Origin of the sequence: Paenibacillus sp. NPDC056933 (assembly GCF_042674385.1) — a bacterium.
GTDB lineage: Bacteria > Bacillota > Bacilli > Paenibacillales > Paenibacillaceae > Paenibacillus.
In genome coordinates, this window is record NZ_JBHUQN010000001.1 from 2,029,171 (window position 1) to 2,086,841 (window position 57,671).

Below are 57,671 nucleotides of genomic sequence, written 5' to 3' on the forward strand. Positions count from 1 at the left end.
GGGATTATTAGTTGGATTAATTGGTTTGTCTATAATTAGCTTGTTGTTAATGTGGATTTTTACGACGAATGTCACAGTAAAAATGTATCAGGACTTGTACAGCAATCATGTAATATACACTGTTATGGGTTTCATATTCATGTTGTTCTTTATTTACTTTGATTATCGAAAGTTTAAAAGAGCGGCCTGGTGGATCTATATTCTGCTTAATGCCATGCTGTGGATCAATCCAATGCTATCTTCAACTTACAATGGTATAAATAGGTTTTGGGTGTTACCATTCGGATTTGTGCTAGATGTGACGACGTTTTCAATGTGGGTTCTACCACTTACAATTGGCGCAATTATAATGGATAAGCTTCGTTCAAATTTCAATATGCAATCCATGATGACATACATTTCGATGGTAGCGTTACCAGCAGTACTATTGTTTCAAATGTCAGACTGGGTCCGCTTGTTTCTGCTTGGCACAATGTCCATTATTTTATTTGGCTGGATCACGCGAAAATGGCTTTATACAGCCATGGGTGCTGTTATAACAGGAAGCATTTTTGTACTGCTATTGTTTTTTATGGATCAATACGGACGGCTGGAGAGGCTGTCTGTCGTTTTGAATCTTCAGGATGACCCTTACGGGATTGGCTATAGCAACAATTCCATTATTGAAGTTATTCGATCAGCTGGCTGGTGGGGTAACGGGATTGATACAACGTTCGACATGTTTAAAACGAGTTATTATAATTACCCAGGTGTTCTGCTCATTGATGTGTTTGGCTGGTCAGCCGGGATACTATTATTGGCGGGTGTCATCTGGTTTGTTGCCAGTATGATGAAGATACTTCCTCGTATCCGGGATGATTTCGGTCGAATGATTATTGTCAGTATTACCGCCATGTTTGCAATGCAAATCATCTATTCGTTGGCGATGACCACCGGTAAGGCTCCAATACTGAGTATTTCCTTTCCTTTTATTGGATATGGAAATCACCTGATTTATGATTATGCGATGCTCGGTTTACTTCTCGGTATTTATCGTCGGAAGGATACCATATCGAAGAGAAATGAAAAAATACGGCAGAAGGTGGATGCTGACCCACTGATCAGTTCATAGGCATCCAAATTCATAGCCGTACCTGAAACGAAGGTATGGTTAGGCTCGTAAACGGACATTCACGGGAACCAGATGTGACGGAGGTTTACCCATCCCTGGCTGTTGAAGGAGAGGCCACGAACGGAAGGCAGGTAGGCAGTCTCCACAGGTTTTTCAGTTAAATGGAACAATAGACTCCGCTGCACCAGAAATTGTTCGATCCGATCCAGTTCGGCAGTTCGGTCTGCTGCTATTTGCGAAGCAACAACGGTTTGCAGCATCTCTTGTACACTCATCTTGGAAGAGTCCTCCAGATGTTCGGATAAAGTGAGATAGAGATCGTATCTGCGTAATTCTTCGTCCCGGTCCCGAATCAGGGAGAAGAGAATCAGATCGGATTCCAGTCTCAGGTTCCCTTTGAATTGCTCCATCGTGCCTATGCGGACTGTACATGTGAAGCCGTACATTTCCAATGACGATGCCAAACGTCTAGCATCCATCCGATACTGAGGAATGGTTGTGATGTGCAAGGGGGTCGGGAGATCAAAAGTGGGGTGCTGAGACAAATGAGTCAATTTTTCTGCATTCATCAACACTTTATCAGCATCTCCTGCATCTCCTGGATCACCTTCATTACTTTCATTCATGCCATTCCCATACAATTTAGTAATACACGCCTGAACATATGCCCTTACATCCGGATCGTTTAACGGTCCGTTTTTTTGCGTGTTACAAGTGAGTAATTTGCGCACCATCACGCCTGCACGAATCTGTGTCCAGTCCCTACTCTCAGACGAAGATGGATTATGAACAAGGTGGAAGAAGGGAGATTCAATATCTTGCTTTTCATCCACATGTGCAGGGGCACTCCACGGAATTTGTAGAATGTCTACCCGGTCCAGATGGGCTCGGCCTTGAAAATACATCGCAAAAGCTTCAAGTCTGCATAGGTGATCATCCCAGGCTGTGACCTTGAAAGGTCCTGTTCCTATAGGCTTCGGCATGGTATTCGATACATCGGGTTCGTTGTTTCCATCTTTATAATGCTCATACGTCGCTTGTGAAGCAACAATCGCCGCACGGCTCGTAGAAAGAAAGGGCAAAAACAATTCGTGAGGGGTCTTGAGCTTGAAACAAACGGTCAAGGGATTCACTGCTTCAATCGATAGAATTCGTTTGCTTACATCGCGGTATAATGTCCGTCGTTCTGTGGATTGCAGTCGTTCAAATGTATACACCACGTCCGCGGCTGTCAGCAGGTGCCCATTGTGAAAAGAAATCCCTTTACGCAAATAAAAGAACCATGTCTTCCGATCTGGACTGACATCCCAGGTATGAGACAGACAGGGCACGATCTCTCCTTGCTCATTTCGCTGAACCAGCCCGTCGAACACATGACTGGTGACAAAAGATTCTGCCAGCAAATTGATAAAAAGCGGATCAAGCGCATGCAGTTGTTGGCGGATCGGTAACCTGAGCGTATCAATTCGCTCATAATGGCTACCAGCTTCCGTATGGTGTCCAGAATAACCAAGCAGCCACTGGTTTAGATGATCTTGCATTGTCGTAGAATTAGAATAAGCACCAACCTGTTCGGCGGCTTGCTGCAACTCCCGGCGATTCATGGCCTGCATCATGTATTCTGCTGCAATTTGGTCAGCCGGAACAAGCAGGGTCAGCGTAGAACGCCGTCCACGTCCGCGCTGGGACACCCACCGTATCCAGTCTTGGGCAATCATTTTTTTGACGATCGTTAATGTGTTACGGTGTGTACACTCGAGCAGTTCCGCAAGGTCAGAAAGCGTTACTTCATGCTCTACAAGTTGACCAAACTGGCTATGGAGCAGTAAATATTGCTGATGTAATTTCAAGGTTTTGATTCCCCCTGGAGGTTGTAGCTGATGCAATATAATAAAATAAGAAGTTTTATCGTTTTTAATTTCTATTTATATTCTTATTTTATCATCTAGAATTAAACCTAGAAAGATAATGGAGGTATTTCTCATGATTGATAAAATAATGGCTTCACCCAATCGCGCTTTAATTACGCTACTATCTGCATTGATGTTGGCAATCATTCATCAGTATTTGTTCTATGGCAAGGAGCTTGGTGTTTCTTATCCCATATTTGTTATCCTCTTTTATGGCTTTATGTTCTTGTTTGCCAGAGACCGCATGCGGCCATTGACCATGATTAATGCTTTTGTGGCTGGGGTGGTGCTGATGCTGGCGCTGACGTTTCTGTTATACGACAATAAACCGCTGCGTATACTTAATTTCCTGGTCGTACCAGGGCTTATTATCTTACATATGACTTATCTAGTCGGCAGAAAGCAGAGACAATGGTGGGATATTGGATTGATCGGTACCGCATTGGATCATTTGCTACCACAATCCATCCGCCATTGGGGAACTGTTGCAAGTATTGTGGTGAAAACAGGAGGGCGGGGATTGGGCAAAACAAAGAAAACGGTTGCTTTCAAAGTATTCATTGGCCTTATAGCATCCGTTCCCATCCTCATCGTGGTCGTAGCACTGCTCTCCTCGGCAGATGGGATTTTTAATCAGTATTTATCTGGTTTTCCGGAATGGTTAAATCAACTGACACTGACACCAGGGCTGCCGAGAATGATCTGGATTCTCATTGCGGGCGTTTTATTGTTCAGTTACGTATGGGGATTCGTGCAGCCGATGCAATATGAAGCGGAGAAAAGAGAGAATGCACATTGGAAAAATGAAAAAACTATTGTAGCTGTTTCAGAAATCGAAGAGCGAGAAGACGTTTCCGTGAATTCCATACAAGAGAATCAGACAACGAATAAGATCTTATCAGACACGATTCATTCTCAAGTTTATCGTGTACCTCTTAGATTGGACCCCGTCATTATGGGCACGATGCTGCTGGTTATCAACTGTGTGTACGTTCTGTTTGTGCTTGTACAATTTTCTTATCTTTTTGGAGCGGGTGAGGGGCATCTTCCGTCAGACTTGTCTTATGCGGAGTATGCAAGAAGTGGATTTGTGGAGCTGATCCTGGTAACAGGCATTAATTTTTTCATCCTGATCATCGCTCTTCAGTTCACGCGTTCAAGCGGCAAAGTAGGTTCTGTTGTGCATCAGGTGCTTCTCTTTGTCCTGGTGGGTTGTTCCGCAATCATGCTGTACTCGGCGTTTATACGCCTCAACCTTTATGAACAGGCTTACGGATATACCTACATTCGATTTCTCGTACATGCATTTATGATTTTTCTGGCTTTGCTGCTGCTTATTGCCGCTCTTCGAATCCGTTATACATCCATACCGTTGATCCGCTGGTATATAGTACTGTCCCTTACAGCTTATGTGACAGTCAACTATGTGGGTATGGATAAACGGATTGCGGAGCTCAATATTGCACGATATCATCAGACAGGCATTATTGATGCATCCTACTTGGCAAGTTTATCTGCAGATGCCGTTCCTCTACTACGAGAGTTTGCCCAGAGGGAGTACCCGAATCTGAAAGGGGAAATGTTGGATCGTCAAGCCAACTTCGACTTGGGTGAAGCAGAGAGTTCATGGACTTCTTTTAATACGGCAAGACATAGAGCTAGGCTAGAATTGTCCAAATGGAGAATGGAATGAATTCATCTACCTGTTTTCCAGCAATGAATTTATGCAAAATCAATATGTAAGTGTTATACTATAAAAACTAACCTATAAAGGGGGTGAATCCCTTGTTTGAACTTCATGAATTGATACCTTATATATTTTCAATCGGACTCATTTTCACAGTCAGTTATGCTTATATTGCCCATCTGCATTGTGGCATTACAGAGTACTGGATGGAAGGTGGGGCCGGAGGCGGTCTGGAACCTGGATTACCAGCCTTGTCCTTGGAAAGACAACACAGACCTGAAGCTTTAAGTCGAATCGTCAGACGAAGAGAATCCCCGGATGAAGATGAACCAGATTGCCAGTCCTCGTTGTATGAATTTTCTACAAATCAACGAGGAGGATATATATGGAACATAAGACAAGCAAGGGGTTCACTTTTACATCTGGCAAGGGACGGATCTATGGCCTGATTGCAATTCTGTTTGCAGTCATGCTACTGGCTGGATGCAGTAACAACGTCTCAGAGATTAATTCATCAACACCGGGGTTTTTTAACCATTATGTTGTATTTCCACTGTCGTATCTCATTCAGCACATCGCAACGATTTTCAATGGAAGTTATGGAGTAGCCATTATTGTGATTACTCTTGTTATCCGTCTTGCGTTGTTACCATTGATGATGCGACAAGCCAAATCTCAGCAAGGTACCCGAGTGATCATGAATGCCATGAAGCCGGAGATGGATGCGCTCAAGAAAAAGTATGAGGGCAAAAACGATCCGGCCGATAAGCAGAAGCTTTCGCAGGAAACGATGGAGCTGTACAAGAAGCACAAGTTCAATCCACTGAATATTGGATGCTTGCCAATGCTAATTCAGTTGCCCATTTTGTCAGGTATCTACACTGCTATCCGGCTTACGCCGGAGCTGTCATCCCATTCATTTTTGTGGTTCAAATTGGGAGCGCCTGACTATGTGCTTGCAGTGGTGGTAGCTGTCATTTATCTGATTCAAGCCAAGGTTTCGCAAGCCAATATGGCGCCAGAACAGCGAAAACAGTTCGCAATCATGGGATATATCTCTCCTTTGATGATGGCCTTTTTCTCTCTTTCGGCACCGGCAGCGATGCCGCTGTATTGGACGATTGGCGGTTCATTCCTGGTCTTGCAGACGTTATTGTTCCGCAAATTGTACCCGGTTGAACACCCGCAAGAGCCCGTTGCTGTGCAGGTAAAGAACATTAAATCTGTGAAGAAGCCTGCCAAACCCGCCAAGTCTTGATTGTCCATTCGTGAGAAGGGTACGGTAGGTTCACATAAATTTAACGTATGTGTTGATATAGCTGATATTTTCTTCACCTTCATTTAACGTAAAGATGCCTTGTCCCATGGGACAAGGCATCTTTTTGTACGTCCAGGACATAACGAGTCTGATCGCAATCTGATCCGGTTCTGCTCCAATCCGTCAATCTTGAAGGAACATTTTTTGCTCAGGCTCTCTGATCTGCTATGATGGAACAAATAATCATGCTAGGACGGAGGGAGATCATGAACTGCATTGCTGTATTGCCTTATTACAAAGTACAAAGAGAAGTGACGGGTCTCGCACAGGAGATACTGCAGAGCGATCGGTCCATGATCCTGTATTCGGACAAGATTGTAACGAAATACCGGGAGTTTAATATTACGGAAGTGTTCGACATGTCCTTTCGGAGAATGGGGAATGAAGGTGGCTTTTTTTATCTGCATACGAGCACCGGAGTGTACCCTTATATGGTTAACATAGATCCAAAGCCTTTCATTCAAAGTTTCAGAACAATGACGACTCAAAAATTAACTTGACCTTGCCGTTACGTAAAGGCTTATCCTCGGATTGGGAAGTATGGCAATCCAAACCTCGAGGAGTTGTGAAACGAATGAGCATGTTAATCCAGCAAGCCACCATCTTAACGATGAAAGACACCGATGCCCCCTTCAAGGGGGATATTCGCATTGTAGGCGACCGTATCGCAGAGATCGCTCCCCACATCCAGCCTCAACCGGGTGATGACATAATGGACGGTAAACATAAACTGGCCATGCCGGGCCTGATCAATGCTCACCAGCATACACCGATGAGTCTGTTACGAGCATTCTCTGATGATCTAAAGCTCATGGACTGGCTGGACCGCAAGATGCTGCCCGCAGAAGCGCGGATGACTCCGGAAGACATCTACTGGGGGGCCCAATTATCCATCGCCGAGATGATCCGATCAGGGACCACAGCTTACGCGGATATGTACATTCATATGAATGAGATTGCAGAAGCGGTAACGGAAACTGGTATTCGGGCATCACTGACACGGGGAATGGTGTTCGTAGAGGATGATGGAGGACGCAGAGTACAGGAAGCCGTAGATTTGGTTCAACGATGGTCTGGTAAGGCTGAGGGCCGAATTACGACGATGTATGGACCGCATTCGCCCTATACTTGTCCGGTAGAACCTTTGCAGGAAGTAATTGCGATGGCGGTACAGGAGAACGTGCCCATTCACATTCATCTGGCTGAGACAAAAGAAGAGGTCGTGAAGATTCGTGAACGCTATCGCATGACGCCAACCGAGTATTTGGAAGAGGCAGGCATGTTTGAAAAAGCACATGTATTGCTTGCCCATGGCGTACACCTGAATCGCAGGGATATTGGCAGATTGAAAGGCATGCGTGGCGGCGTGGCGCACAATCCGGTCAGCAATCTGAAGCTGGGATGCGGAATCGCTCCGATCACTGAGATGATTGCACAGGGAATTAACGTGGGTCTTGGAACCGATGGAGCAGGAAGTGCGACAACCGTCGATATGTTTGAAGAGATCAAGGCTGCGACCTGGCTGCAGAAGCTGGATTATGGCGACCCTACCCGGTTGCCTGCAAAAGCTATTCTTCGGATGGCTACCCGCGGAAGTGCAGAACTCCTAAATATTCAGCACGATGTGGGTGTGCTGGAGGCAGGACGCAAGGCTGACCTGATCTTGATTGATCTGAAGAAACCGCATTTGCAGCCTGTTCACGAACTGGAATCATTGCTCTCCTATAGCGTGAATGGTGCGGATGTGGATACCACGATTGTGAATGGTCGTGTGCTGATGAGAGACAGGCAGTTGCTGACCATTGATGAAGAAGAACTTTACCGTGAGGTGAACGTTAGGGCGAAGCGTATTGTTGAAGGGATTTAACGGCAGGGTATGGATCGGCAAAAACAAATACTAGTAAAACGAAACAAGCTGAGTCCTGTAAGCAACATGGATTCGGCTTGTTTCGTGTAAATATCGTGGTTTGACACCCATACTTACTTGACATGATTCACTTCAAGTAAGTATGGATGTCTTTTTTTGCGTGCAGGCAGACGTGGCTTGCCCAGTTCATTATCAGTTCACATAAATTTGTTAGGATATGAAGCAATAAATAGATAGAAATAGCGCATGACCAGGAGAGGAAGAGACCCAGATGAAAATATTAGAAGTTAAAAATGTGAAGAAATCATACACGTTGTATGGTAAGGAAAAGGTTCCGGTGCTCCACGGTTTGAACCTAAGCTTTGAGACCGGGGAATTTGTCTCCATCCTTGGTGAATCTGGTTGTGGCAAGTCGACCCTGATGAATATTATTGGTGGGATGGACTCCGATTATGAAGGGGATGTCCTTGTTCGCGGAAAGAACCTAAGTGCCATGACTGAAAAAGAAATGGATGATTATCGGAAGAATAACATTGGCTTTGTGTTTCAGAACTTCAATCTCATTCCACATTTATCTGTCTTGGAAAATGTTACAATTGCCATGCAAATGACGGATACAAGTGAGAAGGAACGTAATAAACGTGCCATAGATATTCTGACCGAGGTCGGACTGAAGGATCATCTGAACAAACGTCCCAATCAGCTGTCTGGTGGACAGAAGCAAAGGGTTTCCATAGCTCGCGCCTTATCAAATAATCCCGACATTATATTGGCTGATGAACCTACGGGTGCTCTGGATAAGGAAAATGGAGACCAAATCCTGGCACTGCTGGACAGCATAGCACAAAAAGGGATGTTGGTCATTACCGTAACCCACTCCCAGAAAGTGGCCGATTCCGGAACGCGTATTGTAAAAGTAGAAGAGGGACGGATTAAGGATGATATGTATTTAAAAGATCCTTCCTTAACGATCTACCAAGGTGATAAAGATCCTTCCCGAAACCTGGGCCTGTTGGCGTCCTTCAAAATGGCTCTCAAGAATATGAAACTCAATGCCAAGCGTAATGTATTGGTAGCATTGGGTGGGTCCATAGGTATTTTAAGCGTACTTCTGATGCTCTCTTTAGGCAATGGAATCACGAGTTATATGAATAACGAGATTAGTGCAAGTATGGACCCATTACTCGTGGACATCACTAAACCCAGTGAAGAAACCAAAGACATGCGCGGCCCGGAAGCCTTGATGGCAACAGGTCAGACGTTTACGGACGCAGATATTGAAACCATTCGTAATTTCCCGAATGTGGATCATGTGCAGACGATCACCTCTGTGGATGGAAAATCGACTCTGGTTTATGAAGAACAAACGGAGGGACTCACACAGTTAACAACGTTTACGGATGCTTTTGATAAAGAAATGATTACAGCAGGAACTTTACCCGAAGCCAATCAAATCTTATTACCGCAGACAACGGCGACTAAACTCAGTGGAAATGACCAACCTGAATCTATGATAGGCAAGTCCATCCATCTATATATTAATGAAATGGATGCTAACCATAAACCGATCATATTAGAAAAAGAAGTTATCATCTCAGGGGTGTATGAAGCAACGGAACAAAGAACTCCAATGCAACAGACCCCAGGATATCTTTCATCACAGACACTTGAGCAAATGTATACGGACAAAGGGATTACCCTTGGCCCAATTCAAGTTAATGCCTATGCCACCGATATGAAATATGTGAACGATATTAATACAGCCGCTGTGGATGCAGGTTTCTCTGGCTCCCAAACGGCAAAAATGATGGAGAATATCACGACTTATGTGAACATGGCTACAATTGTTCTCTCGGGTATTGCAGGAATTTCATTAATCGTATCCGGTATCATGATATTGGTGGTGCTTTACATTAGTGTAGTGGAACGGACCAAGGAAATAGGAATTCTTCGAGCGATCGGGGCAAGAAAGAAAGATATCAAGCGAATATTCTTTTCCGAATCTGCCTTATTAGGTGTGTTCAGTGGTATCATTGCGGTAGTCTTTGCAGTAATCATTAGCTACGTGTTAAATATTTTCTTGGATAACGCTTTTGGAGCAAAACTGATTAATCTATCCGGATATTATATTGTGTTCGGAATCGTTGTAAGTACAGTGATTAGTATCATCGCTGGTTTGATGCCATCATCGAAGGCTGCCAAGCTGGATCCGATGGAATCTTTACGATATGAATAAATACATTTGCGGAAAGGATAATGGATAAATGAACTCCATTCTTGTGGTTGATGATGATTCCCATATCCGCAAACTAATTCGAATTTATCTCGAAAAAAGTCAATTTTCCGTAGTGGAAGCGGCTGATGGTCAAGAAGCACTGGAACTCTTATCTCATACAAAAATCGATTTAGCGATTGTGGATGTGATGATGCCTCGGATCAATGGTATTGAATTGACGGAAGATATTCGATCTTATATGGATATGCCGATTCTGATGGTGACTGCCAAAGGCGAATCCAAGGATAAAGTCAGAGGATTTAATGCAGGTTCAGACGATTATTTAGTAAAACCTTTTGACCCTGTTGAGTTAATTTTGCGTGTGAAATCGTTATTGAAGAGATACAACAAGATATCATCGAATGTGATTCACATAGGTGGTGTAACGATTGACTTAGGCAATTTGACAGTTGTTGCAGCAGATCGAACGGTTGAATTGAAAAAGAAGGAATGTGAATTGTTATTTGCTCTGGCGAGTTCGTCAGGGCAAATATTAACACGCACACAGCTTATTGAAGATATATGGGGAATGGATTACGAAGGCGATGAGCGCACAGTTGACGTGCATATCAAACGGTTAAGAGAACGATTGGAGTCGATCCCTGAGCTCGTAATTTCGACAGTAAGAGGACTTGGATATCGTCTGGAGCTGGCATGAAAATGGTGAGGAAAAGCCTGCGTCTTCGAATCGTAGCTACATTTATTGGTATTGTTCTTGCCAGTTTGATTCTCTCCTTTATAATTAATATTCGTTCTCAGGAAAAGACTCCGAACCATTCTATTCTCAGCGTTGCTGAAGATATCGCTGCAATAATAAACCTGATCGATGATCCGGAGAAAGTTGAATCTAGCTTTGATATCTTTGCACGATACGGCTTGAACATAACTTCTGTGAATGAACACAGTGAAGTTCTTTCTTCTTTACCAAAGGAAAAAGTTAATTCGTTATTTAAGGCGAGTCCAGCCGATGCGGTTATTTTATCCAACAAAGATGGAACTGCTATTGTGGGTGTTCCCGGAGTGAACGATAAGATCGGTGCACTTCTGATCCAAAGTGATTTTTCGTCCATTTTTCATAATCTGAGAAACACGCTCCTCCTATCGCTATTTACAGTCTTGGTCATTGGAAGCTTATTAATCCTGTTCATGTCGGGGTACATTGTGAAGCCGATCAAAAGGCTAACGGTTGCAGCCAAGAAAATGGCATCAGGCGATTTATCGGTTCGGTTGAAGCATCATAATCAAGATGAATTCGGTGAGTTGATGGAGAGTTTTAATCATATGGCCAGCGAGTTGCAAAAAATAGACTCTGTTCGTGATGACTTTGTCAGCAACGTTTCCCATGAAATGCAGTCTCCGCTTACATCGATTAGAGGATTCACAAGAGCGCTGCAGGATGGCGTTATTCCATTAGAAGAGCAGAAAGAACATTTGGATATCATATATGAGGAAACATTACGCCTGTCCAGGCTTAGTGATAATCTACTTCGATTAGCCTCTCTTGATTCGGAGCATCATCCGTTTAATTTCACCACATTCCAGTTAGATGAACAATTAAGAAGGACTATCGTACTGGCGGAACCACAGTGGGCACTCAAAAATATAAAGATTGAATTGGATTTATTACCTTGCGAAATCACGGTGGATAAAGACCTGTTCGATCAGGTCTGGCAAAATTTAATGAACAATGCGATAAAATATACAGGGCAAGAGGGAACCATTCATGTAGAGATTGAGATGTCTACACCATTTGTGAAGGTATGTATTAGAGATTCAGGGCAAGGCATACCGGAGGAAGCCCTTCCTTATATCTTCGATCGATTTTATATGGTAGACAAAGCACGTAGCAGCGTGCTTAAAGGGAATGGATTAGGGCTTTCCATTGTGATTAAAATTTTGAAGCTGCATCATTGTACAATCGATGTGGAGAGTAGCGTTGGAGAAGGCACACAGTTTACCGTAAAGATTCCCAGGTTGGTTACTACAACCTGAGCAAGTCAGAGCAGTACGTAGCAATATTTAAACAATCGGGTTCCCCGTAATACAGGACTCAGGTTGCTTAAATATTGCTTTTTAATGCGTTGTCTGCATACCGATTTTCATATATTGTTTTGTTTAGTGGCAGATCATTTGATAAGATAGAAGAGACGCAAGAATGAGTCTATTTGGTAGTGAAACTAGAGTTGAAAGTTCAACGCGTATTATTCTGTGAACTATTCTCCACGTCTATGTGAATATATGAACATATAAATTAATCGACTGTACGCAGCATCTATTAATATACAAAGAATGGAGCCATCCAATGAAATATCGCAATATGGAAGATTGTATTAACGATCTGGAGCAGCACGGGCATTTGATTCGGGTGAAGGAAGAAGTTGACCCGCATCTGGAGATGGCAGCGTTACATATGAAAGTGCATGAGGCGAAAGGGCCGGCGCTGCTGTTCGAAAATGTGAAAGGCTCGAAGTTCCAGGCCGTTTCGAACCTGTTTGGCACCGTGGAACGAAGCAAATTCATGTTCCGTGGTACGCTTGAAGGCGTACAGCGAGTTATGGCGGTGCGTGACGATCCCATGAAGACACTCAAAACACCATTTCAGCATATCAGCACAGGTCTTGCCGCCTGGCAGGCTTTGCCCAAGCAGAAGTCGATCAGTCTGCCCGTAACTGCCCAAGAAATTGAAATATCCGATCTGCCATTGATCAAGCATTGGCCCATGGATGGGGGAGCGTTCGTTACGCTGCCTCAGGTGTATTCGGAAGATCCAGACAAACCAGGAATCATGAATTCCAATCTGGGCATGTACCGGGTACAGTTAAGTGGCAATGATTACGAATTGAACAAGGAAATTGGACTGCACTACCAGATTCATCGCGGGATCGGTATTCATCAGGCCAAGGCAGTCAAAAAGGGAGAACCTCTGAAAGTGAGCATCTTTATTGGCGGTCCACCGGCGCATACGCTCTCTGCGGTCATGCCTTTGCCGGAGGGACTCAGTGAAATGACTTTTGCCGGATTACTTGCCGGACGCCGCTTCCGTTACAGTTATAAGGATGGATATTGCATCAGCAATGACGCCGATTTTGTCATCACGGGGGATATCTACCCAGATGAGACGAAGCCTGAGGGACCGTTCGGAGACCATCTTGGATACTACAGTCTGACGCATCCGTTTCCGCTAATGAAAGTGCATAAAGTATACGCCAAGCCAAACGCGATCTGGCCATTTACTGTGGTGGGTCGTCCTCCGCAAGAGGATACGGCATTTGGGGATCTGATTCACGAAATTACAGGGGATGCCATCAAACAGGAGATTCCGGGGGTAAAAGAAGTCCATGCAGTCGATGCAGCAGGGGTTCATCCACTTCTGTTTGCAATTGGGAGTGAGCGTTATACTCCGTATCAGACCGTAAAACAGCCCACAGAGCTGCTGACGATTGCAAGTCGAATTCTCGGTACCGGCCAACTCAGCTTGGCGAAATACCTGTTTATTACGGCAGAGGATCAGCAATCGCTGGATACGCATCGGGAAGAGGAATTCCTGACGTACATTCTGGAACGAATGGATCTGCAACGGGACATTCATTTCCATACCAATACGACGATTGATACGCTGGATTACTCCGGAACCGGATTGAATAGCGGCAGTAAGGTTATATTTGCAGCCTATGGGGACAAAATTCGGGAGCTGTGTAGAGACGTGCCGGAGTCACTAAAGAACATTCGAGGCTACACGAATCCACAGCTCGTGATGCCAGGAATTGTTGCCGTTCAGGGAGCACCATTCACCACTTATGCGGATACAGAGCAAGAAATGAAGACATTCACGGATCTGCTGAGCGAAAAAGGAGATCTGTCCTCATGTCCAATGATCATCTTATGTGATGACAGCTCTTTCCTGAGTGCGAATCTCAGCAACTTCTTGTGGGCAACATTTACTCGCAGTAACCCATCTCATGATATGTATGGGGTGAACAGCGGTTACAGTTATAAACATTGGGGCTGTGACCAGATCATCATTGATGCCAGAGTCAAGCCGCATCAGGCACCACCGCTTATTCCGGACCCCGCTGTTGAGAAACGTATTGAACGCTTTTTCGCGCAGGGAGCGAGTCTGAGCTCGATCAAAATATAGTTGGAATTGTAAAGAGCCCAATGATTATTCTGGGCTTTTTGCTTATATATGTTTATAGTTAGACCTCCTTGTCAGTAGAAGGAATCGAAACCGGGACTTTTTCCTAAAATGGGAATGAGGATAAAGTCTTATACGTTCGTATTTCCTTCTGTGATTAAGGTCGTTTGAACTATGGATAAAAAGCGATTATTTATCGATATAAAGTAGTATAGGGATTTTTGGGACCCGATGTAACGGGTGCTGTTGACTATAAATGATTGTTCAGGGGGAATACCGATTTGAGAATCCATATTATGAACCTGCAAGATGGAGACCGTCTGACTGCGGATACATTCAGCGAAGCGGGATTACACGTTCTGGGCCAGGGTACTGTAATCAAAAGTGAAGATATCACCTTGCTGATGCAGCACCGCGTAGATTATGTGGATATTGAACCACGCGAGGAAGAGATCACGGAAGCGGAATTCTTTGCTGCTGCAGCAAAATTTGCATCTGGAGCAAGCACAAGCACCAAGGAAGAACCGCCTGAAGAAGAGATGAAGTCACAATTTATACAAACTGTACATAATTATCAATCTGCTTTTCTCGAAGCACTGACGGTAGGCAAGTTCAATGCTACGATGGTGGATGATGCGCTGCAACCGATGGTGGAAGGCCTGGATGAGCAAAAGGATGTTGTTCATCTTCTGATGATGCTGGAACGAGATGATGTGAATAACTACACACATTCCATTCAGGTTGGATTGTTGTCATTTTACCTTGCCAACTGGCTTGGTTATTCTCAGAAAGAGAGTTACCAGATCAGTCGCGGCGGCTATCTTCACGATATCGGCAAATGCAAAGTATCCCACCGGATTCGTAACAAGACGGAACCATTAACAGCTGATGAACAGCTCGAATTGCATCGCCACACCATCTATGGTCATGATATTATCAAAAGTTCCATGACGGATGAAGCTACTGCACTGGTGGCCCTTCAGCATCATGAACTTGAAGATGGCACCGGATATCCGATGCAGCTTAAGAAAGAAGAGATTCATCCATATACACAAATTGTTTCTGTTGCTGACATTTACATCGGGATGAGATCTGGCAGCCACGGAAGCAGCAATCCGAACCTGATCAACAATCTGCGGGATATCTATGCAATGGGATTCGGCAAATTAAACGAGAAGCCGGTTCAGGCGTTGATGCAGCATCTACTTCCCAATTTTATTGGTAAACAAGTGCTCCTGAGCAACGGCGAGCGGGGCGTTATTGTCATGAACAATACTTCCGATATTTTCAAACCGTTAATCAAGGTGGAGTCGGAACAATATCGGGATCTGTCCAAAGAGCGCACGCTTGCCATTAATGAGTTAATCATCTAGGTTAGCAAATAAAACTTATAGAAAACGGGTCTCCTGTACGATAACAGGGGGCCCGTTTTCTATAAATATTGTCATGCCTTGCGTTGTTCTCCAGAGAGACCAGGAGTATACTTTGCAAAGTGCCGGGGATATCGCCGAGTGCATAACGGATGAAAAGGAGAGATTGTTCTTGATTGAAGTGGTAACCGAGATAACAATATATGCCCCAATCGAGCGATGTTTTGACTATGCGCGGGACATTGATATCCATACCCAGACAGTCTGGAAACATACCCGTGAGCAGGCTGTAGCTGGTGTTACAACGGGCAGAATTGGCGAAGGTGATACAGTAACTTTTGAAGCAAGCCATTTCGGGGTAAGACAGAGGCTGACTTCCCGGATAGCCGAGTACAATCGTCCGTATCTCTTTGTGGACCAGATGGAGAAAGGTGCTTTTAAGAGCATGCGACATGAACACAGCTTCATTAAAATGGATGAACAGATGACTTGCATGAGAGATACGCTGAGATTTGAGGCGCCTTTTGGCGTTCTGGGTTGGGTCGCAGAGCGAATTGTCCTCAAGAGGTATATGCAGGCTTTTCTGGTGAGTCGCAATTTGAAGTTAAAGGAGCTGCTAGAGCAACAGCGGACAAATCCGATATGAGGAGATGATATTTAATGGAAAACGAATATTTTGTGGGTTGGGGCACACTTGCCCTTATTAATGCCGGACTTGCTCAGGGAAAAAACAGAAGTGGACGTAACTGGTTTCTGATTTCCCTGTTATTTGGTCCGTTAGCCACTCTGTTTATCGTGGTGTGGAATAAACTCGATTAAGGGTAAAGGCCCAGAATAGAAGTGCCGCCGCACTAACGCCTGCACCCAACCAGCAAACACCTGTCCAACCCGCCAACGCATACACTTGAGTGGAAGCAATGGAGCCTGTCGCACTGCCTATCGAATAAAAGATCATATAGGCGGCCGTTAGGCGACTCTGCGCTTCAGGGCGAACTTCATAGATCAGGCTCTGGTTGGTGACATGGACGGCCTGTACGGCAAGGTCCAGCATAATCACCCCTGCGACAAGCAGCCATAAGGAGTGGTGAACATAGCCCATGGGTAGCCAGGATATAAGCAATATGATAAGGGCGGCGCCCGTCGTCTTTTGTCCAAACCCCCGATCAGCCAGTTTTCCTGCACGTGCAGCAGCCAGTGCACCAGCAGCCCCCGCGAGACCAAAGGCTCCAATAGCAGTATGTGAGAGGGAAAGCGGCGGAGCGCTTAGTGGTAAAACCATGGACGTCCACAAGGTGCTGAAGGCAGTGAAAATCAACATGGCGAGAACACCTCGTACTCGCAGAATCGGCAGCTCGCGGTACAGTTGGAGGACAGAAACGATCAATTGGGTGTAGCTCAGTTTCTCTCGATCGGGTTCACGCTTTGGAAGGACAAGAAATAAGGTGATAATCCCGAATGATGTCAGAGTGGCAGAGAAGAGATAAACCGATCTCCAACCGATCCAATCGTTTAAGGTGCCTGCTATGGTTCGTGCCAGCAATATACCTATGACGATTCCGCTTGTGACCAGACCGACGATACGCCCTCGTTCAGAAGGTGCAGCCAAGGAGGCGGCAAAGGCAACGAGTGTTTGTGTAATCACGGCGAGCAATCCGATCGCGGCCATTCCCATGAATAAAATCCGGCTGGATGATGAGATGCCAACGGTTATCAGGGCGATTACGGATAAAAGCATCTGGATGATGATCAGCTTGCGTCGATTCACCAGATCACCGAGGGGGACGAGTAATAACAAGCCGAGAGCGTAACAGACTTGGGTTACGGTGATAACAATCCCAATGGATGAATGAGTGATACTGAACTCCTCAGCCATGGAGTCGAGCAAAGGCTGGGCGTAATAAATATTGGCTACCGCCAGTCCGCTGCACAGCGCAAATAACAGCGCGACAAGACGTGACATGCCTGCACGCCCTTCGCTGTGAGCATATGCTAGATGAGATGGATTTTGCATGATTGATTCACCTTTCCGTATTCGAGTTGGTAAGTAATAAAAAACAGAATGAATATGTTTGATCATAATGTACTGATCGGTATATTATGATGTGGAATAAACATACTTCAAGCTTCGAAGTGATGTCAAGGAGTAAAGGGGGACTTTGTTTTTCTGTTTCTAAAAAGTGAAATGAGTTTGACATGGATATGAAATGAAGTTTAAAATAGTTATATACTGATCGATACATAAAGAGGGTGAGCGCGTGGTTAGACAACGGGAATTTGATACGGATAAGGTACTGGATGCAGCGATGCAGATTTTTTGGGATAAAGGATTTGAGGCGGCATCTTTAAGTGACTTGACGACAGCCATGGGCATTCAGCGGCCGAGTCTGTATGCAGCCTTTGGGGATAAAAAGGAATTGTTTGAAACAGCGCTCCGTAGATATACGACTCTGCATGCAGCTCAGATCAGATCCAGCCTTCAACATACATCTTCTGTAAGAGAAGCCTTCCGTGCATTATTTGAACATATAGGAGCAGAAGGGGATGTGACACAGCCCCGTCATGGCTGTTTTTGCATTAATACGATGGTTGAACTGGCTCCACATGATCCTAAATTTGCGGTTCTTACCCGAGAGCATCAGATGTATCTGGCGGCTATTTTCCAGGAGACGATTGAACGGGGGCAGCAATCCGGTGAATTACCCGTTGATCTTAATGCGAATGCACTCGCAAATTCTCTCGTTGTATCCATGGTTGGACTGACTGTAATGATGAAATCGGAGCCGGATCGTTCGTTTGTGCATCATAGTATCGAAGTTACGCTATCATTGCTTGGACACTAAAGGGGACGTTTCTATTTAATCCAAATTGGATCATCTCTTTATGAAAATACGCTCTTTTCTCTAGTGGCATTTGCGATCCTTATTACAGCGCTGGTTTTTAAACTGTTTTAGTGGGATTACAAGAGGCGGGAACCTGTTCCTGCTCTTTTTTGTGTCTAAAGGCATTAGGCAGATGGGGACTGAGTTGATACAATGCGGATAGGGTATAGATTACATTAGGGATGTGTACCATTGGTTCACATAGGCAGGATGATTTTGAGACGTTAGCGCCAAGGCGATGTTGAGCTATATTAGGAGGAGATTCGACCATGCAGACGAAATTACGTTGTGCCATATTGGATGATTACCAGAATGTTGCCTTGTCTTCAGCGGATTGGTCTCCCATCCTGGATCGGGTAGAGATTCAGACGTTTAATCATTACATGGGATCAGAGGATAAAGTTATACAGGAACTGCAAAATTTTGAAATCGTTGTTTTGATGCGTGAACGTACACCTTTTCCTAAAAGGGTAATCGCTCAATTGCCCAAGCTTAAGCTTCTGATTACAAGCGGCATGCGTAATGCGTCTATTGACCTCAAAGCTGCGGAAGAAAGCGGAGTGACGGTCTGTGGTACGGAAGGCAGTTCGAATCCGCCGACAGAACTGACGTGGGCGCTGATTCTTGGCCTCTCAAGGAATCTGGTAACTGAAAATAACGCATTGCGTTCGAACCGGAATTGGCAAAGTACCGTTGGCATGGATTTGTACGGAAAGACATTGGGGCTGCTCGGTTTAGGCAAGGTTGGCAGCCGAATGGCCGTTATAGCGCAAGCCTTTGGCATGAAAGTGATCGCCTGGAGTGAGAATTTGACACAGAAGAGGGCTGAGGAGCATGGTGTTATGTGGTCGGAAACCAAGGAACAACTACTCGAACAAAGCGACATTGTATCCATTCATCTGGTGCTCAGTGACCGTACCCGTCATTTGATTGGAAGAGCTGATTTACAACGTATGAAAAATACAGCTTTGTTGATCAATACGTCACGTGCAAGCATTGTGGATCAAGAGGCGCTGGTCGAAGCAATACGGAATGAGTGGATTGCCGGGGCTGGGCTGGACGTATATGAACAGGAGCCTCTTCCTGTAAATCATGTGTTGCGTACATTGCCCAATTTGCTGGCAACGCCGCATCTGGGTTATGTGACACAAGGCAACTATGCCATCTATTTCAATCATACGGTAGAGAATATTGAGGCGTTCTTGAAAGGGACAACGATCAGGCCATTGCTTCCGGAGAAGTGAAGCTTCTCTGTGATAAGTTAGCCAAAGTAAAAGTATGTACGTAAGATAAAAAAAGGTGCTTCCCCAATCGGAATTCATTCCTGGAGAAGCACCCTTTTTTGTGGTTATCGTATCGAATAGTTGTTCTAAATCCGAAGTCTCCAGGTCCATTTTTTAAGCGTGTGGTCCTCATGTAGAGGAACGGATCATGGCTACACTGGATTCGCGGACAATGAGCCGAGGCTCAAATTGAATATGTTCGTAATCAGCAGTACTCATCTCTCGAATGCGTTTTAATAGGAGTTCCGTAGCAAGTCGGGCCACTTCTTCCCCCATAATGGAGACTGAACTGATCTGAGGTGACGATACGGTAGTCCACTGGTTATTATCTACACCCACAACAGCAACATCTTCGGGCACGCGTACGCCGAGCTCCTTAAAGCGATTCACCAGGCCAATCGCCACCATATCATTAATGGCGTATACCGCATCCGGCATATGAGCCAGCCCATAGAAATAATCCGCAGCATTCGCTCCTGTTTGGAGAGAAAAGTCTTCACCAAAATAAACCAGTGAGATATCTACATGGCTTAATGCCTGCTCGTAAGCCCGATAACGTTCTTCGATGATGTCTTTAGGTGCACCGGCGTAAGCAATCCGGTTCCGTCCGATTTTAATCAGATGCTCCATCACCAGTTTCCCTTCCGGCTGTGATAGAGAGACAACATCTGCCTTCATGCCGGGTTCCAGCTTCTTTCCGTAGTTAATCATGGAGATGGGGAGTGGAGCTTTTTCAATCAGGCTTGGTAATGTCTTGGGATAAGCCAAGGGCATGAAAATGAGTCCATCCACATGCAATTTTTTGATATTACGGATGGTTTCCAATTCTGTTCTTGCATTACCCGCCGTATTGATCTGAACCACATGATATCCATGCTGCTTCGCCGTTTGCTCAACAGACCAGGAGATCTCGGGAATAATGGCATTGCGTATATCGGGTACAACCAGCGCAATCTGATGCGTTTGGCGTATCTTCAGGCTCTGCGCAGAGGTATTGGGGACGAATCCAAGTTCATCAATGGCTTGCATGACTTTTTCACGTGTTTTGCTGCTGATGCCTTCGGAGTTGTTGATGGCTCGGGAGACTGTAGCGATGCCTACACCTGCACGTTCAGCCACATCTTTAATGGTAATCTTCTGATCTTTACTCACGTTTAGTTAACCTCACTTCATCGGAAACGATTCCGAATATTGAAAATAGGTACAAATGGAATGACGATCCAATGCCTTAATTATAACATTGAAGCCGACAAGTATCCCATGAACACGATTGAACGGTTACAGTTATTTGCTGCCCTCTAAGGAAATCGAATGATTAACATAGAGATAATTAGGGCAGAACCGGCTAAGGAGCCGAAATTATCATCGGATTGAAAGGCTGGCATTATAACAGGTTTATCGGTGTAAAATTCATAAGATGGACATATGTGTGACAAATTATGTTTGACAGCCTATTTAAAATGTGACATATTTAATTTACGGAAACGTTTCCGATTATATCAAAACTTATGATCTGGGAGATGAAACAAATGAAAGCATTGCGTTGGCACGGAGTAAAAGATTTGCGTCTCGAAAATATTGATGAACCTCGCCCTCAACAGGGCAAGGTAAAAATAAAAGTGGAGTGGTGTGGGATCTGCGGCAGTGACTTGCATGAATACACGGCAGGCCCGATCTTTATTCCAGCTCAAGCTCCGCATCCGCTAACAGGGGAAAAAGCACCTGTTGTGATGGGTCATGAATTTTCAGGACAAGTGGTTGAAGTAGGCGAAGGCGTGACACGTTTTCAGGCAGGGGATCGTGTTGTGGTAGAACCAATCTATGCTTGCGGTCATTGTGAAGCTTGCAAACAGGGGAAATATAATCTCTGCAATCAGATGGGATTCTTGGGTCTGGCAGGCGGAGGCGGAGGTTTCTCCGAGTATGTAACGGCTGAGGAATATATGGTGCACGCCATTCCTGATTCCATCTCATATGAGCAAGGGGCGCTTGTTGAGCCTTCCGCTGTGGCTCTACATGCAGTGCGCCAAAGTAAACTGAAAGTCGGCGACACTGCGGCTGTTTTTGGAGCAGGCCCGATTGGGCTGTTGGTTATTGAAGCGCTGAAAGCTTCTGGCGCATCGGATATTTATGTCGTTGAACTCTCCGAGGAGCGTAAAGCCAAAGCGAAAGAACTTGGCGCAATTGTTATTGACCCAACACAATACAATGTGGTGGAAGAAATTCATGAGCGTACCCAAGGCGGTGTGAATGTTGCTTATGAAGTCACAGGTGTTCCACGGGTACTTCAGCAAGCCATTGATTCAACACGTATTGGCGGTGAATTGATGATCGTTAGTATTTTTGAACAGGAAGCACCGATTTTGCCAAACTCCATTGTCATGAAGGAGCGTACAGTCAATGGCATTATCGGATACCGTGACGTATTCCCGGCTGTTATTAGCCTGATGGCTAAAGGTTTCTTCCCGGCAGACAAGCTGGTAACCAAACGAATCAGCTTGGACGAAGTGGTAGAACACGGGTTTGAAGCATTGCTGAAAGAGAAAAACCAGGTTAAAATTCTGGTGAAGGCAGAGTAAGTATCAGAGAAAATAGTAAATAATATCATATATTTAAGTACAGGTGAACGTCAGCGAATGGCATGTGGAAAATCAACCGGAGCCAATGATTCGTTTTGGTAGGCATTCACTATGAAAATATGACAAATAGACAACGCATCTTCGGATGAGGTTGTCTATTTTTTTGCACAGTTCGGGCAAAATTTGTTGCAAGTAGGTTTTGTTTTACATAATATAAATAGATACAAATTGTATCATTTTAATTTTGGTGTAAAAGTGTTATCTCACAACATAAAGGAGGAAGCGGACATGCAGAAGAATACAAAATGGGCGGCTGTGATTTTGACGATCGTTGCTGGCGTGGGTTGGCTGCTGATGGGGAACTCGAAACCCAGGAATAATGTTTCAACAGATCATCAACCGACTGCGGAACGGGCACTTGCCAAGGTGTCCAATGCGCCTTTAACATCCGCTGATGTGACGAACAAGATCGAATTGCTCGGAAGACCTTTTAAGAAAGCGCCATATGCCAATAATGTTTGGGACTTGCAGCTGTACAGAGGCAAAATATACATGGGGCATGGGAACAGCAGCAATATGGGCGTTTCATCCAATGCCGGCCCCATTCCTGTAATTTATTACGACACGGCCGATTCCAAATTTATCACCCAATCTGTTACCAATAACAACCCAAGCTTCGTTCCGTCGACCAAAATGTTTGTGGATGAGGAACAGATTGACATCTACAAGGTATTGAACGACAAGCTTTACATCCCTGGAAATGATTCCGATGGCGAACAGTGGGATATGGGAAACTTCTACCGGTTGGATGGGGATGTTTGGACCAAGTATCGCAATCTTCCGCTGGGTGTACACGTATACGATCTGGCGTCCTATCAGGGCAAGCTGTTTGCAGCGCTGGGGACCGAGAAGAAACCCACAGTTCTTATTTCTCATGATCAGGGCGAAAGCTGGCAAACATTTGCGACGATTAATACGTTTGGCTTTCGGGCGTATACGCTGTTTGAGATCAAGGGCAAATTATATGCATCGGGCATGATGTATCCAGCCAATAAAATCTGGGGCGACAAGACCAATGTATTAGAGATTAATGAGAGGCTTGAAAAGAAAGACGTGGTCATCTATGGTAGCAAAATGCTTCCAGGGCTTTCTTATCAAACCGGTACAACCCCGTATAATAAGATCGGGAAAAATATTAATTTTAACAATAAGCTGCTCTATATTGCCGGAGGGGTGTTCAACGATGGGCAACTGTTGCCCAAATCATTAAACGTGATGACCGACATTAATCAGGCAACGCGTGTCACTTTGCCAGATACCCGGGCTCTTCCTACAGATGTGCTCTTGCGGGATGGTAAAGTCTATGTGCTTACCTACACACGGAAAAGTGCGAAGCTCTATATAAACCGGGTGTATCAATCCACCGATCTGAATACATGGAATGAAATTCTCCGTTTTAGCCAGGACACGTACGCCAAGTCTTTTGAAGAACATGAAGGTGATTTTTACTTTGGGCTGGGTACGGACCCCGATGTTCTGTCTACCTCTTCAGGCAAATTACTCCGGGTTAACCGCAATCATATCCCTGTTAATTCTAATTAAAGGCAAGGAAGATTATGGATTATATATTATTATGCTTCATTTACAGTTTTGGTTACAGAGAGAGCGTTATGTTAGTTGTGCAGGGCAGGCTGAAATCGTAGAACTTCCTAGATGAAGCTACTGCAAGCTTGCTCTGTTTTCTTGTGTTCAGGAGATCAGGAAATCGGATAAGGCCTTTCTCCGAAAATTTGAAAATAAAAATCAGAAACTATAAAATAGAAAGGGAATACACATCCATTTGAATAACATCTGAGCTAATTATACAAGAACATGCTGCGAGAAAGTGGACATGTTTTCTACCCATCTAATCGTAAAGGAGCAATACACAATGAATGTACCGTCAGCTTTGTTCAAACCATTTACCTCGGACAAGCTCACCCTGTCCAACCGGATCGTTATGGCGCCAATGACACGTGGATTTTCACCTGAGGGAGTGCCCGGACCGGAGGTCGTGGAATATTATCGTCGCAGAGCAGCCGGAGGTGTAGGGCTGATCATTACGGAAGGAACGGGCATTAACCACCCTTCATCCGTTAGTGGTGCAAGCATCCCGCTGTTCCATGGCAAAGAATCACTGCAAGGTTGGGCGAATGTAGTCAAGGCAGTGCATGGAGCAGGCGGCAAAATCATGCCTCAATTGTGGCATGTGGGCACAGCCCGTCGTTCAGGCGATCTGCCGAATGCAGAAGCTGAGCCGGTAGGTCCGTCGGGACAAAGCATGGCAGGTGAACCGGAGAGAGAACCATTGACAGAAGATGAGATCAATAATCTCATCCAGGCATATGCCCTGGCAGCAGCCGATGCACAGCGTATTGGTTTTGATGGTATAGAACTACACGGAGCCCACGGCTATCTGATTGATCAATTTTTCTGGGAGCACACCAATCGTCGTACGGATAAATATGGGGGCGATCTGGTACAACGAACGCGTTTTGCCGTCGAGGTGATTGAAGCGTGTCGCGCTGCTGTAGGTCCTGATTTCCCGATCGTGCTTCGTTTCTCCCAATGGAAAATGGGGAACTATGACGCGCGTCTGGTGGAAACCCCAGAACAACTGGAGCAGTTCCTTGCACCCCTCACGGCTGCAGGTGTGGATATTTTCCATTGCTCAACACGTCGATTCTGGGTGCCGGAATTTGAAGGTTCTGAGCTGAATCTTGCAGGCTGGACACAGAAAATAAGTGGCAAACCGGCGATCTCCGTTGGATCGGTAGGGCTTGAAGCAGAATTCGTTGACAGAGCGAGCGAAAACCAAGGGACGGGTGACGCTCATCTGGATCAATTGAACGAGAAAATGGAAAATAATGAATTTGATTTGATCGCATTGGGGCGTGTACTTTTGAGTGATCCGGAATGGCCGAACAAAGTTCGCGAAGGACGCCAATCCGAACTTGTTCCTTTTACAACAGAAGTGTTGAAAACACTCTATTAAGAGAATTTTCAAGGCGGTTCGAAAGAACAAACGCCAATGGCAACGAAAACTAAAAACAAACCTGAAGCCGCCAAAAGGCGGCTTTTTCACCTCTCTATAATAATAATTTCATTATATGAAAAATTCACAATAGAAAATCATTTATCGCACCGCTGATACCCCTTCTCTTGCCCTCCCAATCACGCACGCTCATGGAATAACACCATCATGTACCACACTTTAACCTAAAAAGGGGAACTATTTTTCGTAATTCAGGCTGTGCCTTCAAAAGTTGTACTCGATCCGTCTCCATTTTGAAAATAAAGCACCTTATGATAAGGTTAGGCCTGAACCCTATTCAGCCAACAATACAACAACGCTTAAGGAGGATGACCATCCTTGTACATCCATAGTCGCAATTCAAAACATAAACACATAAAATCACTTCCAATGCTATTTGTGCTATTCGGAATAGTACTCCTGTTATCGGCATGCGGGCAGGCACAGAAGCCTTCCTCTTCCGCTGACTCGAACAACGGCTCAACCACAGAGCAATCTTCATCAGATCAGGATGACAATCATGCCGGAACGGATACAGGTGCTAATTCAAACGCAGGTGCTAACGATCAGGATGATCAACAGAATACTGTGCCTTCGCAGGAAGAGAAAGATCCGGTACAAGAGCAGCTCGACCAATTGTCTTTGGATGAGAAGATTGGACAGATGATTCTGGCCGGTGTTCAAGGGACCACTTTGGATAATCAAGCCAAACAGATGATCAAGGATCAGAAGGTGGGGGGGATTATTTTCTATGCAAATAATGTCTCAACTCTTCAAGGTACAGCCAAATTCGTGCAATCCATTAAGGATGCCAATCACTCCAATCCGGTTCCGATCTTCATGAGTGTGGACCAGGAAGGCGGCAAAGTTAGTCGCATGCCCGAAACGGTAGAAGCGATTCCTTCGAATGGGAAAGTGGGTAAGTCGAAAGACGCAGATTTGGCTGAAACGATGGGTGAATTGCTGGCCCGACAAATTAAGCTTGTAGGTTTTAACGTAGACTTTGCCCCGGTGCTGGATGTGAACAGTAATCCGAAAAATCCGGTGATTGGGGATCGTTCATTTGGCAGCTCGGCAAGTCTGGTATCCCAAATGGGTATAGCGGAGATGAAGGGCTTGCGGAACGAAGAGGTTATTCCCGTAGTGAAACATTTTCCGGGCCATGGCGATACCTCCGTGGACTCCCATCTGGATCTGCCTGTCGTGAACAAAACAGAAGAGCAGCTTGCCCAGCTGGAATGGATTCCGTTTCAATCCGCTGTGAAGGAACAGGTGGAAGCGGTTATGGTGGCGCATATTCTGTATCCGAAGCTTGATCCACACCATCCGGCCTCCTTGTCGGACGTCATTATTGGTCAGCATTTGCGTGGCAAATTCAAGTATGACGGTGTGGTCATCACAGATGATCTGAGCATGGGCGCGATTGCGAAAAATTATAAGTTGAACGATGCCGCCGTAGCGACGGTTCAGGCCGGGAGCGATATTTTACTGGTAGCTCACAGTTATGAGAGTGCCAAGACCATATTTGATACGCTGATGAGCGCGGTGAAGTCAGGGAAGATTTCGGAATCCCGAATTAATGAAAGTGTATATCGAATTCTTGCTTTGAAGCAGAAGTATAACTTGACCGATGACCAACAGCCGTCAGGAGACTTGAAACAGTTGAACGCTGACATTCTGGATTGGCGCAAGCAGGTCGATGCCCGTTAGTACCCACCTGTGTTATTATTTTGGAAGAAGAATCGTTTATTCCATTATGACAGGTTAGAGGTGAGTCCTTTTTATGTATACGATAATGATTATTGAAGATGATCCCAAGATTGCAGGACTACTTCAATCCCATATTGAACGATATGGTGACAAGGTCGTTGCGGTTGAGGATTTTGAGCAAGTCGTCCAGCAGTTTGAACAAATCAAGCCGCATGTCGTGCTGCTGGATATCAACTTGCCGAGTTACGATGGGTTCTATTGGTGTCGCCAAATTCGTTCCATTTCCACATGTCCGATTATTTTCATCTCTGCCCGGAGTGGCAAGATGGATCAGGTCATGGCGCTTGAGAACGGGGCGGACGATTATATTACGAAGCCGTTTGAGCATGAGATTGTCATGGCCAAAATTCGAAGTCAGCTGCGCCGGGTGTATGGCGATTATGCTGCGCGTAATGAAGAGCGCAAGGTGGAACTGGATGGACTAACTGTTTATCTGGAAAGATTGGAGATGGAGCTCGGTGATCGCAAGATACAGCTAACCAAGAAAGAAACCATTTTGCTGGAGACGTTGCTGCGTCGCAGTCCCAAACTGGTTAGCCGTGAAACCATTTTGGAAAAGCTGTGGGACGATTCCTTTGTGGATGATAATACACTTAGCGTGAATGTGACCCGCGTGCGTAAACGATTGACTGAGCTGGGAATTACAGATGCGCTGGAGACAGTAAGAGGTTCAGGTTATCGACTCAACAGTAATTGGAAGGCATCTTCACCCTCATGAAGTTGTTTATCAAAGAACATATTGTACTGACTTGTTGGGTAATCGTTGTACTGCTTACTGTGGTTGCGGTCTTCTGGTACGATGGCTATGACCACTGGTTTACGGCCACGTATGCGGTATCTCTGGGGTTAGTCCTATACTCAGCTTATCTCATGTATCGGTATCTGTCCCATCGCCAGTTTTATACCCGAATGTCCCAACGAATGAATGATCTGAAAGAATTTGTTCCATTGAATGAGCCCGCGCCCTTGCCGCAGGCATTGTCAGAACTGCTGGACTCACAGTACGGTCATTATTATGCTCATCTGCATCGTCTGGAACAGCGTCAACAGGAATACCTGACTTTTATGAATCAATGGGTTCATCAGATGAAGACACCTTTATCCGTCATTGAACTGACAGTTGAGGATCAGGAGGATGAGGACCCACGCTTCATCAGCATTCGAGAGGAAGCAGACCAGATGAGACGAGGGCTGGAAACCGTGCTGTACATGGCACGGCTGGAGACATTTGAACAAGATTTCAGTGTGGAACTGGTATCCCTCAAGGAGGCCGGAGAAGAAGCCATCCATGAACTGAAACGATTCTTCATTCGCAATCACGTGTATCCCGAGTTGAAAATCGATGCTGCGTTAATGGTACAGTCGGATGCGAAGTGGATTCGATTTGTCCTCGTACAGCTGTTATCCAATGCCATCAAGTACTCTTCCGGGGGAAAAGGGCAAAAGGTAACCATCCATGCTTATGAATCCACACGATCCATCATTCTTGAAGTGAAGGATCAGGGAGTCGGTATTCCCAAGTCGGATCTCAACAGAGTGTACCAGCCTTTTTTCACCGGAGAGAATGGGCGTCACTTTAAAGAATCTACGGGTATGGGGCTATATATTGTTAAGGATGTCCTGACACGAATGAACCATCGGATTGACCTTACATCCGTTCAGGGAGAAGGAACCACTGTAACCATTACATTTCAAACCTGAGATATAAATCTGCATGATACGAAACGAAATGAGAAGACGTCTGGTGCCCTGACTGGGATCGGCGTCTTTCTCGTTTTCTACATATTAGAGGACAATTGTCGGATAGAGAAACGATATAACCTTACAATAATGTCATGAAGATGAAAGGTTAATCCATAGGAGAATGGTCGAAACTTCGATAGACTGAAGTCAGAAAGTAGAGAACGACTTCGAATTGCGATGAAGTTAACCCCAGCTTAGTTTAATTCAAATTCAAAATCTAAAAGGAGCCATTAACTTATGGAGATATGTTCAGTTAAACAGATTAGCAAAATTTATAAGGGGGTCGTGTCATACGAAGCCTTATCAGGGATTGATCTCAGTATTCAGGAGGGTGAATTCGTTGGCATCATGGGTCCATCAGGCAGCGGCAAAACAACATTGCTGAACATGATTTCAACCATTGACCACCCTACTTCAGGGGAATTGCAGATTGCAGGTAAGAACCCGTTTGAACTGAATCACGATGAACTTGCTCTGTTCAGACGCCGAGAGCTGGGGTTCGTATTTCAGTCGTTTAACCTGCTCAACACACTCACGGTAAAAGAAAACATTGTCCTGCCGCTTACGCTGGACGGCGTACCGGTTGAGGAGATGAATGAACGTGTTGATCGACTCGCAGAGAAGCTGGGCATCGCATCTCTTCTGAACAAACGCACGTATGAAATTTCCGGAGGTCAGGCCCAGCGGACAGCAATCGCGCGAGCCCTGATCCATTCTCCCAAGCTGGTGCTGGCAGATGAGCCTACAGGAAATCTCGATTCGAAGGCTGCGCGTGATGTAATGGAGATGCTGGAACGTCGTAACCAGGAAGATCGGGCCACCATGCTGTTGGTCACGCATGACGCTGTTGCTGCAAGTTATTGCAGCCGGGTTGTATTTATTAAGGATGGACGATTGTACAACGAAATTCATTATGGAGATAACCGATCGACGTTCTATCAACGAATCATCAACGTATTATCCCTGATGGGAGGCTCAGGACATGAATTTTCGCCAGTTCGCCATTAATAATGTTGTTCGGAACAAACGAATTTACCTGGCTCATTTTCTGAGCAGTACGTTTTCCGTCATGATCTTTTTTACGTATGCGCTGCTCTTGTTTCACCCGGATCTGAAGGATGGATTGAAAGGTTCAAGTAATACAGTGACCATGCTTGCGAATCAGGGGTTTCTGATTGCAGAGATCATTATTTTCATCTTTTCGTTTCTGTTTCTGCTCTATTCCGTAGGTTCATTTCTCAAGACGCGTAAAAAGGAATTCGGCATATTTCAAATCATCGGCATGACTCGTAAACAGATGAACCGACTGTTATTTATGGAAAACATGTGTATCGGATTGGCTGCCATTGTGGCAGGCGTTGGATTAGGAATGATCTTTGCCAAGTTGATCCTGTTGATCTGCGGTTCCATGCTGGCTGTGGAAGAAAGTCTCCGATTCTATTTTCCAGTAAAGGCTATTGCACTTACTGTCGGAGCATTTCTAGTGTTGTTTGTTGTAATTGCGCTGAGCTCATCGCTTCTGATGCGAAAAGGGTCATTGATTGACCTTGTAAAATCAGAGGAAAAACCAAAACCCGAGCCTAAGGCTTCTCGTCTTTTAGCACTACTCTCCGTCATATTCATTGGGGGTGGATATGCGGGTGTATTTGCCTTTGTATGGATCACATACTCCTTCCCTTTACTGTTTGGCAGCGTTGTTTTGGTTATTGCAGGTACGTATCTGTTATTCACCCAACTTAGTGTGTATGCCATTCGGGCGCTCAAAGGCAATAAGCGTTTGTTTTTCCGCAAAACGAATTTGCTGTTTCTGTCCGAACTTACCTATCGAATGAAAGATAATGCGGTCATGTTTTTTATGGTGAGTGTGATCTCGGCTTCCGCCTTTACGGGCATTGGCACAATGCTGGCGATCGCTGATCCGGGATTGTCATCGATGTCGAATCCGTATGCATTTACTTACCAGAATTCATGGAATACCCCCAGTGCAGAACGCCACATCAGGAAGATCGAAGAGACTTTAATTGATAATGAAGTTCCGTATCAGAAAGGAAGTTATATTCCGCTGATGGATAACGAGGGCAACTATATCATTAAACTCAGTGAGTATAACCATCTGGCCAAGGCTTTAGGTTATAAAGAGCGAACGTTGGAGAATACCAATGAGTCGTTTATGGCTCCAGGTAATCTCACAAGTCGTAAAGCATTACGTGCGGATGCAGGACAGAGTTCTTCTCAGAATAACTTCGATTTGTGGGTTGCTGAAGTTCATGAAAAAGTACGGTTAACAACACCTGAAACCGAGATCGTCATCCCGGTTGAATATTCAAGGGACGTTTATGTGGTATCCAATGAACTGTACGATAAAATGAATAAGGAATTTAAGAATGAAATCCAAGCGGATGAAAATTTTTATTTCGATAGAAAAACTCAATTTGTTGTGACCGATTGGATGGGGACGCGTCGTTTTGCTCCTGACTTGATTGAATCCATTCAAAATGATTCAAGTAATCAGGGCTACTTCGAGATCAGCGCTCTCGTGCTGGATTGGCTTAATTCCAAACAAACCAATGGCATTATCCTTATTCTGAGTGGTTTGATTGGTATCGTCTTTTTCACCTTTGCTGCAAGTTTTACGTACTTCCGATTATATGCGGATCTGGAACGGGACGAAGAGCAGTACCGCATGATTGGTAAGATGGGACTGAGTCGCCCCGAGCTTCGCAACATTGTAACCAGACAGCTGCTGTTAATGTTTTTCTTGCCAATCGTACTGGCCATTATCCACAGCTCCGTTGCCTTTGTTGCATTACAGCAGTTAGTCGATTTCTCCGTCATGGGCTATACCTTGCGCATTTTCCTTGTATTTGCATCCATGCAGATTCTGTACTTCCTGCTGGTACGCTGGCGTTATCTTCGCAATATGTATGCCAAATTGATCTAATTCACATGCACCGAGCCCGAGGCTCGGTGTTTGTTGACTTTTTCCTCCAAAGCAAAGTACTATTTCAATAGATACAGTATGTATCGTTGTAACGTGACTTTAGTTGTGAAACGATTTAAACGTTGGACTTCATAGCCTGTTAGCCGAGAAGGAGGATTACATTGAGCATAACGATGTCTCGTGGACAAGCTTATCTGCAACGTTTGAACGACGAACGGAAGGTATGGCTTGATGGAGAGTGTATTCGAGTAACGCAGCATCCTGCCTTCCGGGGAACGTTGCAAACGATTGAAAGTTTGTTCAATCTGGTAGATGCTCCGGACACGAGAGAAACAGTGGCTTATTGGGATGAGCAGACGAGTGGATATGTACATCAAGCTTTTCGAGTACCCCGAAATGCTCAGGAGATCAGCAACAGGGCGGCAGCCTTTCGATTGTGGTCTGATCGCACCTATGGGGTGATGAGCCGCCTGTCGGATTACGCCCGATCCCGTCTGACCGGTTGGTACGCTACACGGGACGAGATGGCAGTGCATGACCCGGCGTATGGAGACAAAATCGCTGCCTATTATGATGAAGCAAAACGAAAGGATGCGTTCCTGAGCATTGTCCAGCGTGACCCGCAGATTAATCGTTCTCTGCCTGTAGGGGAAGATGAAGACGCCATGCTCCGCATCATTAGCACGAATACGGAAGGGGTTGTGATCCGTGGAGCGAAAATGGTGGCGACCGCTGCTCCCTATGCGGATGATATCATTGCCTACCCGATTCAGCGTATTCCTGGACATCGCCCGGAGCTGGCCCATATGGTTATTGTTGCAGCAGGGAGTCCAGGATTACATATGGTATGTAGAGAATCTTTTGCGACACCGGATTCGGATAACGCTCATCCGCTCAGTATGCAGTATGATGAGATGGATGCCGTTTTATTTTTTGACGACGTATTCGTACCTTGGGAGCGTGTACTGTTGCACAACAATCCGGAAGCGGTATGGCAGATCCGATGCAACGCAGCATCTTCCAGCTTGGCTTATCATCAGAGCATTATACGGCTGCATTCGAAGCTGGAATTCATTACAGCCATTACGTCTTCGATCGCCAAGGAAATTGGAGTCGATTCCTTCCTGAACGTGCAGGAACAGCTAGGAGAGATGATCAGCCAGATGCAGACGATTGAGGGACTCATCATCGCTTCCGAGGCACAAGCTGCGCGGGATGTTCATGGTAACTGGCTTCCATCCTTCAAATATATCGAAACAGCCCGTAATCTGGGGAACCGTTATTACCCGCGCGCTGTAGAGATTTTGAAGACCATTGCTGCAGGTGGCCTTATTCAGATCCCTTCAGGGAAGCTGGAGTTCGAAGGAAACATCAGCTCCATGATGAACAAATATCTTGGAGGCGTAACGATGCATGCACCGGAGAAGATTCGATTATTCCAACTCGCCTGGGAGCTTACGGGAAGTCCGCTCGGAGCGAGACATGATCTGTATGAACGTTTCTATGCCGGTGATCCGGTACGCAACCGGGCAAGTCAGTATATGCAGTATGACAAGGACCGACTATATGCACGGGTTGAACCATGGTTACGTAACAAGTAATGTATGAACTCCTGAAACTTTGTTTATATTGGTTTGGATTTAAAGCTCTGGCCTGATGTCAGGGCTGTTTATTTAGGTTATCTTTAGAAATGATTTAGATTGAATTAAGAGACGTGGTATATAGTAGTAACGTATAGACATGTGAACCATAGGAAACGGAATGTATTACGGATATGAATTCGAATGTAAACGGAATTTATTGAAACAGGAATGAGAGGATTTGCATGAGATACACACTATTAATTGCAGATGACGAACCCGAGATTGTGGAACTGCTTCAGCTGTACCTCGAGAAGGACTACAACATTGTGACAGCCGTTAATGGAGTAGATGCGCTACAATGTATCCGTTCAACCCAGATTGATCTGGTCATACTGGATATTATGATGCCTGTGATGGATGGACTTCAGCTGATCAAACAAATCAGGTCCACACATCACATGCCTGTTCTGTTCTTGTCAGCCAAAAGCCAGGATCATGACAAAATCCTTGGACTTGGACTGGGTGCCGACGACTATATCTCCAAGCCATTCAATCCATTGGAGATTGTCGCCAGAGTGGAAGCTTTGCTCAGAAGGGTGAATCAATTCGACGCACCAGAAGTGCCTGCTGCCCAAGAGCTACATTTGACTTTGGGTGAGCTTGTACTTGATCGATCCCAATGTATTCTTTTTCGCTCGGGGAGGCCTGTGACGTTGACCTCTACAGAATATAAAATCGTGGAGCTTCTGCTGGAGCAGCCGGGCCGGGTCTTCACTCGCAAAAAAATATACGAAGCCGTCTGGGGTGATTATTACGCGCACGAAGACAGCACCATTATGGTACATATCAGCAATATTCGGGAGAAAATCGAGCGCGATTCCAGACAACCGGAATATTTAAAAACGATAAGGGGACTGGGATACAAAATTGAAGCGCCCATGGAAAGCTAGAGAAAAGCGGCTGTTGCAAACGTCCCTGACCCTGGACTTTTTGCTGTTCAACTTCTTTTTGTTGCTGTTGGTATTGATCGTGTACATTATCATTAATCTGGATGTAGTCGATTTTCGAATCTCGAATCAGGTGGTTGATCCCGATCTGAATGTGGAGGCACATGTGTATGTGACAGAACTGGAGAACGAATGGCTATCCGGTAGTTCCGGTGAGGCCAGTAATACCGAAATCCAGCGGCTCAAGGACAGCGGCGGATGGATTGAAGTACTGGATGGGGATCGCAGGGTCATTCGTAATATTGGGGAGAAGCAGGATACATTCACTCAATATACTGAAGCTGAGCTATATGCGGGACTCGAAAACCGAAATGACCAGCCATACTACTACTCCATTAGTCCGCTTACGACAGAGGGAACTGGGGAGTATCTTCTATTAAAGATTCCGCGTGACCTGGTCAGTGTGCGGATTAATGATAATCAACTGATTACCAATTTGAAGCATCCGTTATCCTTTTACATTATGATCGGGATCGGATTGGTCTTGCTGCTGATATTCGTATATAGCTATTGGGTTGCCCGGCGAATCAAAAAGCCGCTGAGTATTCTTTCGTCAGGTCTTACCCAGATGATCCAGGGGAATTATAGTACCCGTATGTCCATCTCGGCAGAGAGGGAATTTGTCCAGATTGGCGAAACCTTCAATTATATGGCGGACGTCATTGAGAATACTTCTGCGGAGAAACGATATGCCGAAGAGAGCAAACAGCGATTAATTGTGGATCTGTCACATGATCTTAAGACCCCTATCACGAGTATTCAGGGATATGCCCAGGCTTTGGTGGAAGGGCGCGGGGAAGACAAGGACAGACAGCAGCGATATCTGGGTTATATTTACAACAAGTCCGTTCAGGTCGCGCGCATGATTCAAAATATGCTGGAATTGCTCAAAGTGGATTCACCTGACTTCCGTATGCACATTCAGCAGCGGGAAATCGGCGAGTTCGTGCGTGAGATCATGGCCGATACGTATGGGGAGATTGAGCAAAACCATTTTGCCCTTCATGTTCTCGTCCCAGATGAGGAGTTCTACGCAAGGTATGATCCGGAGCTGTTGTCCAGAGTGATTCAGAACCTGATTACGAACGCTTTGTCCTACAACCCAAGGGGGACGGAGCTTCGTGTGGAGTTAATATCCCTGGATAACCATGTGATCATTGAGGTCGCTGATACCGGTGTGGGCATTCCTCAGGAGTTGTGGGCAACCATCTTTGATCCATTTGTTCGAGGGGATGAGGCTCGTACGGGAACCGGGGGTACTGGGCTTGGACTGGCAATTGCGCGACGGAACACCGAGAAAATGGGTGGACGATTAACCCTTTCCCGGCGCGGACGGGAGACGACGGTGTTCACTATACAGATTCCGAAATAAAGGACCGACATATAGGATAAGGTTGACATAGAAGAAGTTAAGTGGAGGGGAAACTTTTTGTTCAAAGTAAATTCGTTTGTACGTTTCAGTATTGCGCTGGCACTGGTATTGATTAATATCTATCTGTTATCACGTGTCAGCTTTATTTTCCAACCGATTGTGACCATGCTTACGGTGATTACCGTGCCGATGATGCTGTCCGTATTTTTTTATTATCTGCTTCGGCCGCTCGTCAATTACATGGAGAAAAAGAAGCTTAATCGCACACTGAGCATTTTACTGATCTATTTGGTGTTTGGTGTACTTTTTGCCCTGTTTATTGTAGGACTATGGCCTTCTTTACGTGAGCAGGTGATTAACCTGGTCGATAACGCTCCATACCTGATCAATTCACTGAGTTTACAGCTCAAAGAACTGGAACAGAACGGTGCCATTACAGCTTTGTTCCCGGAAGGGTCAACCCCGTTTTCGCAGATTACGGATTACATTAACAAAGGCTTCACCTTTGTAACGAACTATGTGAGTGGATTCTTCTCCATCATATCAAGTTTTGCGATAGTCCTGTTCACTTTCCCGATCATCTTGTTCTACATGCTGAAGCAGGGAGAGAAATTCGGTCGCAAGCTGGTGCATATTGCACCAAAACGCTTCCAAAAAGACAGCCGTGAAGTGGTGCTTGAAATTGATCAGGCGTTAAGCGGCTTTATTGTGGGACGAGTGCTGGTGAATCTGGCTTTGGGCTTACTGATGTATATCGGTTTCCTGATCATCGGTCTGCCTTATGCACTGCTGTTAACCGTGATTGCGGTCATTATGAACTTTGTTCCGTTTATTGGGGCGATCCTGTCTTCTGTTCCTATTGTCATCATGGGACTGGTGGTATCCCCTTCTGTTGCGATCTGGTCACTCATTATTATTCTGGTAGCTCAGCAAATTCAAGATAATCTGGTTGCACCGTATGTATTCGGCAAAAAACTCGATATTCACCCGCTTACCACCATTATATTGGTGCTGGGTGCAGGTGATCTGGGCGGGATTATTGCCATTCTGATTATCATCCCTGTCTACATGATCGTTAAAATTATTTTGGTTCGAATCTACCAGCTGTTCTTCAAGGACAAATGGCAGAACGCTTAAACATTTATAACATATATAAAAGGAGTGGAGATCATGTCTGAAATCATCCCACAACCATACACTGAACCTGAGTATATTGAGCCACAATCTGTTCAAATGGGCGCCATTCATATTTCCAACGATGTCGTATCCAAAATTGTCGGCATGGCAGCCCAGGCTACCGAAGGGATATCTTCCATGTCCGTTGGTTTAACCGAAGGCATTGCCAAGAGCATCAGCGGAAAAAGCTTGCAAAAAGGGATTGACGTAGCGATCAAAGATGACCAGGCATCCATCCAGCTGCGTATCAATGTTCAGTATGGCAGCAAAATGCATGAAGTCTGCCAGGAACTTCAACATAATGTGCAGCAAGCTGTGGAACAATTGACTGGCATTATGGTGAATGAAATTAAGGTGCAAGTGGTAGGCGTGACCATGCAGGAGCAGGTATAATGCAGAAAGGCAGAACGGAATGAACCCTGAGAATTACAGTCAATCATATTCCGTGTGACAAAATACAAAAACAGCACTTTCCCATTAGCTGCATAAATGGGAGGGTGCTGTTTTGTGTTTGCGGTAATATGTGGGGGCTTCGCCCATCACCTTTTTGAACATTTTTGAGAAGAGCAGCTGATCGGCGTACCCAACGGAACGGGAGATATCGCCAATAGTCAAGGCCGGGTCCAGCGTCAGTTCAGCCGCCCTGCGCATTCGGTAATTGACCAGATACGACTGAATGCTGGTGCCCATTTTATCTTTGAAGAGGGAGCACAGGTAACTTCGCTGCAACCCAATATGAGAAGCAATGGACTGCACCGTTATGGTATTGGCATAATTGATCTCAATGAAATCCATCACCTGGGTGACATAGGTTTCTTTGGTATAGTCCTGGACTGATATGGGGTTGTCCTCATTTGCCTGATCGATCAAAATGGAGAAAAACTGAAACAGCAATCCCGTCATGCTGACCTCCCAGCCTTTATGTGTATTGCGGGAGTTGATCATACGATGCAGACAAGAGCGCATCTCATCATCATTGCCCAATTCAAAGATTGGGTGGTGCTCAGACAGGCAAGCCTGCTGCAATAAGGAAGGGCAGCTGCTTCCTTGAAAAGCAACCCAGGTATACTCCCATGGGTCATTCTGATCTGCTTCATAATGAACAACCGAATGTGGGACGATGAGGAATCCCTGTCCTTTGCGCAGCGTAACCTTGGTGCCTCCGACTTCGAAGGTACCTTTGCCGTCCAAAATGTAATGGATTTTGTAATAATCTCGCATGGCCGGGCCGAAGTGGTGACCAGGTGCACAAGCTTCTGTGCCGTAATGAAGGAGCTGCAATTCCTGAGAGTGATTGTTTTTGCACATATACGTAATCAAGGTTATTCACTCCTGTTATGAAGTCGTTACAACTTGCATTTTAACATATAAAAGTGAAAAAGGAATCGTTTTATGAATATAAGTTGATAAAGATAACAATCATTTTTCCATATCGTTATAGTGAAATGCCATATCGTTTTGCGTGGAAAATGTCTAAGATGAAAGGGTATTCCATAACTTTTACAAGAAAAGAGAGATTAACGATGCCCTATACAGCGAGTGAACAACGATACAGTGAAATGAAGTATGCACGCTCTGGCAAAACCGGAATCAAGCTGCCACAAATTGCGCTGGGTCTATGGCAGAACTTCGGTGGAAACCGCACCCTGGATATTCAGGAAGAGATGATCTTGCGTGCTTTTGATCTGGGGATTAACCATTTCGACTTGGCCAACAACTATGGGCCGCCTCCCGGATCAGCCGAAGAGAATTTTGGTGTCATTCTCAAAAAACATCTGCGTCCTTACCGTGACGAATTGCTCATCTCAACCAAGGCAGGGTATCATATGTGGAACGGTCCGTACGGCGAATGGGGTTCCCGCAAAAACCTGATTGCCAGTCTGGACCAAAGTCTGAGCCGAATGGGACTGGATTACGTTGACATTTTCTATCATCATCGTCCAGATCCGGAAACGCCGCTCGAAGAAACGATGACTGCGCTGGATCATATCGTTAGACAGGGTAAAGCTCTGTATGTAGGCTTGTCCAACTATGATGCCGAACAGACCCAGGAAGCTGTTACCATTTTGCGTCGTCTCGGAACGCCATGTCTGGTTCACCAGCCAAACTATTCCATGCTGAATCGCTGGATTGAAGATGGGTTGCAGGATGTGCTGGATGAACAAGGCGTAGGGTCCATTGCATTTTGTCCGCTTGGCCGCGGTCAGTTGACGAATAAATATGTGGACAAGATTAAGGAAGAGCGTGCCAATCCAACAGGCAATCTGAGAAAAGAAGCCTATACGGACGAACGGATCGCCAAGTTCGAAGCGCTTCAGGCGGTTGCCAAGCGTAGAGGCCAAACAATCTCCCAGCTGGCGCTGAACTGGATTTTGCGTGGTAACCGTGTCACCTCCGCATTGATTGGTGCCAGTCGTGTGTCCCAGATCGAAGAAAACGTAGTCGCCCTTCAGGCACCCGAACTAACAACAGAAGAGCTGAATGAAATTGAGATTATCCTGGAAGGTATCGAAAACTACGCTTGGTAAGATTGGGAACGTTACATTAGATAAGCGTAAGCAAACAAGGAGACATTGCGTCAGTTATGACAGCAACGTCTCCTTGCTTCTTTTTAAGTCTCGTTCAAAGCGCTGGTACGGCTCCTGCTGGCTTTCATAATTAGCTGAGGCAGCTCCATCAGCAATTTGTCCATCGTTAGCGGATCATCGAAATTGTATTTGTTTTCGGACACGATGACGCGTTCATTACTTCGTGTGTTCCAGTAGGGTCCAGACATTAGCTTGGCGTAGTGCAAGTTCGTTCTAGGGTGATTGTCCATTAATATAAAATGGATATCTGCCTCATACGTAAAGGCGTTCTCCAGAGGAATCAGTTGAAAAGGAATACCTGCTCCAATTAATTCCTTCACCTTCGGCGCAGGCTTTAACCCTTCTGGATGGTACATGGTTACTGCGAATCCTTTCATCCCCATTACATACAGATTGCCTTCTACAAATGAAAATATAACTGCTGTTTGCCTGACATCAAAATGCGATGCAAGGCTTTGCCACATTCGCTTGATTGCCACACGATGCCCGTTGATCCACTTCTGGGCGATCTCTTGCTTATTTAGTACTTCTGCTGTTTGCATAATTCTTGAATAGACGGGTTCATAACGGTCAATCATCACCGTTGGTGCAATCCGTGCCAATTCGTCAATCCAGTCTTGGCGAAAGCCGCTATGAATAATCAGATCAGGCTGAAGTTTGCGAACTTTCGCAGGTTCTCCCAGAAGACCGATATCTTGGATCCCTTCTTGTGCATCTCGGTAGAGACTGCGTTTACCGATGATTTCCACGTCTGCTCCTACCGGAGTTATCCCCAAAGACAATAGGTCACCTAGACAATATCCAATGGCCACAATCCGCTTGAAAGGGGTGTGGTCACTTACGTTTAGTGATGCTTTTCCACCAGCAACTTCTCCATATTGACGAGGTGTCATACCTACGCTTTGTTTGAATTTGCGTGCAAAATAGCTTTCATCCCGAAAGCCGACAGCTTTGGCGATTTGCGCTAGCGTATCGTTGGTATGCAAAAGTAACCGCTTGGCATGTTTCAATCGAATGTCAAGCAGGTAATCCAGTGGCTTTTTACCGGTAATCGATTGAAACAATGTACTGTATTGCCACTTGGCAACGCCTGCAATGCTGTATAGCTGACGTGCCGTAATGTTTTGCTGATAATGTGTTTCAATGTAGGCAACGGTATGCTTGACGGCCTGGAGGCTGTCCGAAGTTTCTTTGTTTCTCTGTACGTTCTCAATAAGAAACAGAATCAATTCCTGCATTACAATCTGCTGCTTTAATCGTAAAGCTTCTTCGGGAGTCCTCGAAACACCGCTGTTATTTAATGACACATTCAGAGCCTCTGCAAGATCAAGAAATCTGGATTCATCCCCTATGCCTATGCGGGTTTCATAAGGTATAACAGAGAGAAGTTCATTTGTCGGCATCATTTGCCCGAGTAGATATACGGAGAACTCAATTACAATGGCTGCCGCATCATTCCTATCATCGGGTATGCGGGTAAATTGAATGCTGGCCTCGGCACCAGGCGCAAGCAAAAAGGCATGGTTTTTATCTGCTTGAACAAAATGATTGCGTAAATGAAGCACACCCTGATCTGCTTGGAAAACAATGAGACGATGCGCACCTGGCGGGCTGGCCACCCATTGTTTGCAGGATAGCCTGCGCAGCAGATGAAGACTATGCGGGACGTATATACAATATCCTGTACTTGGAAGGATAGAAATGTTTTTTACAACAGCAGGTGAAGAATGCATATGCGACTCCTTAGTGAAATGAATTTTTTGAAGTATAGCGGCATGAGCAGTAAAAAACTTGCCAAAGAGAGCAAAACAGGTTCCGCTTTTTGTACTATGAAAAATCAGAAAAATGTCTATTGTTCAATTATAGCAAACTCCTTAATATTAGTTGATGATGATTTTCATTCTCATTAAAGACATCGGGGGAGAGGATTTATATGCAAAAAAACAAAGTATTCCGGGCCATGCTCGGTTTATTATTTGTTTTCATGCTTGTGACGGTGGCGGCTTGTTCTGGTAAAGAACAAACTGCTCCGTCTGTAACAGCAAATCAGGGTGAAGAGAAAACGAAGGAGATAACGGTATCGTGGATGCGAGATTTGGGCCCTTCCAATCCACATGCATATTATCCGTCACAGTTGTTCTCACAGTCTATGATTTACGAACCTTTAGTCAAGTATGGGGAAGGTGGCGAAATTAAACCTCATCTGGCTACCCGCTGGGAGATCAGTTCAGATGGCAAAGAATACATATTCTATTTGCGTGATGATGTGAAGTATTCAGACGGAACTTCGTTTAATGCTGCAAGTGTGAAACGCAATATGGATGCTATCCTGCAAAATCAAACCACACATAGCTGGCTGGGAACGGCCAAATTGCTTGATCATGTAGAAGCGGTGGATGAGTATGTGGTTAAGCTCGTAATGAAGGAGTCCTATTACCCGGTATTACAGGATTTGACGACTGTTCGTCCATTCCGGTTTCTGGCAGACGCTGGTTTTCCGGAAGGAGATAACACGCTGGAAAGTATTCAGGCCCCTATCGGTACAGGACCATGGATACTGGATGAGTACAAGCAGGATGAATACAGCGTATTTGTTAGAAACCCTGACTATTGGGGCGAACAGCCGGAACTGGAAAAGGTCACGGTTCGTATCATTCCGGATGCGGAAACCCGTGTGCTGGCTTTTGAAAAAGGGGATCTGGACCTTATTTTCGGAGAGGGCTCCATCAGCCTTGATGAATTTACCCGTTTGCAGAAAAACGAAAATTATGAATCGGATTTGTCGGGCCCACTGGGGACTCGCAGTTTAATCCTGAATACCCAGAACGAAAAGCTGGCTGATCGACGTGTAAGGCTGGCACTTCATCATGGGTTTGACAAGGCCTCGTTGATCAAGGGCATTACATCGGATGTAGAACAGCCTGCAGCACAGGTGCTGTCTACCGATTATCCATATGTAAGTAAAACCTTTACTGCGTATGATTATGATGTCAATAAGGCGATAGCTTATTTGGACGAGGCAGGCTGGACGGTTCCTTCCACAGGGGGCATAAGAGAAAAGAACGGAGAGAAGCTGTCGTTTGAACTGATGTTTGACACAACCGACCGTATCCAGAAAGCGATGGGCGAGGCAATACAGGCTGAATGGGCTGCGCTGGGGGTGGAACTTCGTTTGACAGGCCTTGAGTTGACAGAGCAAACAAAACGTTTTCGCGAAGGCGATTATGATTTAAACTTCTGGTTTAACTCAGGTGTACCTTATGATCCCCATACACTTATTAATGCGGTGGCGGAAAAGAGCTTTGGCGTTGCCGAAGCACACACGAATATTGCAGGTAAGGAGCAGCTTGACCAACAAATCAAACAAGTGCTCGCCTCGGTTAACGTAGAGGAACGTCAACAGCTGTATGATCAAATTTTGCAAAAAATTCAGGACGAGTCCGTCATTATTCCTTTGTCCTATATTCGTCAATATAATGTTTATCAGAAAAATCTGAGTAACGTATCTTTTCCGGAAAGCCGCTGGGATCATCCATTTAATACGATAAAAGTGAAATGAATGAGAGGAATGGCCACCTATGGCAGGTTATATATTCAAAAGAGTACTTACATTAATTCCTTTGATACTTTTTGCTACATTTGTGGCTTTTGTATTAATGCGTCTCTCCCCGGTTGACCCGGCAGAAGCGTACTTCTCGGCAGCCCATATCAAGCCTAATGCTGAAATGCTGCAAGAAAAAAGGGCTGAGCTGGGTCTGAGTGATTCGTTCTGGGCTCAGTACATGCGAGCGGCCATGGATATGCTGCAATTGGACTTAGGTACTTCGTACCTGTCTTCTCGGCCCGTATGGGAAGAGATTGTACAACGTTTGCCTGCAACGCTGCAATTGGCTGGGTGCAGCATGTTGTTCTCATTTGTTGCTGTGGTTGCACTAGGGTACTTTTCGGCCGTTCATGCCGGGCGATGGATGGATTATGCGGTACGCCTTGTTTCTTATATCGGGGCTTCCCTGCCGCAATTTATGTTGGGGTACCTGTTAATCTATCTATTTTCCCTCCGATTGGAATTGCTTCCAGTAGAAGGGAAGGGCACTTGGCAGCACTTAATTTTACCGTCACTTACCCTGTCACTGGCTCTTGTAGCGATATATGCCCGTCTGTTTCGGGAAAGCATTCTGGAGCAGATGAAGCAGGTCTATGTGGACTATGCGCACACTCGGGGATTGAAGCCGGGCAACATCATATTCAGACATATCATCCGACTGGCAATCCTGCCCGTCGTCACTGGGTTTGGCATAAATCTGGGAAGGTTGATTACCGGAACAATCGTGGTGGAACGAGTATTTTCCTGGCCCGGCCTTGGACGGTTTTTCGTGGAGGCTATTTTTAACCGTGATTTGCCAGTCATTCAGGGCTATGTATTTTTTGCGGCTTGTTTGTATCTATGCACGAGTTTGATGACAGATCTCCTGCATATGGCTGCTGATCCCAAGCTGTCCTTGCAAGAAAGGAGCAGGTAAAGGCCATGAAATTTGCAGGTTTGATGCATAACAAACGAATGATTACTGTCCTGTGTGTGTTGTTTTTGGGCACTTGTGCTTTAACGGCTATATTTGCGCCATGGATTGCCCCCCATGATCCCAATAAAGTACAGATGGCACTCAAGCTTCAGCCTTCATCCGCAGAACATTGGCTGGGCACGGACCATTTGGGCAGAGACGTATGGTCCAGGCTGATCTATGGTGTACGAATAACATTTGGTTTGGTACTGAGTGTTTTTTTCGTTTCCGTATTGGTAGGCGTAGCCATAGGCATGTTTTCAGGATATGCAGGCGGTTGGTTGGATCAGTTGCTGATGAGGATTTGCGATGGCATGCTGGCCTTTCCAAATCTGGTACTTGTACTGGGTATAGTTGGTATGCTTGGACCGGGCATATACCAGGTTGTCATTGCGTTGTTATTGGTGCAGTGGGTGTACTATGCGCGTATGGCCCGTGGACTGGTTCAACAATTGCGGTCTGAATCGTATTTGCTGGCTGCGCAAATTTGTGGTTCCAGTCAATTTACGATTGTGAAAAAGCATATCTTCCCACAGATATTTCCGCAAATTGTTGTTATCGCTACGCTGGAGATCGGGTGGGCTATTATGGATATTTCGGCGCTCTCTTTTTTGGGTTTGGGTATTCAGGCGCCAACAGCCGAGTGGGGAGCGATGATAAATGAAGGGCGAGGTTATCTGCGGGAGCATCCCTCCTTAATGCTGTATCCGGGTATGTGCATTTTGTTGGTCGTGACCGCGTTCAATATACTGGGGGAATCGCTGTCTCAACTGCTCGGTGTCCAAAAAGTGAAGGAAAGGAGCATTAGCAATGCTGGAACATCCCGACATGTCGGAGACTCCTGAACCGTTGTTGGTTCTAACTGATGTATGTGCTGATTTTGTTGGAGGTGAGGTAGCATCCCATAGACTGTTGCACAATGTTTCATTTTCGTTGCAGCCGGGGCGTATCGTGGGTCTGGCAGGACAGAGTGGTAGTGGGAAAACAATGACATGCCGCTCTATTTTGCAAAGGCTTGACTCTTCCATAAGAGTGAGCGGCAGCATCAGACTTATGGGAAAGGAACTTAACGGAATGGGTGAAAAGGAGCTGCGCAGTATCCGGGGAAAGGAAATTGGATATATCGTGCAAAATCCAATGAATGCACTAATTTCCGTCCATACCATTGGAAGTCAGTTTGTGGAAACCATTGGTGCGCATACCCGTTCTAGCAAAAAGGATGCCCTGGAGTTGGCTGTTCAAGCGCTGGAAAGTGTGAGACTGCCAGACCCTGCCATGCTGTTGAAAAAATATCCGTTCGAACTTAGCGGCGGCATGCTGCAACGAGTGCTCATTGCCCTGACGATGTGTCTGTCACCGGCGGTTGTCATTGCAGACGAGCCCACTACCGCACTGGATACAGTCAATCAGTATCGCGTTCTTCATGAACTGGAAAGGCTTCGATTGACTCATGGAGTTGCGATATTGCTCATTACTCACGATCTTGACGTCATCGCCGAGATGGCCGACGAAGTCATTGTGATGCATGAAGGACGTATGGTGGAGTACAACGATGTATTGTCAGTATTCAATCGACCGCAGCATCCTTACACGAAGGAATTGCTGCGCAGTCGGTTAAACAACTAAACGGAGGCGGAAATATGGCTTTATTGGAACTTTCTCACGTCACACACGCCTATCCTCCTGTGAATAGCCTTATATGGAAGAAGAGACAAACGAAACATCAACCTGTCGTGAAAGATGTGTCTATCACACTGGAGGGGGGACAGTGCCTGGGGCTTCTTGGGGGGAGTGGAGCCGGGAAAAGTACGATAGGGAAAGTCATCCTCGGATTACAGCCCCCTCAATCTGGTTCGGTTCGCATCAATGGCATAGATATGTACGCGTGTGACAAAAGAGCGAAAAAGCAGTTGCGCCGACACGTACAAGCCGTATTTCAGGATTGTTATTCTTCTGTACATCCCAAAATGACGACAAGGCAAATTATTGGTGAACCGTTGGACAATTTTGAACGTCTGACAAGCAGGGAAAAGGACTACATCATTGGAGAAGCGCTGGACATGGTAGGACTTCCCGCTGATGCAATGAACAAGTTTCCCAAACAATTCAGTGGGGGGCAGCTACAGCGCATCAGTATTGCCCGAGCCATCGTCGTCAAGCCCAGTCTCATTGTACTGGACGAGGCGGTCAGCAGTCTGGATGTGGCTAATCAAGTCCATATTATCCACGTTTTGCAGCGTTTAAAAGAACAGCTGAATATGTCCTATGTGTTTATAACACACAATTTGAAGGCTGCTTTTGCACTCAGTGATCAATGGGCGGTTTTGGATCAGGGCCTGCTGTGCGGCTACTTTTCAAGCATTACCGAGATGAGGACTTCCCAAAATCCAGCAGTTAAACAATTGCTGGAGGCTACCCTGTCAGGACAACCTGAATCCGGTACGTTACGCCAGGACAGAAATCTCATCATCACTGAAGGGAAGCGAGAAGGAGTAAGGGTATGAACCGAAGCAAGCCTTTTACGTTCAAACCTGGGAATACATTTTCTCCTGTATTGTTACGCCTTTATATTCTGACTTTTTTGTTTTATAGTGCGAATGCATTTGTACAGATGATAGTGCCTCTCTATACTCAAAGTATCGGAATGGACAATAGCGATATCGGTATGATCATTGGTGCATATTTACTTGTCAGTCTGCTCTTGCGTCCATGGGCGGGGCTTGTGGTCGATCGTCTTGGTCTGCGGCGTATAATGAGGTTTATTCTGGTTGCTCATCTGTTTGTTTTGCTACTGTATTGTTGGGCAGGCAGCGGTATTTCATTTGTCATAATCAGGGGCCTGCAAGGGGCAGTAGCAGCTTTTTTTTCACTGTCTGTGCAAATGGCTGTTATGGATACGCTGCCCGAACGTGATCGTGCCCAAGGTCTGTCCATCTATTTGCTGTTCGGCTTGCTGCCTTCGGTCATGATGCCAGCCATTGGATGGATTGCCTGGGAAAAAGCGGGCTTGAGTGGTTTCTATGCGGGCCTGATTGTACTGGCAGCCTTGACGCTGCTTATCAGCTGTGGCCTGGGGAAGCTGAATCAGCATAGACAAGGCGTATCCGTTCATATTGAGCCAGTGTCAGTGCAAGTGCCGACACCGCGTAGCAAGTCCGTGAAAAAAATGATGTGGGCATCGTTGGGAAACCGGCGATTTATCATGAGCAGCATTGTGATGGTCGGTGCAACTACAGGCTTTGGGGCAGTGACTGCGTTTCTCGCTTTGTATGTGCAACAGACAGGTGTGGGCAATGCAGGTTTGTTTTTTGCTATACAATCGGGCGTGATCGTGGCTGCAAGATTTGCGAGTCGTACCCGTTTGCCCTCAGACGGTAACTGGCATTCCACTTATATTGTCATGCTGCTTTTCTATATCGTACTGGGCTTGCTGCTTGTGGCATTTGCTCCGGTGCTGGGCAATGTCTGGCTGCTGTATGGTGGAGGAGCGGCAATCGGGCTTGGTATTGCGAACGTCTATCCTGTACTTGCAACTTATTTGAGCATTGTGCTTGGACAACAGAGTCGGAAAATTTGGATGGGCCTATTTATTTCGATGTCCGATCTGGGAACGGTCATAGGTAGCCTCGTCATGGGGGTTGCAGCTGATTATGTTGGTTACGGTCTCGTATTTCAGCTCTGTGCCGGAATGTCACTGTGTATTGCTACGCTTGTTGCGGTTAGCAGTCGTTGGATGAACGCCCGGCTGTAAAAGTTTTTTTATCATGCTGATCTGTAAAATAATGAGTTTCACCCATTTGTGCAAAGCGGGTGCACAAGTTCATAAACAGCGCTGGTTCATCATTATTGAACCAGTGCTGTTTATTTTTTGCAAAACTAATGTTTATCATAGCACCAGGTCCTAGGATTTAGGGTATAATATATAGATGCTATACATTTGAACTATGAAGGAGAGGCTCCATTTGAATTTCCAACAGTGGATTTCGCCTGAAACCTATAACCTGACATCCGAGATGGAGAATCACCCGTCGGACCGGGTTGCACTTAGATGGCTAAGCGATCATAAAGAATTGGAAGAGATCACATACGGTGAGTTGTTAAAGCAGGCCAATCGTCTTGCTGGTGGTCTGCGTGATCTTGGTTTGGAGAAAGGCGACCGGGTGTTGGTCATGGTACCACGCCGTATCATTGCCTATGTCATTTACATTGCTTGTCTGAAACTGGGCATTGCTGTTATTCCTTCTTCCGAGATGCTGCGTGCGAAAGATCTGGAATATCGTCTCCGGCATTCCGAGGCACGGGCTGTGATTGTCTGGTCCGAGACTACAGCTGAAGTGGAAAAGATGAATGTCGATCTGCCAGCACTGGCGCACCGCATCGTTGCATCACCAAATGGTGATGATAGCGTACCTGGAGAAGGATGGGTCAACGTACAACAGTTAATGCAAGACCAACCCGATACGATGGCTGCGGTGGAAACACATCGCGACGACATTGCCATTCTTGCTTATACCTCCGGTACGACCGGGAATCCAAAAGGGGTAGTACATAGTCATGGATGGGGATATGCTCACTTGAGGATCGCTTCATCGTTATGGCTGGATATCCAGCCATCAGATACGGTCTGGGCAACGGCAGCACCTGGATGGCAAAAATGGATCTGGAGTCCGTTTCTGTCTGTACTCGGAAGAGGCGCGACGGGACTTGTCTATAATGGATCATTCCAACCGAAGCGTTATTTGGAACTAATGCAGGAGCACCAGATCAACGTTCTATGCTGTACGCCGACGGAATACCGTTTAATGGCAAAAGCTGAAGATATTGGTCAGCATGATCTGTCTGCACTGCGCAGCGCCGTATCTGCTGGTGAGCCGTTGAATCAGGAAGTGATTGAAATTTTCCAGCGTCACTTTGACCTGACGATTCGGGACGGTTATGGACAAACCGAAAGTACACTCTTGATCGGAAGCTTGAAGGATGCGCCCGTACGCATTGGCTCCATGGGGCAGTCAATTACGCCAGGTCTCATTGAGATTATCAATGAAGAGGGACAACCTGTGCCTGCAGGTGAAGTAGGGGATATCGCAGTGCATAAGGAGATGCCAGCCCTGTTCCGTGCCTATTACCAGGATGAGGGACGGAAGGAAGCGAATCAGCGCGGAGATTATTTTGTAACAGGTGACCGCGCACGCAAAGACGAGGAAGGCTACTTCTGGTTCGAGGGCCGCAGTGATGATATCATTATCAGTTCGGGATACACGATTGGACCGTTCGAGGTGGAAGAAGCGCTGATGAAACATGCTGCCGTGAAGGAATGTGCGGTTGTTGCAAGTCCCGATGAAATTCGCGGGAATGTAGTGAAAGCTTTTGTTGTGCTGAGAGACGAATCTATGGCTTCACCAGAACTGGTGCGGGAACTGCAAAACCATGTGAAGTCATGGACAGCGCCTTACAAATACCCACGCAAAATCGAGTTTGTAGCCGATCTGCCGAAGACAAACTCCGGTAAAATCCGCCGCATCGAACTGCGTGAGCAAGAAAAACGTAATGCTTAACTAATCGCGTGTAAACAAAGTGTTGGAAATATTAGCATAAGTCGTGAAGGGGAAGGAATCGATTCTGTACATTCAAATATGAAACAGGAGTGAACACAACCATGAGTAATTTTGAACAAACCTTTGAAAAATCGTTGGAACAATACGCAGAGCTGGTTGTCAAAGTCGGCGTAAATATTCAAAAAGGGCAGGATCTGCTCGTGACGGCGCCCATCGAAACATTGGAATTCACCCGGCTAATCGTGTAAAAAGCGTATGCGGCAGGTGCCAAATATGTACAGGTTGACTTCGATGACGATGAGATTACACGCAGTCGTTTTCAACATGGCTCTGATGACAGCTTCGACTATTACCCGGCCTGGAAGGCGGATATGATGGAGAAGTTTGCAGAAGCAGGCGGTGCGACTCTCACGATCAAGGTACCTGACCCTGAATTGTACAAAGGAATCAACTCTGACAACGTTTCGCGTGCAACCAAGGCGGCGGCTCATGCACGACGCGGATATTCGAAATATACACGTAACCATGAGATTAGCTGGTGTCTGATCAAAGCGCCAACCAAGGCGTGGGCGAACAAAGTGTTTGCCGACATTCCAGAGGAAGATCGCATTCACGTCATGTGGGATACCATCTTCAAGATGAACCGTGTCGATGGCGGAGACGCTGTACAGAACTGGAAAAAACATCTGGACACCCTGAATGCCATGAGTGATTTGCTGAACAAGAAAAACTATAAAAGCCTGCACTACCGCGCACCAGGTACAGATTTGAAAATTGAGCTTGTGAACAATCATATCTGGGGAGGCGGCGGTGGCGAAAACAAACAAGGTGTGTATACCGTTGCGAACATGCCGACAGAAGAAGTGTTTACCATGCCGAAACGCAGTGGAGTGAACGGATTCGTCAGCAGCACGATGCCGCTGAACCTGAATGGACAGCTGGTGGACCAGATGAGAATTACGTTCAAGGATGGACAGGTCGTTGCTTTTACAGCTGCTTCGGGCGAAGAGCACTTGAAAAATCTGTTTGCCACCGATGAAGGTGCACGCTATCTTGGTGAAGTGGCCTTGGTGCCACATGATTCCCCGATTTCCAACTTGAATCGTATTTTCTATAATACCGGCATAGATGAGAATGCATCCTGTCACCTGGCTGTCGGAAGTGCATATCCATTCAACCTGAAGGATGGTACAACGATGTCTAACGAGGAATTGCTGAAGCATGAATGTAACGTCAGTTTGACCCATGTGGACTTCATGATTGGCTCCGCGGAGCTGGACATCGATGGCGAGCTGCAGGATGGTACGGTGGAACCTGTATTCCGTAAAGGAAACTGGGCATTTTAATTTGTAAATCATCGCGATACGTCTCAAAAGGGCTGTCTCAAAAGGGCTTCCCATTTCGGTAGGGTTGGCCGCACGGCTGGTTCTGGTTAGGGGAATGCGCCAAGCTTGCAAGCTACTAACGAACCTACCGCACGTTAAACGACGAATTTTCAAGTCCTTCCATTTTTAACGAACTTCAATGATGTTATTTCGGTGCAAACATGGTGTCAGAGCCCAAAGATCGATCTATTTGATGAAATAACGGCTCTGGGATTCGTTACATCTCAGAACGGTGCAAATGGGAGCGAATAACGTGCGTCAGGTTCGTTAGCCAAAATAACGCGGAATAAGGGGTGTCCACCGTCAGGCTCATGACGTATGGGCAGCCCCTTTTTGCTGTATGCGTATTGCACTAACTTTGCATGAGTTTATTGTGACTTAACGGGTACACATATTTCGCAATAATCCAGATGCAGCAGGTCGCCCGTATATCTTTCTAATATGGGTTTGTTGTCCATAGTGTATCCACTAGTTTGTAAATGGGAGAAAATATTAGTCCATGCTTGCCCAACAGCTTCGGCTGTATGTTTGACTTTGCAAATCAGATATTGTCCGCCAGGAAGTTCAGCTTCGTTGAGATCGGGAGTCGATCCATCCAAAGGAAAATCCTTCGAAATGACAATACAAGCATCGTATCGACAATGTGCGGGAAGCGTGGTTTCCGGGTTGTCCTGGGGAATGCCAAACAGTATGGTGGACTTTGTAAACAGGTTTTTGGATCTAGCCCAGCTCTTTAACGTTTCCATGGCCTGGCTGTTGGCGGGACCGTACGGTCCCACTTGTCGTACATAGGCAATTCGGGTTGATGGCAGGTTTTCAATATGAAATTCCATAGGTTTTCGTCCTTTCGTTGACGGTTATTGGTTACATTTCGAATGCTATCATGATATAAAAAAATATTCATATGTATTTTTGGCAAAAGATTGATCCTAGGACTTGACGTCTATCTTTAGCTTGAATGCTCCAACAATTACATATCACATGTGGATGTCTCAAATTGTATAAACCTGCTGGAAATCCGTTGCAATCATAATCATTTAACCGAGCTGGATACTTGTAACAACCGCGCTTTGGAAAGTATACGATGTTTCAATAACCACATCTCAAAGTTGGATCTTAGTCAGAATGAACAGCTTCAGGAACTCTATTGCTCAGAGAATAAACTAACCGAGCTGGATGCTGCGCTCCATTCCAAGCTGGAGAGTCTTCAGTATGGGGACAACCTTATAGCAGAGCCGGATTTTAGTGTACAGGGTGTTGGGGTTTTTCAATACGATGCGTCGCAGACAAAATATAACGCTACTCTGAAGTACAAGGGTCAAAATCTTGTAGTTACTACCGATGCTTCAACCCATGTCGCTATGAACCAACTGGCTCCTATGATTGAAGAAGCATGGAATCAGTTCGATGAATTATGTGAACGGACGCTTCGGCTTATAGGTGAGGCTCATCCAGATGAGGATGTGAATGAATTACTTTTGGCTGACGTGGCTTTCCAGGAGGGTGGCTGCTTTCAAATGGGTTACGATGCAGGCGATACGCCTGCCGGACGACTATGTCTGTATGCGTCATTTGACAACACATTTGAAATATCAGAGAACCTTATTTATGAAACGTATTAAAGGATCGGATGAAACCTGTTCAAACCTAAAGCCACGAAAACGTGGCTTTTTGGTTTACAGCCTTCAGTTATTCGGCTTGCATTTTGTTGAAGCTGACATATTCGTTAATCGGTTTGCGGTAGCCGCGTGGACGTTGTTTGGCTTCCGACTTTTTGCCGATCGTAATTAGCATGGCGGGTACATAATGGTCCGGAATATCCAAGGTTCTTTGCAGCTCTTCAGCGTCGAAACCAATCATGGGGCAGGTATCCCAACCGCGATCCTGAGCGATCAGCATCAGTTGCATGGCCGACAGACTGGCATTACGAATCGCATCTTCGCGTTGGAAGAACCTTCCACGTGTTTCGTAAAATTCGATAACACTTTGTGATTCCTGTTCGTATTGAAACGGAGTAATCGCGCCGAGGTTCAGCAGGCCCTCATTAATGGTACGAATATGATGGTGTGCGTTGACATCGCCCAATACCACAATGACGGCAGAGGCGGTTTTAACTTTATATTGCTGGGAAGCTTCGTATACTTTCTCTTTCTGGGCCGGGTCCGTCAGCACAAGGTAATGTGCGTGTTGCAGATTAAAGGCAGAAGGTGCGAATTTGTTCAGGGCAAACATCTCTTGCAGTTCCGACTCCGGAATCTCAATTCCTTCTTCAAAAATAACGGCCGATCTGCGGTTTTTGACCAGGTTCTCCAATTCACTCATGCTAGTTTCCCTCGCTTATGTATGATTTATAAACTGACTATAACACACTAAGTTACTTTATGTAAGTATTATTTTTGAATAAGACAAGATCTGCCTGCCATACGATAAAATAAAACAGTAGAGGTGATTCATGAAAACACTCATCACAAGGTATAGGGCTGGAAAGTCCCGGCAAGAATTTCAGGTATATGTCATTGAATCCTCTACACTAAAACGATTTTTGGTAGTGGAGATGGTCCTCGGTACGATCGCGTACAATGTTGCCCTTTATTTTTTTCATAATGCACTCCTTGCTGGCGCTGGTTCCTGGATCGGAACGGAAAGCTTGAAGAGGCTGCCCATCGTATTTAGAAAAGTTATAGGTCCTTAATCTATGACAGAAGGCCCGATACCGGGCCCATCCTGTATAGTTCTGTTTGCTTTTTTTACATTCTATGATCATTAGAGCGGAACAACTTTACTTTTATCATCCAGATTCCTGCTGTTTATTTGGCGCGCTCCAAGTATTGCTCCAGCGTAAGCTTCTGGCTCGTAATTTCGCCAGCAATATATACACCCACATAACGCACATGCCATGGCTCATAGGAGTAGCCGGTTAGTTTCTCCTGATCTTTACCATAACGAATGATGAAGCCGTATTTAGGCGCATTGGCTTTCAGCCATTTGCCTTCCTTGGTGTTTCCAAAGCTTTGTTGCAAATCATATCCCGCTGATGCACTGGAGATATCCATCGCAAGGCCGGTCTGATGCTCACTTTGTCCAGGACGAGCACTGGTTTTATTGGCAACGGCTTCGCCTTTGATACTTGCATTACGGTCAAAAATGGACTTTTGGGTGGCATACGAGCGATAACCGGAAACGGCTTTGATATCAATGCCGTCTTTTTTTGCTGCTGCGAACAACTTTTCAATCGCTGTAGCAGCCACTTTACGCATTTGCTTTTTCGGACTGGAGCCGGAGAAGCTGAATGGAATATTAGGAACAACCAGATCCTGAGGAGCATAGGAAGAAGGCAAGTTTCTCTTTTTATTCACAAGCACAACCGTACTTGATAGATTCGTGACCGTTGCCAAACCGCCACTCGTTTTGATTGTACGGCCAGGAGCATTATCATGCAGAAATTGAGTGAAACTGGAGCTGGCAGCCGCGGACGCGACCGGGTTCATATTCATGGAGAAGGGCAATGTTGTAAACGCTGAGCCTGCTACGACAGAACCTATGAGTATCGTGGATACGATGGATTTACGTGTAAAAGATTTCATGTGGGGTGTTCCTCCTCGGGTTATATCAATCTCGTACTTGGGTATATACCGAGTATACTAGAGGATTATATCCATAGGTTCTCCAATTGTTTCCGAGTTGTAAACAAAGTTTGCGAGATTCATAGCTTTTAAATGTTTGACGATAAAAAGAGCATGAAAAAAGACTCTGCACTCTTTGTGCAAAGTCTTTTTGTGTACATATAGGTGAATCAGGTCCTCATCATTTCAGCAACCAAACTGTGGATTACAGCTCACATGAAACAGAATTGCCGGAACTTCCAGCAGCCACTCCGCGGGCATCCCGGACACGAACATTGCTGCTAAGCACGCCGGAATCACTGCTTAATTTGAACGAAGGATAGTTGGGTTCCGTGTCCAGCTTCATGTGCTGCTCCAGGTTTAACTGTTGCTTCGGATCGACATAGAACGGAACCAGATTGGTTTCCATTTGAACATCCAGATCTGCGGGTTCGTCCACAATAAGTATGGCGATAACCCCATTACAGCCGCAACCTTCCATGTCATAGATTACTTTGAAATAACCAGGTTGATCATTCAGGCTTTCAGTCAATCGCGCAGCAGCCAAATCTGTAATTTGAATATGCATATCGCTACACTCCTTTATATGTTGGCAGGGTCGTAATAGTAAATAGATGAATTCAACTTCTAGGGTTATTATACCACTTTGTCAAAAATCAAAGCATTTATTTTCTTGACTGATTGGTCTGGAAAATGTATTCTTTACTTAATCAAGAGGGAGTTGAGGTCTGAAATTGGGAAGAGCGAAAGAGTTTGACACGGAAAGTGTTCTGCGGAAAGCAACGGCTGTATTCGGAGCCTATGGTTATGAGGGTACTTCGTTGACCGTACTCCTGAATGAGCTTGGTATCGCCCGACAAAGTCTGTATGACACCTATGGAACCAAGCATGATTTATTTGTCTCTGCCCTGAAATTGTATATTCAGCAGAAAACAGAGTCGGGAATTCAGCTATTGGATGAATGCACCAGTGTACGGCAGGGTCTGGAACAACTCTTCAACGAAGTTGTTAACGTATTGACGGACGAAGTACGTCGCAATGAATGTTTTATCATCAATAGCGCCGTTGAACAGGCTCCCCAAAATCACGAAATTGCCGAGTTTATTCAAGACAACAACAAGCGAATGGAAGATATTTTACTTGCGGCGCTAATACGTGGACATCAAAACGGCGAATTTCACCATGCCAAGCATGAATTGCCCGGTATTGCCCGTTTTCTGAATTATTCCCGCCTGTCATTGACCTTTACGGCCAAGAGCGGTGCCAGTACAGAAGTGCTGCGGGAGCTAGTGAATACGACATTAAGAGTTATGAATTAATGGCAGTACATGAGCAAGGGTTTTTGTTGGATTTTTGAAAATGAACGCTTAGGGCGTTTATTTTTTCACCATTTTAGACTGATCAGTCTGGAAAAATGGACAAAAAACAAACCGAAGGAGGAAGTAAAATATGACACATTCTTATCAGGTGGAAGCAGGCAATGATATACCACGACGCATTATGCATGGATTTACTCAATTGCTGCTGGATGGAGAGCTGGATAAGTGGGTGGAGCTATATGCAACAGAAGCTGTCTTTGAATTCCCCTATTCCCCGCCAGGGTTCCCTAAGAAGTTGGAGGGCAAGGCTGCAATTGCGAATCATGTACAGGATCTTCTGAGGATGATTGAAATCCAGCAGTTTTCTGAACCAGTAATCTTGGCTGATCACGCGAAACAACAGTTCGTGGCCGAGTTCACTTGTTTGGGGCGGTCTCTGGTCACAGGCAAACCGTATAACCAAACCTACATGTAGTGAGCCATCAGAACGGCAAAATTACAAATTATAAAGATTATTGGAATCCAATGGTCGTACTCGAATCGGACTTGGGAGGAAAAGAAAATGATCAACGATAAACCTTTAACACTGATTACGGGAGCGAGTGGAAAGACAGGAAGCCGCGTTGCGGCCATGCTTCGGAAAAATCAATATCCGGTACGTCTGGCAGGGAGAAAACAGCCATTCTCTACTGATTCTGGCGATGATCATGTCTATTTTGATTGGTATGATTCTACCACTTATGGTTCAGCGCTGAAAAATGTGGATCATGTGTACCTTGTCGTACCACTCATGGACATGAACCCGGAAACCGTAATGATTCCGTTCATCAAGGAAGCGTTATGGAGCGGCGTTAAACGATTCGTCCTGCTTGGCAGTGCTTCCGTTGATGAAGACGGGCCTGTATTCGGCAAAGTACATCAATGCTTGAAAGAACTTGCTCCCGAGTGGGCTGTACTACAGCCTTCCTATTTTATGGAGAACTTTACGGAGGGACCGCATCGGGAGACGATGAAGCAGCTTGGGAAAATCTACAGTGCTGCTGGAGACGGTAAAATTGGCTTTGTCAGCGCAGACGATATCGCAGCAGTTGCCTTTCATGCTTTGACAGATTTTGTCCCCTATAATACAGCTCATATCATTACGGGGCCAGAAACGTTCTCCTATGGGCAAGTTGCAGACATCATCAGCCGCATTTTGGATCAGCCCATACAGCATGTGTCTTTGTCCGATGAAGAATTGAGGATCAGCATGATTCGGGCGGGGATCGCGGAAGACTACGCAACGATTCTGGCTGGATTGGATGTATTCATCCGGGAGGAAGCCAGAGAAGACCAAACGACGGATACGGTGCTGAAAGTCACGGGGCAAAGCCCCCTTTCTTTGGAGCAATTTATTAGGCAGCATATGCAAGGATGGGAATGACTGAGGGATCACTATAAAAATATGGGAATCAAATCCTGCTAAATACAAGAAGACGGTGCCTCGAGGCCCGTCTTTTTTGCTGATTGTTCAACCTTTGGAAGGATCTGTCCGTATACCGAATTCTACAGAAACAACGATAC

48 protein-coding genes and 1 pseudogene (1 of these 49 running past the window's edge) are annotated in these 57,671 nt (G+C 45.6%); 40 read left to right on the forward strand and 9 right to left on the reverse strand.

The genetic code is table 11. The annotated features are described in order from the left end of the window. Positions 1–1,111 carry the 3' portion of an FtsW/RodA/SpoVE family cell cycle protein gene (locus tag ACFTRD_RS09275; RefSeq protein ID WP_379379075.1) on the forward strand. 242 nt of this gene lie to the left of the window's left edge, so the window shows 1,111 of its 1,353 coding nt (coding positions 243–1,353); the start codon falls outside the window, past its left edge; its stop codon occupies positions 1,109–1,111. A 59-nt stretch (positions 1,112–1,170) separates the two neighbouring features. On the opposite strand, the gene ACFTRD_RS09280 is transcribed toward ACFTRD_RS09275, so the two are convergent. After that, on the reverse strand, positions 1,171–2,961 hold the full coding sequence (locus ACFTRD_RS09280; protein ID WP_379379077.1) for an ABC transporter substrate-binding protein: 1,791 nt from the start codon (positions 2,959–2,961) through the stop codon (positions 1,171–1,173). Positions 2,962–3,094: 133 nt separating this feature from the next. Here ACFTRD_RS09280 and ACFTRD_RS09285 point away from each other — a divergent pair, with 133 nt between their 5' ends. From ACFTRD_RS09285 to ACFTRD_RS09335, 11 genes are all read left to right on the forward strand, one after another. After that, positions 3,095–4,714, forward strand: coding sequence for a DUF4153 domain-containing protein (locus ACFTRD_RS09285; RefSeq protein WP_379379079.1), 1,620 nt, complete (start codon positions 3,095–3,097; stop codon positions 4,712–4,714). A 379-nt stretch (positions 4,715–5,093) separates the two neighbouring features. Continuing rightward, positions 5,094–5,966 carry a membrane protein insertase YidC gene (gene yidC, locus ACFTRD_RS09290; RefSeq protein ID WP_379379081.1) on the forward strand — a complete coding sequence of 291 codons (873 nt, stop codon included), beginning with the start codon at positions 5,094–5,096 and terminating at the stop codon, positions 5,964–5,966. Positions 5,967–6,232: 266 nt separating this feature from the next. Then, positions 6,233–6,526: a hypothetical protein gene (locus tag ACFTRD_RS09295; RefSeq protein ID WP_090896901.1), complete on the forward strand. Its 294-nt coding sequence runs from the start codon at positions 6,233–6,235 to the stop codon at positions 6,524–6,526. 74 nt (positions 6,527–6,600) lie between these two features. After that, positions 6,601–7,893 (forward strand): amidohydrolase, encoded by a 1,293-nt coding sequence (locus tag ACFTRD_RS09300; protein ID WP_379379083.1) that lies wholly within the window; start codon positions 6,601–6,603, stop codon positions 7,891–7,893. 271 nt (positions 7,894–8,164) lie between these two features. Further along, positions 8,165–10,129 carry an ABC transporter ATP-binding protein/permease gene (locus ACFTRD_RS09305; protein ID WP_379379085.1) on the forward strand — a complete coding sequence of 655 codons (1,965 nt, stop codon included), beginning with the start codon at positions 8,165–8,167 and terminating at the stop codon, positions 10,127–10,129. Positions 10,130–10,157: 28 nt separating this feature from the next. Beyond that, positions 10,158–10,826 carry a response regulator transcription factor gene (locus ACFTRD_RS09310; RefSeq protein ID WP_192266771.1) on the forward strand — a complete coding sequence of 223 codons (669 nt, stop codon included), beginning with the start codon at positions 10,158–10,160 and terminating at the stop codon, positions 10,824–10,826. Then, complete coding sequence (locus ACFTRD_RS09315; protein ID WP_379379088.1) at positions 10,823–12,160, forward strand: sensor histidine kinase; 1,338 nt, start codon at positions 10,823–10,825, stop codon at positions 12,158–12,160. Before ACFTRD_RS09310 ends, ACFTRD_RS09315 begins: the two co-directional genes overlap by 4 nt. Positions 12,161–12,470: 310 nt before the next feature. Next, positions 12,471–14,306, forward strand: coding sequence for a UbiD family decarboxylase (locus ACFTRD_RS09320; RefSeq protein ID WP_379379090.1), 1,836 nt, complete (start codon positions 12,471–12,473; stop codon positions 14,304–14,306). A gap of 278 nt (positions 14,307–14,584) precedes the next feature. Then, positions 14,585–15,676: an HD-GYP domain-containing protein gene (locus ACFTRD_RS09325; protein WP_379379092.1), complete on the forward strand. Its 1,092-nt coding sequence runs from the start codon at positions 14,585–14,587 to the stop codon at positions 15,674–15,676. A 178-nt stretch (positions 15,677–15,854) separates the two neighbouring features. Continuing rightward, entirely contained in the window at positions 15,855–16,319 is a 465-nt protein-coding gene (locus ACFTRD_RS09330) for an SRPBCC family protein (RefSeq protein WP_379381253.1), read from the forward strand. Between the two features lie 14 nt (positions 16,320–16,333). Then, on the forward strand, positions 16,334–16,492 hold the full coding sequence (locus ACFTRD_RS09335) for a hypothetical protein (RefSeq protein ID WP_175382611.1): 159 nt from the start codon (positions 16,334–16,336) through the stop codon (positions 16,490–16,492). Here ACFTRD_RS09335 and ACFTRD_RS09340 read toward each other — a convergent pair. Next, entirely contained in the window at positions 16,464–17,684 is a 1,221-nt protein-coding gene (locus ACFTRD_RS09340) for an MFS transporter (protein WP_379379095.1), read from the reverse strand. The two genes, ACFTRD_RS09335 and ACFTRD_RS09340, sit on opposite strands and share 29 nt — an antisense overlap. A 244-nt stretch (positions 17,685–17,928) precedes the next feature. Here ACFTRD_RS09340 and ACFTRD_RS09345 point away from each other — a divergent pair, with 244 nt between their 5' ends. After that, a complete protein-coding gene (locus ACFTRD_RS09345; protein ID WP_379379097.1) occupies positions 17,929–18,513 on the forward strand; it encodes a TetR/AcrR family transcriptional regulator in 585 nt (194 codons plus the stop codon). 308 nt (positions 18,514–18,821) lie between these two features. After that, positions 18,822–19,796, forward strand: a complete 975-nt coding sequence (locus tag ACFTRD_RS09350) for a D-2-hydroxyacid dehydrogenase family protein (protein WP_379379099.1) — start codon at positions 18,822–18,824, stop codon at positions 19,794–19,796. Positions 19,797–19,964: 168 nt separating this feature from the next. On the opposite strand, the gene ACFTRD_RS09355 is transcribed toward ACFTRD_RS09350, so the two are convergent. Beyond that, a complete protein-coding gene (locus tag ACFTRD_RS09355) occupies positions 19,965–20,987 on the reverse strand; it encodes a LacI family DNA-binding transcriptional regulator (RefSeq protein ID WP_379379101.1) in 1,023 nt (340 codons plus the stop codon). A gap of 377 nt (positions 20,988–21,364) precedes the next feature. Here ACFTRD_RS09355 and ACFTRD_RS09360 point away from each other — a divergent pair, with 377 nt between their 5' ends. From ACFTRD_RS09360 to ACFTRD_RS09420, 13 genes are all read left to right on the forward strand, one after another. Beyond that, positions 21,365–22,414 (forward strand): 2,3-butanediol dehydrogenase, encoded by a 1,050-nt coding sequence (locus ACFTRD_RS09360; RefSeq protein ID WP_192266782.1) that lies wholly within the window; start codon positions 21,365–21,367, stop codon positions 22,412–22,414. 288 nt (positions 22,415–22,702) lie between these two features. Beyond that, the gene (locus tag ACFTRD_RS09365; RefSeq protein WP_379379103.1) at positions 22,703–24,016 is read left to right on the forward strand and encodes a hypothetical protein; all 1,314 of its coding nucleotides are present in this window, start codon (positions 22,703–22,705) and stop codon (positions 24,014–24,016) included. A gap of 328 nt (positions 24,017–24,344) precedes the next feature. Then, positions 24,345–25,448: an NADH:flavin oxidoreductase gene (locus ACFTRD_RS09370; RefSeq protein WP_379379105.1), complete on the forward strand. Its 1,104-nt coding sequence runs from the start codon at positions 24,345–24,347 to the stop codon at positions 25,446–25,448. A 378-nt stretch (positions 25,449–25,826) separates the two neighbouring features. Continuing rightward, positions 25,827–27,197, forward strand: a complete 1,371-nt coding sequence (nagZ, locus tag ACFTRD_RS09375) for a beta-N-acetylhexosaminidase (protein ID WP_379379107.1) — start codon at positions 25,827–25,829, stop codon at positions 27,195–27,197. A 73-nt stretch (positions 27,198–27,270) separates the two neighbouring features. Then, positions 27,271–27,975: a response regulator transcription factor gene (locus ACFTRD_RS09380; protein ID WP_379379109.1), complete on the forward strand. Its 705-nt coding sequence runs from the start codon at positions 27,271–27,273 to the stop codon at positions 27,973–27,975. Next, the gene (locus ACFTRD_RS09385; RefSeq protein ID WP_379379111.1) at positions 27,972–28,958 is read left to right on the forward strand and encodes a sensor histidine kinase; all 987 of its coding nucleotides are present in this window, start codon (positions 27,972–27,974) and stop codon (positions 28,956–28,958) included. The genes ACFTRD_RS09380 and ACFTRD_RS09385 overlap by 4 nt, the downstream gene beginning before the upstream one ends. A gap of 279 nt (positions 28,959–29,237) precedes the next feature. Then, positions 29,238–30,008, forward strand: a complete 771-nt coding sequence (locus tag ACFTRD_RS09390) for an ABC transporter ATP-binding protein (protein ID WP_379379113.1) — start codon at positions 29,238–29,240, stop codon at positions 30,006–30,008. Then, positions 29,983–31,941, forward strand: coding sequence for an FtsX-like permease family protein (locus ACFTRD_RS09395; protein ID WP_379379115.1), 1,959 nt, complete (start codon positions 29,983–29,985; stop codon positions 31,939–31,941). The genes ACFTRD_RS09390 and ACFTRD_RS09395 overlap by 26 nt, the downstream gene beginning before the upstream one ends. 173 nt (positions 31,942–32,114) lie before the next feature. Further along, the gene (locus tag ACFTRD_RS09400; protein ID WP_379381255.1) at positions 32,115–33,542 is read left to right on the forward strand and encodes a 4-hydroxyphenylacetate 3-hydroxylase family protein; all 1,428 of its coding nucleotides are present in this window, start codon (positions 32,115–32,117) and stop codon (positions 33,540–33,542) included. Between the two features lie 224 nt (positions 33,543–33,766). After that, entirely contained in the window at positions 33,767–34,474 is a 708-nt protein-coding gene (locus tag ACFTRD_RS09405; RefSeq protein WP_192266788.1) for a response regulator transcription factor, read from the forward strand. Further along, positions 34,452–35,903 (forward strand): HAMP domain-containing sensor histidine kinase, encoded by a 1,452-nt coding sequence (locus ACFTRD_RS09410; protein ID WP_379379118.1) that lies wholly within the window; start codon positions 34,452–34,454, stop codon positions 35,901–35,903. Before ACFTRD_RS09405 ends, ACFTRD_RS09410 begins: the two co-directional genes overlap by 23 nt. Positions 35,904–35,960: 57 nt before the next feature. After that, a complete protein-coding gene (locus tag ACFTRD_RS09415; RefSeq protein ID WP_379379120.1) occupies positions 35,961–37,040 on the forward strand; it encodes an AI-2E family transporter in 1,080 nt (359 codons plus the stop codon). 33 nt (positions 37,041–37,073) lie between these two features. Next, positions 37,074–37,472 carry an Asp23/Gls24 family envelope stress response protein gene (locus tag ACFTRD_RS09420; RefSeq protein ID WP_379379122.1) on the forward strand — a complete coding sequence of 133 codons (399 nt, stop codon included), beginning with the start codon at positions 37,074–37,076 and terminating at the stop codon, positions 37,470–37,472. Between the two features lie 84 nt (positions 37,473–37,556). On the opposite strand, the gene ACFTRD_RS09425 is transcribed toward ACFTRD_RS09420, so the two are convergent. Then, positions 37,557–38,399, reverse strand: coding sequence for an AraC family ligand binding domain-containing protein (locus ACFTRD_RS09425; protein ID WP_379379124.1), 843 nt, complete (start codon positions 38,397–38,399; stop codon positions 37,557–37,559). A gap of 203 nt (positions 38,400–38,602) precedes the next feature. Here ACFTRD_RS09425 and ACFTRD_RS09430 point away from each other — a divergent pair, with 203 nt between their 5' ends. Then, positions 38,603–39,607 carry an aldo/keto reductase gene (locus ACFTRD_RS09430; RefSeq protein WP_379379126.1) on the forward strand — a complete coding sequence of 335 codons (1,005 nt, stop codon included), beginning with the start codon at positions 38,603–38,605 and terminating at the stop codon, positions 39,605–39,607. A gap of 83 nt (positions 39,608–39,690) precedes the next feature. On the opposite strand, the gene ACFTRD_RS09435 is transcribed toward ACFTRD_RS09430, so the two are convergent. After that, on the reverse strand, positions 39,691–41,400 hold the full coding sequence (locus ACFTRD_RS09435) for a helix-turn-helix domain-containing protein (RefSeq protein WP_379379128.1): 1,710 nt from the start codon (positions 41,398–41,400) through the stop codon (positions 39,691–39,693). A gap of 200 nt (positions 41,401–41,600) precedes the next feature. Here ACFTRD_RS09435 and nikA point away from each other — a divergent pair, with 200 nt between their 5' ends. The 8 genes and pseudogenes from nikA (at position 41,601) to ACFTRD_RS09475 (ending at position 51,127) form a co-directional block, all read left to right on the forward strand. After that, complete coding sequence (nikA, locus tag ACFTRD_RS09440) at positions 41,601–43,226, forward strand: nickel ABC transporter substrate-binding protein (protein WP_379379130.1); 1,626 nt, start codon at positions 41,601–41,603, stop codon at positions 43,224–43,226. A gap of 19 nt (positions 43,227–43,245) precedes the next feature. Beyond that, positions 43,246–44,187, forward strand: a complete 942-nt coding sequence (locus tag ACFTRD_RS09445; protein ID WP_379379132.1) for an ABC transporter permease subunit — start codon at positions 43,246–43,248, stop codon at positions 44,185–44,187. Positions 44,188–44,192: 5 nt separating this feature from the next. Further along, complete coding sequence (gene nikC / locus ACFTRD_RS09450; protein ID WP_379379134.1) at positions 44,193–45,071, forward strand: nickel transporter permease; 879 nt, start codon at positions 44,193–44,195, stop codon at positions 45,069–45,071. After that, positions 45,037–45,852, forward strand: coding sequence for an ABC transporter ATP-binding protein (locus tag ACFTRD_RS09455; RefSeq protein WP_379379136.1), 816 nt, complete (start codon positions 45,037–45,039; stop codon positions 45,850–45,852). The genes nikC and ACFTRD_RS09455 overlap by 35 nt, the downstream gene beginning before the upstream one ends. A 14-nt stretch (positions 45,853–45,866) precedes the next feature. Next, entirely contained in the window at positions 45,867–46,730 is an 864-nt protein-coding gene (locus ACFTRD_RS09460) for an ATP-binding cassette domain-containing protein (protein ID WP_379379138.1), read from the forward strand. After that, positions 46,727–47,977 (forward strand): staphylopine family metallophore export MFS transporter CntE, encoded by a 1,251-nt coding sequence (cntE, locus tag ACFTRD_RS09465; RefSeq protein ID WP_379379140.1) that lies wholly within the window; start codon positions 46,727–46,729, stop codon positions 47,975–47,977. The genes ACFTRD_RS09460 and cntE overlap by 4 nt, the downstream gene beginning before the upstream one ends. Before the next feature lie 211 nt (positions 47,978–48,188). After that, the gene (gene mbcS / locus ACFTRD_RS09470; RefSeq protein ID WP_379379142.1) at positions 48,189–49,781 is read left to right on the forward strand and encodes an acyl-CoA synthetase MbcS; all 1,593 of its coding nucleotides are present in this window, start codon (positions 48,189–48,191) and stop codon (positions 49,779–49,781) included. A 101-nt stretch (positions 49,782–49,882) separates the two neighbouring features. Then, positions 49,883–51,127: pseudogene (locus ACFTRD_RS09475) on the forward strand (aminopeptidase). A 407-nt stretch (positions 51,128–51,534) separates the two neighbouring features. Here the strand turns inward: ACFTRD_RS09475 and ACFTRD_RS09480 are convergent. After that, on the reverse strand, positions 51,535–51,999 hold the full coding sequence (locus ACFTRD_RS09480; protein ID WP_379379144.1) for an AraC family transcriptional regulator: 465 nt from the start codon (positions 51,997–51,999) through the stop codon (positions 51,535–51,537). 276 nt (positions 52,000–52,275) lie between these two features. Between ACFTRD_RS09480 and ACFTRD_RS09485 the strand changes: the two genes are divergently transcribed. Beyond that, positions 52,276–52,788, forward strand: a complete 513-nt coding sequence (locus ACFTRD_RS09485) for a hypothetical protein (protein WP_379379146.1) — start codon at positions 52,276–52,278, stop codon at positions 52,786–52,788. Between the two features lie 67 nt (positions 52,789–52,855). Here the strand turns inward: ACFTRD_RS09485 and ACFTRD_RS09490 are convergent, their stop codons facing one another. The 3 genes from ACFTRD_RS09490 to ACFTRD_RS09500 form a co-directional block, all read right to left on the reverse strand. After that, on the reverse strand, positions 52,856–53,488 hold the full coding sequence (locus ACFTRD_RS09490) for a nitroreductase family protein (protein WP_379379149.1): 633 nt from the start codon (positions 53,486–53,488) through the stop codon (positions 52,856–52,858). A gap of 485 nt (positions 53,489–53,973) precedes the next feature. After that, a complete protein-coding gene (locus ACFTRD_RS09495) occupies positions 53,974–54,750 on the reverse strand; it encodes a M15 family metallopeptidase (protein WP_379379151.1) in 777 nt (258 codons plus the stop codon). Positions 54,751–54,994: 244 nt separating this feature from the next. Beyond that, positions 54,995–55,357, reverse strand: coding sequence for an iron-sulfur cluster biosynthesis family protein (locus tag ACFTRD_RS09500; protein ID WP_379379153.1), 363 nt, complete (start codon positions 55,355–55,357; stop codon positions 54,995–54,997). A 166-nt stretch (positions 55,358–55,523) separates the two neighbouring features. On the opposite strand from ACFTRD_RS09500, the gene ACFTRD_RS09505 reads away from it, so the two are divergent. From ACFTRD_RS09505 to ACFTRD_RS09515, 3 genes are all read left to right on the forward strand, one after another. Continuing rightward, positions 55,524–56,108 (forward strand): TetR/AcrR family transcriptional regulator, encoded by a 585-nt coding sequence (locus ACFTRD_RS09505; protein ID WP_379379156.1) that lies wholly within the window; start codon positions 55,524–55,526, stop codon positions 56,106–56,108. Positions 56,109–56,238: 130 nt separating this feature from the next. Next, on the forward strand, positions 56,239–56,583 hold the full coding sequence (locus ACFTRD_RS09510; protein WP_379379158.1) for a nuclear transport factor 2 family protein: 345 nt from the start codon (positions 56,239–56,241) through the stop codon (positions 56,581–56,583). A 90-nt stretch (positions 56,584–56,673) separates the two neighbouring features. After that, positions 56,674–57,531 carry an NmrA family NAD(P)-binding protein gene (locus tag ACFTRD_RS09515; RefSeq protein ID WP_379381257.1) on the forward strand — a complete coding sequence of 286 codons (858 nt, stop codon included), beginning with the start codon at positions 56,674–56,676 and terminating at the stop codon, positions 57,529–57,531. Positions 57,532–57,671 lie beyond the last annotated feature (140 nt).

What these genes read in the sequence shown, in the direction of transcription:
- ACFTRD_RS09285 (WP_379379079.1), top strand. Translation starts at nt 3,095, where the DNA reads ATGATTGATAAAATAATGGCTTCACCCAATCGCGCTTTAATTACGCTA.
- yidC (WP_379379081.1), top strand. Translation starts at nt 5,094, where the DNA reads ATGGAACATAAGACAAGCAAGGGGTTCACTTTTACATCTGGCAAGGGA.
- ACFTRD_RS09295 (WP_090896901.1), top strand. Translation starts at nt 6,233, where the DNA reads ATGAACTGCATTGCTGTATTGCCTTATTACAAAGTACAAAGAGAAGTG.
- ACFTRD_RS09300 (WP_379379083.1), top strand. Translation starts at nt 6,601, where the DNA reads ATGAGCATGTTAATCCAGCAAGCCACCATCTTAACGATGAAAGACACC.
- ACFTRD_RS09305 (WP_379379085.1), top strand. Translation starts at nt 8,165, where the DNA reads ATGAAAATATTAGAAGTTAAAAATGTGAAGAAATCATACACGTTGTAT.
- ACFTRD_RS09310 (WP_192266771.1), top strand. Translation starts at nt 10,158, where the DNA reads ATGAACTCCATTCTTGTGGTTGATGATGATTCCCATATCCGCAAACTA.
- ACFTRD_RS09315 (WP_379379088.1), top strand. Translation starts at nt 10,823, where the DNA reads ATGAAAATGGTGAGGAAAAGCCTGCGTCTTCGAATCGTAGCTACATTT.
- ACFTRD_RS09320 (WP_379379090.1), top strand. Translation starts at nt 12,471, where the DNA reads ATGAAATATCGCAATATGGAAGATTGTATTAACGATCTGGAGCAGCAC.
- ACFTRD_RS09335 (WP_175382611.1), top strand. Translation starts at nt 16,334, where the DNA reads ATGGAAAACGAATATTTTGTGGGTTGGGGCACACTTGCCCTTATTAAT.
- ACFTRD_RS09340 (WP_379379095.1), bottom strand. Translation starts at nt 17,684, where the DNA reads ATGCAAAATCCATCTCATCTAGCATATGCTCACAGCGAAGGGCGTGCA.
- ACFTRD_RS09350 (WP_379379099.1), top strand. Translation starts at nt 18,822, where the DNA reads ATGCAGACGAAATTACGTTGTGCCATATTGGATGATTACCAGAATGTT.
- ACFTRD_RS09360 (WP_192266782.1), top strand. Translation starts at nt 21,365, where the DNA reads ATGAAAGCATTGCGTTGGCACGGAGTAAAAGATTTGCGTCTCGAAAAT.
- ACFTRD_RS09365 (WP_379379103.1), top strand. Translation starts at nt 22,703, where the DNA reads ATGCAGAAGAATACAAAATGGGCGGCTGTGATTTTGACGATCGTTGCT.
- ACFTRD_RS09370 (WP_379379105.1), top strand. Translation starts at nt 24,345, where the DNA reads ATGAATGTACCGTCAGCTTTGTTCAAACCATTTACCTCGGACAAGCTC.
- ACFTRD_RS09380 (WP_379379109.1), top strand. Translation starts at nt 27,271, where the DNA reads ATGTATACGATAATGATTATTGAAGATGATCCCAAGATTGCAGGACTA.
- ACFTRD_RS09385 (WP_379379111.1), top strand. Translation starts at nt 27,972, where the DNA reads ATGAAGTTGTTTATCAAAGAACATATTGTACTGACTTGTTGGGTAATC.
- ACFTRD_RS09390 (WP_379379113.1), top strand. Translation starts at nt 29,238, where the DNA reads ATGGAGATATGTTCAGTTAAACAGATTAGCAAAATTTATAAGGGGGTC.
- ACFTRD_RS09395 (WP_379379115.1), top strand. Translation starts at nt 29,983, where the DNA reads ATGAATTTTCGCCAGTTCGCCATTAATAATGTTGTTCGGAACAAACGA.
- ACFTRD_RS09400 (WP_379381255.1), top strand. Translation starts at nt 32,115, where the DNA reads ATGTCTCGTGGACAAGCTTATCTGCAACGTTTGAACGACGAACGGAAG.
- ACFTRD_RS09405 (WP_192266788.1), top strand. Translation starts at nt 33,767, where the DNA reads ATGAGATACACACTATTAATTGCAGATGACGAACCCGAGATTGTGGAA.
- ACFTRD_RS09420 (WP_379379122.1), top strand. Translation starts at nt 37,074, where the DNA reads ATGTCTGAAATCATCCCACAACCATACACTGAACCTGAGTATATTGAG.
- ACFTRD_RS09430 (WP_379379126.1), top strand. Translation starts at nt 38,603, where the DNA reads ATGCCCTATACAGCGAGTGAACAACGATACAGTGAAATGAAGTATGCA.
- ACFTRD_RS09435 (WP_379379128.1), bottom strand. Translation starts at nt 41,400, where the DNA reads ATGCATTCTTCACCTGCTGTTGTAAAAAACATTTCTATCCTTCCAAGT.
- nikA (WP_379379130.1), top strand. Translation starts at nt 41,601, where the DNA reads ATGCAAAAAAACAAAGTATTCCGGGCCATGCTCGGTTTATTATTTGTT.
- ACFTRD_RS09445 (WP_379379132.1), top strand. Translation starts at nt 43,246, where the DNA reads ATGGCAGGTTATATATTCAAAAGAGTACTTACATTAATTCCTTTGATA.
- nikC (WP_379379134.1), top strand. Translation starts at nt 44,193, where the DNA reads ATGAAATTTGCAGGTTTGATGCATAACAAACGAATGATTACTGTCCTG.
- ACFTRD_RS09455 (WP_379379136.1), top strand. Translation starts at nt 45,037, where the DNA reads ATGCTGGAACATCCCGACATGTCGGAGACTCCTGAACCGTTGTTGGTT.
- ACFTRD_RS09460 (WP_379379138.1), top strand. Translation starts at nt 45,867, where the DNA reads ATGGCTTTATTGGAACTTTCTCACGTCACACACGCCTATCCTCCTGTG.
- cntE (WP_379379140.1), top strand. Translation starts at nt 46,727, where the DNA reads ATGAACCGAAGCAAGCCTTTTACGTTCAAACCTGGGAATACATTTTCT.
- ACFTRD_RS09480 (WP_379379144.1), bottom strand. Translation starts at nt 51,999, where the DNA reads ATGGAATTTCATATTGAAAACCTGCCATCAACCCGAATTGCCTATGTA.
- ACFTRD_RS09490 (WP_379379149.1), bottom strand. Translation starts at nt 53,488, where the DNA reads ATGAGTGAATTGGAGAACCTGGTCAAAAACCGCAGATCGGCCGTTATT.
- ACFTRD_RS09495 (WP_379379151.1), bottom strand. Translation starts at nt 54,750, where the DNA reads ATGAAATCTTTTACACGTAAATCCATCGTATCCACGATACTCATAGGT.
- ACFTRD_RS09500 (WP_379379153.1), bottom strand. Translation starts at nt 55,357, where the DNA reads ATGCATATTCAAATTACAGATTTGGCTGCTGCGCGATTGACTGAAAGC.
- ACFTRD_RS09510 (WP_379379158.1), top strand. Translation starts at nt 56,239, where the DNA reads ATGACACATTCTTATCAGGTGGAAGCAGGCAATGATATACCACGACGC.